53 protein-coding genes, 1 tRNA gene and 1 rRNA gene (2 of these 55 only partly in view) are annotated in these 56,399 nt (G+C 70.8%); 28 read left to right on the forward strand and 27 right to left on the reverse strand.

The features are described from left to right. The 4 genes from ACZ7OH_RS18510 to dnaE form a co-directional block, all read right to left on the reverse strand. A 16S ribosomal RNA gene (locus tag ACZ7OH_RS18510) occupies positions 1-305 on the reverse strand; the annotation flags it as partial. 353 nt (positions 306-658) lie between these two features. After that, complete coding sequence (locus ACZ7OH_RS18515) at positions 659-1,852, reverse strand: low temperature requirement protein A (RefSeq protein WP_470281880.1); 1,194 nt, start codon at positions 1,850-1,852, stop codon at positions 659-661. 420 nt (positions 1,853-2,272) lie between these two features. Next, a complete protein-coding gene (locus ACZ7OH_RS18520; RefSeq protein WP_470281881.1) occupies positions 2,273-3,754 on the reverse strand; it encodes an MFS transporter in 1,482 nt (493 codons plus the stop codon). 161 nt (positions 3,755-3,915) lie between these two features. Continuing rightward, the gene (gene dnaE, locus ACZ7OH_RS18525; protein WP_470281882.1) at positions 3,916-7,500 is read right to left on the reverse strand and encodes a DNA polymerase III subunit alpha; all 3,585 of its coding nucleotides are present in this window, start codon (positions 7,498-7,500) and stop codon (positions 3,916-3,918) included. 381 nt (positions 7,501-7,881) lie between these two features. On the opposite strand from dnaE, the gene ACZ7OH_RS18530 reads away from it, so the two are divergent. The 5 genes from ACZ7OH_RS18530 to ACZ7OH_RS18550 are packed head-to-tail and all read left to right on the forward strand — an operon-like array spanning position 7,882 to position 13,931. After that, the gene (locus ACZ7OH_RS18530) at positions 7,882-8,529 is read left to right on the forward strand and encodes a FadR/GntR family transcriptional regulator (RefSeq protein WP_470282238.1); all 648 of its coding nucleotides are present in this window, start codon (positions 7,882-7,884) and stop codon (positions 8,527-8,529) included. Next, positions 8,526-9,947 (forward strand): amino acid permease, encoded by a 1,422-nt coding sequence (locus tag ACZ7OH_RS18535; RefSeq protein WP_470281883.1) that lies wholly within the window; start codon positions 8,526-8,528, stop codon positions 9,945-9,947. Before ACZ7OH_RS18530 ends, ACZ7OH_RS18535 begins: the two co-directional genes overlap by 4 nt. Further along, the gene (locus ACZ7OH_RS18540; protein ID WP_470281884.1) at positions 9,944-10,864 is read left to right on the forward strand and encodes an asparaginase; all 921 of its coding nucleotides are present in this window, start codon (positions 9,944-9,946) and stop codon (positions 10,862-10,864) included. The genes ACZ7OH_RS18535 and ACZ7OH_RS18540 overlap by 4 nt, the downstream gene beginning before the upstream one ends. Continuing rightward, the gene (gene aspA, locus ACZ7OH_RS18545; RefSeq protein WP_470281885.1) at positions 10,864-12,255 is read left to right on the forward strand and encodes an aspartate ammonia-lyase; all 1,392 of its coding nucleotides are present in this window, start codon (positions 10,864-10,866) and stop codon (positions 12,253-12,255) included. The genes ACZ7OH_RS18540 and aspA overlap by 1 nt, the downstream gene beginning before the upstream one ends. A gap of 50 nt (positions 12,256-12,305) precedes the next feature. Next, positions 12,306-13,931 carry a CocE/NonD family hydrolase gene (locus ACZ7OH_RS18550; protein ID WP_470281886.1) on the forward strand — a complete coding sequence of 542 codons (1,626 nt, stop codon included), beginning with the start codon at positions 12,306-12,308 and terminating at the stop codon, positions 13,929-13,931. Here the strand turns inward: ACZ7OH_RS18550 and ACZ7OH_RS18555 are convergent. Both ACZ7OH_RS18555 and ACZ7OH_RS18560 read right to left on the reverse strand, forming a co-directional pair. Then, positions 13,921-14,679, reverse strand: a complete 759-nt coding sequence (locus tag ACZ7OH_RS18555; RefSeq protein WP_470281887.1) for a metallophosphoesterase — start codon at positions 14,677-14,679, stop codon at positions 13,921-13,923. The genes ACZ7OH_RS18550 and ACZ7OH_RS18555 overlap by 11 nt on opposite strands. Beyond that, complete coding sequence (locus tag ACZ7OH_RS18560; RefSeq protein ID WP_470281888.1) at positions 14,676-15,308, reverse strand: GntR family transcriptional regulator; 633 nt, start codon at positions 15,306-15,308, stop codon at positions 14,676-14,678. The genes ACZ7OH_RS18555 and ACZ7OH_RS18560 overlap by 4 nt, the downstream gene beginning before the upstream one ends. A gap of 45 nt (positions 15,309-15,353) precedes the next feature. On the opposite strand from ACZ7OH_RS18560, the gene ACZ7OH_RS18565 reads away from it, so the two are divergent. Beyond that, a complete protein-coding gene (locus ACZ7OH_RS18565; protein WP_470281889.1) occupies positions 15,354-16,523 on the forward strand; it encodes an aminotransferase class V-fold PLP-dependent enzyme in 1,170 nt (389 codons plus the stop codon). On the opposite strand, the gene ACZ7OH_RS18570 is transcribed toward ACZ7OH_RS18565, so the two are convergent. Further along, complete coding sequence (locus ACZ7OH_RS18570) at positions 16,520-17,467, reverse strand: SDR family NAD(P)-dependent oxidoreductase (RefSeq protein WP_470281890.1); 948 nt, start codon at positions 17,465-17,467, stop codon at positions 16,520-16,522. The two genes, ACZ7OH_RS18565 and ACZ7OH_RS18570, sit on opposite strands and share 4 nt — an antisense overlap. Before the next feature lie 40 nt (positions 17,468-17,507). Continuing rightward, the gene (locus ACZ7OH_RS18575) at positions 17,508-18,644 is read right to left on the reverse strand and encodes an acyl-CoA dehydrogenase family protein (protein ID WP_400903963.1); all 1,137 of its coding nucleotides are present in this window, start codon (positions 18,642-18,644) and stop codon (positions 17,508-17,510) included. A gap of 31 nt (positions 18,645-18,675) precedes the next feature. Between ACZ7OH_RS18575 and ACZ7OH_RS18580 the strand changes: the two genes are divergently transcribed. Together ACZ7OH_RS18580 and ACZ7OH_RS18585 are read left to right on the forward strand one after the other, a co-directional pair. Next, positions 18,676-20,163, forward strand: a complete 1,488-nt coding sequence (locus ACZ7OH_RS18580; RefSeq protein ID WP_470281891.1) for an AMP-binding protein — start codon at positions 18,676-18,678, stop codon at positions 20,161-20,163. 13 nt (positions 20,164-20,176) lie between these two features. Next, positions 20,177-20,593, forward strand: coding sequence for a cupin domain-containing protein (locus ACZ7OH_RS18585; RefSeq protein ID WP_470281892.1), 417 nt, complete (start codon positions 20,177-20,179; stop codon positions 20,591-20,593). On the opposite strand, the gene ACZ7OH_RS18590 is transcribed toward ACZ7OH_RS18585, so the two are convergent. Then, a complete protein-coding gene (locus tag ACZ7OH_RS18590) occupies positions 20,590-21,054 on the reverse strand; it encodes a MarR family winged helix-turn-helix transcriptional regulator (RefSeq protein ID WP_470281893.1) in 465 nt (154 codons plus the stop codon). The genes ACZ7OH_RS18585 and ACZ7OH_RS18590 overlap by 4 nt on opposite strands. 125 nt (positions 21,055-21,179) lie before the next feature. Between ACZ7OH_RS18590 and ACZ7OH_RS18595 the strand changes: the two genes are divergently transcribed. Continuing rightward, positions 21,180-21,680 carry a carboxymuconolactone decarboxylase family protein gene (locus tag ACZ7OH_RS18595; RefSeq protein WP_470282239.1) on the forward strand — a complete coding sequence of 167 codons (501 nt, stop codon included), beginning with the start codon at positions 21,180-21,182 and terminating at the stop codon, positions 21,678-21,680. A 207-nt stretch (positions 21,681-21,887) separates the two neighbouring features. On the opposite strand, the gene ACZ7OH_RS18600 is transcribed toward ACZ7OH_RS18595, so the two are convergent. The 3 genes from ACZ7OH_RS18600 to ACZ7OH_RS18610 form a co-directional block, all read right to left on the reverse strand. After that, positions 21,888-21,962, reverse strand: a tRNA-Val gene (locus tag ACZ7OH_RS18600). A 45-nt stretch (positions 21,963-22,007) separates the two neighbouring features. Then, positions 22,008-22,469: a peroxiredoxin gene (locus ACZ7OH_RS18605; RefSeq protein ID WP_400903953.1), complete on the reverse strand. Its 462-nt coding sequence runs from the start codon at positions 22,467-22,469 to the stop codon at positions 22,008-22,010. A gap of 72 nt (positions 22,470-22,541) precedes the next feature. Then, positions 22,542-22,973 carry a DUF3052 domain-containing protein gene (locus tag ACZ7OH_RS18610; RefSeq protein WP_470281894.1) on the reverse strand — a complete coding sequence of 144 codons (432 nt, stop codon included), beginning with the start codon at positions 22,971-22,973 and terminating at the stop codon, positions 22,542-22,544. Between the two features lie 417 nt (positions 22,974-23,390). Here ACZ7OH_RS18610 and aceE point away from each other — a divergent pair, with 417 nt between their 5' ends. Both aceE and ACZ7OH_RS18620 read left to right on the forward strand, forming a co-directional pair. Beyond that, positions 23,391-26,186 (forward strand): pyruvate dehydrogenase (acetyl-transferring), homodimeric type, encoded by a 2,796-nt coding sequence (gene aceE, locus ACZ7OH_RS18615; protein WP_470281895.1) that lies wholly within the window; start codon positions 23,391-23,393, stop codon positions 26,184-26,186. A gap of 84 nt (positions 26,187-26,270) precedes the next feature. Next, complete coding sequence (locus ACZ7OH_RS18620; RefSeq protein ID WP_470281896.1) at positions 26,271-27,482, forward strand: alpha-hydroxy acid oxidase; 1,212 nt, start codon at positions 26,271-26,273, stop codon at positions 27,480-27,482. Here the strand turns inward: ACZ7OH_RS18620 and ACZ7OH_RS18625 are convergent. Next, entirely contained in the window at positions 27,479-28,222 is a 744-nt protein-coding gene (locus ACZ7OH_RS18625) for an SDR family oxidoreductase (RefSeq protein WP_470281897.1), read from the reverse strand. The two genes, ACZ7OH_RS18620 and ACZ7OH_RS18625, sit on opposite strands and share 4 nt — an antisense overlap. An 82-nt stretch (positions 28,223-28,304) precedes the next feature. On the opposite strand from ACZ7OH_RS18625, the gene ACZ7OH_RS18630 reads away from it, so the two are divergent. After that, on the forward strand, positions 28,305-28,898 hold the full coding sequence (locus ACZ7OH_RS18630) for a TetR/AcrR family transcriptional regulator (RefSeq protein ID WP_470281898.1): 594 nt from the start codon (positions 28,305-28,307) through the stop codon (positions 28,896-28,898). 111 nt (positions 28,899-29,009) lie between these two features. Then, positions 29,010-30,626: an L-lactate permease gene (locus ACZ7OH_RS18635; protein ID WP_470281899.1), complete on the forward strand. Its 1,617-nt coding sequence runs from the start codon at positions 29,010-29,012 to the stop codon at positions 30,624-30,626. On the opposite strand, the gene ACZ7OH_RS18640 is transcribed toward ACZ7OH_RS18635, so the two are convergent. The 5 genes from ACZ7OH_RS18640 to ACZ7OH_RS18660 form a co-directional block, all read right to left on the reverse strand. Next, positions 30,607-31,242 (reverse strand): nicotinamide mononucleotide transporter family protein, encoded by a 636-nt coding sequence (locus ACZ7OH_RS18640; protein ID WP_470281900.1) that lies wholly within the window; start codon positions 31,240-31,242, stop codon positions 30,607-30,609. The genes ACZ7OH_RS18635 and ACZ7OH_RS18640 overlap by 20 nt on opposite strands. Before the next feature lie 180 nt (positions 31,243-31,422). Continuing rightward, positions 31,423-31,638, reverse strand: a complete 216-nt coding sequence (locus ACZ7OH_RS18645) for a hypothetical protein (protein WP_470281901.1) — start codon at positions 31,636-31,638, stop codon at positions 31,423-31,425. 9 nt (positions 31,639-31,647) lie between these two features. Next, a complete protein-coding gene (locus tag ACZ7OH_RS18650) occupies positions 31,648-32,421 on the reverse strand; it encodes a mechanosensitive ion channel family protein (protein ID WP_470281902.1) in 774 nt (257 codons plus the stop codon). Between the two features lie 262 nt (positions 32,422-32,683). Continuing rightward, positions 32,684-33,907, reverse strand: coding sequence for an ABC transporter permease (locus ACZ7OH_RS18655; protein WP_470281903.1), 1,224 nt, complete (start codon positions 33,905-33,907; stop codon positions 32,684-32,686). Next, positions 33,904-34,812, reverse strand: a complete 909-nt coding sequence (locus ACZ7OH_RS18660; protein WP_470281904.1) for an ABC transporter ATP-binding protein — start codon at positions 34,810-34,812, stop codon at positions 33,904-33,906. The genes ACZ7OH_RS18655 and ACZ7OH_RS18660 overlap by 4 nt, the downstream gene beginning before the upstream one ends. Positions 34,813-34,940: 128 nt before the next feature. Between ACZ7OH_RS18660 and ACZ7OH_RS18665 the strand changes: the two genes are divergently transcribed. The 6 genes from ACZ7OH_RS18665 to ACZ7OH_RS18690 all read left to right on the forward strand — a co-directional run bounded on the left by ACZ7OH_RS18665 (position 34,941) and on the right by ACZ7OH_RS18690 (position 40,364). Then, the gene (locus ACZ7OH_RS18665) at positions 34,941-36,155 is read left to right on the forward strand and encodes a PucR family transcriptional regulator (protein ID WP_470281905.1); all 1,215 of its coding nucleotides are present in this window, start codon (positions 34,941-34,943) and stop codon (positions 36,153-36,155) included. A gap of 83 nt (positions 36,156-36,238) precedes the next feature. Beyond that, a complete protein-coding gene (locus ACZ7OH_RS18670) occupies positions 36,239-36,676 on the forward strand; it encodes a VOC family protein (protein WP_470281906.1) in 438 nt (145 codons plus the stop codon). Between the two features lie 185 nt (positions 36,677-36,861). Further along, on the forward strand, positions 36,862-37,785 hold the full coding sequence (locus tag ACZ7OH_RS18675) for an ACP S-malonyltransferase (RefSeq protein ID WP_470281907.1): 924 nt from the start codon (positions 36,862-36,864) through the stop codon (positions 37,783-37,785). Continuing rightward, complete coding sequence (locus ACZ7OH_RS18680; RefSeq protein WP_470281908.1) at positions 37,782-38,765, forward strand: beta-ketoacyl-ACP synthase III; 984 nt, start codon at positions 37,782-37,784, stop codon at positions 38,763-38,765. The genes ACZ7OH_RS18675 and ACZ7OH_RS18680 overlap by 4 nt, the downstream gene beginning before the upstream one ends. 74 nt (positions 38,766-38,839) lie before the next feature. Beyond that, positions 38,840-39,085: an acyl carrier protein gene (locus ACZ7OH_RS18685; protein ID WP_004559006.1), complete on the forward strand. Its 246-nt coding sequence runs from the start codon at positions 38,840-38,842 to the stop codon at positions 39,083-39,085. 28 nt (positions 39,086-39,113) lie between these two features. Further along, positions 39,114-40,364 carry a beta-ketoacyl-[acyl-carrier-protein] synthase family protein gene (locus tag ACZ7OH_RS18690; RefSeq protein WP_470281909.1) on the forward strand — a complete coding sequence of 417 codons (1,251 nt, stop codon included), beginning with the start codon at positions 39,114-39,116 and terminating at the stop codon, positions 40,362-40,364. Between the two features lie 46 nt (positions 40,365-40,410). Here the strand turns inward: ACZ7OH_RS18690 and ACZ7OH_RS18695 are convergent, their stop codons facing one another. Together ACZ7OH_RS18695 and ACZ7OH_RS18700 are read right to left on the reverse strand one after the other, a co-directional pair. After that, positions 40,411-41,004, reverse strand: a complete 594-nt coding sequence (locus tag ACZ7OH_RS18695) for a hypothetical protein (RefSeq protein ID WP_470281910.1) — start codon at positions 41,002-41,004, stop codon at positions 40,411-40,413. Between the two features lie 127 nt (positions 41,005-41,131). Further along, positions 41,132-41,635, reverse strand: a complete 504-nt coding sequence (locus tag ACZ7OH_RS18700) for a DUF3145 domain-containing protein (RefSeq protein ID WP_364450131.1) — start codon at positions 41,633-41,635, stop codon at positions 41,132-41,134. A 272-nt stretch (positions 41,636-41,907) separates the two neighbouring features. On the opposite strand from ACZ7OH_RS18700, the gene ACZ7OH_RS18705 reads away from it, so the two are divergent. Continuing rightward, positions 41,908-44,325, forward strand: coding sequence for a hypothetical protein (locus tag ACZ7OH_RS18705; protein ID WP_470281911.1), 2,418 nt, complete (start codon positions 41,908-41,910; stop codon positions 44,323-44,325). Position 44,326: 1 nt separating this feature from the next. Here the strand turns inward: ACZ7OH_RS18705 and ACZ7OH_RS18710 are convergent, their stop codons facing one another. Then, positions 44,327-45,721 carry a dihydrolipoyl dehydrogenase family protein gene (locus tag ACZ7OH_RS18710; RefSeq protein WP_470281912.1) on the reverse strand — a complete coding sequence of 465 codons (1,395 nt, stop codon included), beginning with the start codon at positions 45,719-45,721 and terminating at the stop codon, positions 44,327-44,329. A 141-nt stretch (positions 45,722-45,862) separates the two neighbouring features. Here ACZ7OH_RS18710 and ACZ7OH_RS18715 point away from each other — a divergent pair, with 141 nt between their 5' ends. After that, positions 45,863-46,264 (forward strand): Lsr2 dimerization domain-containing protein, encoded by a 402-nt coding sequence (locus ACZ7OH_RS18715; RefSeq protein ID WP_400903920.1) that lies wholly within the window; start codon positions 45,863-45,865, stop codon positions 46,262-46,264. Between the two features lie 19 nt (positions 46,265-46,283). Here the strand turns inward: ACZ7OH_RS18715 and ACZ7OH_RS18720 are convergent, their stop codons facing one another. The 5 genes from ACZ7OH_RS18720 to ACZ7OH_RS18740 all read right to left on the reverse strand — a co-directional run bounded on the left by ACZ7OH_RS18720 (position 46,284) and on the right by ACZ7OH_RS18740 (position 50,594). Next, positions 46,284-47,015, reverse strand: coding sequence for a lipoate--protein ligase family protein (locus ACZ7OH_RS18720; RefSeq protein WP_470281913.1), 732 nt, complete (start codon positions 47,013-47,015; stop codon positions 46,284-46,286). Continuing rightward, positions 47,012-48,400, reverse strand: a complete 1,389-nt coding sequence (locus ACZ7OH_RS18725) for an NAD(P)(+) transhydrogenase (Re/Si-specific) subunit beta (protein WP_470281914.1) — start codon at positions 48,398-48,400, stop codon at positions 47,012-47,014. Before ACZ7OH_RS18725 ends, ACZ7OH_RS18720 begins: the two co-directional genes overlap by 4 nt. Further along, positions 48,397-48,708, reverse strand: a complete 312-nt coding sequence (locus ACZ7OH_RS18730; RefSeq protein WP_329050201.1) for an NAD(P) transhydrogenase subunit alpha part 2 — start codon at positions 48,706-48,708, stop codon at positions 48,397-48,399. Before ACZ7OH_RS18730 ends, ACZ7OH_RS18725 begins: the two co-directional genes overlap by 4 nt. Then, entirely contained in the window at positions 48,705-49,817 is a 1,113-nt protein-coding gene (locus ACZ7OH_RS18735; RefSeq protein WP_470281915.1) for a Re/Si-specific NAD(P)(+) transhydrogenase subunit alpha, read from the reverse strand. The genes ACZ7OH_RS18730 and ACZ7OH_RS18735 overlap by 4 nt, the downstream gene beginning before the upstream one ends. A 123-nt stretch (positions 49,818-49,940) precedes the next feature. Then, the gene (locus ACZ7OH_RS18740) at positions 49,941-50,594 is read right to left on the reverse strand and encodes a TetR family transcriptional regulator (protein WP_470281916.1); all 654 of its coding nucleotides are present in this window, start codon (positions 50,592-50,594) and stop codon (positions 49,941-49,943) included. A gap of 93 nt (positions 50,595-50,687) precedes the next feature. Here ACZ7OH_RS18740 and ACZ7OH_RS18745 point away from each other — a divergent pair, with 93 nt between their 5' ends. From ACZ7OH_RS18745 to ACZ7OH_RS18775, 7 genes are all read left to right on the forward strand, one after another. Further along, positions 50,688-51,755 (forward strand): ferredoxin reductase, encoded by a 1,068-nt coding sequence (locus ACZ7OH_RS18745; protein ID WP_470281917.1) that lies wholly within the window; start codon positions 50,688-50,690, stop codon positions 51,753-51,755. Between the two features lie 11 nt (positions 51,756-51,766). After that, a complete protein-coding gene (locus ACZ7OH_RS18750) occupies positions 51,767-52,876 on the forward strand; it encodes a fatty acid desaturase family protein (protein ID WP_470281918.1) in 1,110 nt (369 codons plus the stop codon). Positions 52,877-52,883: 7 nt separating this feature from the next. After that, entirely contained in the window at positions 52,884-53,084 is a 201-nt protein-coding gene (locus ACZ7OH_RS18755) for a hypothetical protein (RefSeq protein WP_086680004.1), read from the forward strand. A 593-nt stretch (positions 53,085-53,677) separates the two neighbouring features. Next, entirely contained in the window at positions 53,678-53,932 is a 255-nt protein-coding gene (locus ACZ7OH_RS18760) for a hypothetical protein (RefSeq protein ID WP_470281919.1), read from the forward strand. 98 nt (positions 53,933-54,030) lie between these two features. Beyond that, on the forward strand, positions 54,031-55,329 hold the full coding sequence (locus tag ACZ7OH_RS18765; protein ID WP_470281920.1) for a sensor histidine kinase: 1,299 nt from the start codon (positions 54,031-54,033) through the stop codon (positions 55,327-55,329). Between the two features lie 9 nt (positions 55,330-55,338). Continuing rightward, positions 55,339-55,983 carry a response regulator transcription factor gene (locus ACZ7OH_RS18770; RefSeq protein WP_470281921.1) on the forward strand — a complete coding sequence of 215 codons (645 nt, stop codon included), beginning with the start codon at positions 55,339-55,341 and terminating at the stop codon, positions 55,981-55,983. A 16-nt stretch (positions 55,984-55,999) separates the two neighbouring features. Continuing rightward, positions 56,000-56,399, forward strand: partial view of a YjbQ family protein gene (locus ACZ7OH_RS18775; protein WP_400903903.1) — the 5' portion only. 11 nt of this gene lie beyond the right edge of the window; 400 of the gene's 411 nt are visible here — the first part of the coding sequence; the start codon lies at positions 56,000-56,002; its stop codon lies beyond the right edge, outside the window. Beyond that, on the reverse strand, positions 56,348-56,399 hold the 3' end of the coding sequence (locus ACZ7OH_RS18780) for a YhgE/Pip domain-containing protein (protein WP_470281922.1). It continues 923 nt past the right edge of the window; the window shows 52 of its 975 coding nt (coding positions 924-975); the start codon falls outside the window, past its right edge; it ends in the stop codon at positions 56,348-56,350. The two genes, ACZ7OH_RS18775 and ACZ7OH_RS18780, sit on opposite strands and share 63 nt — an antisense overlap.

The raw sequence follows: 56,399 nt of genomic DNA on the forward strand, positions 1-56,399 counted from the left end.
GCCGGTCACCCTCTCAGGCCGGCTACCCGTCGTCGCCTTGGTAGGCCACTACCCCACCAACAAGCTGATAGGCCGCGGGTTCATCCTGCACCGCCAGAACTTTCAACCACCCACCATGCGGTAGGAGGTGATATCCGGTATTAGACCTCGTTTCCAAGGCTTATCCCAGAGTGCAGGGCAGATTACCCACGTGTTACTCACCCGTTCGCCACTCATCCCCACCCGAAGGTGGTTCAGCGTTCGACTTGCATGTGTTAAGCACGCCGCCAGCGTTCGTCCTGAGCCAGGATCAAACTCTCCAACAATGAACAGTTTAATCGAGGCAATTTAATGCTCTCAAAGGAACCTCATACGAGGTTCAATACATAAGCTCTACTGGCTTAGTTCACTAGCACACTGTTGAGTTCTCAAGCAACACACTTCGGACCGCCGCGCCGCGAAGCGCCTTGGTCTTCGGCTTTTGTTTCAAGCTTTGTTCCAGGGATACCACCCTGGTTCGGGACCACCCACTCTACCACGATCGTAGGAGCTTGGTTCGTGTTCCCGGCGGCCACCCGGTTTCCCTGGCGACTTGGAGAACTTTACATGCCCCCGAAACCCCCTCGCACAGGGGGGTCCCTTTTATCGCGCCAGGCCGCTGACCTGCACCGATCCGCGATCAGGCCGGCAGCGGCTGCCCGTGGGTCGCGACGACCGTCAGCGCGACGAGCGCGGCCGTCAGCACCGCGGCGACGTGGATCGGCGCCGGCGTGAACGACGCCGCCAGGACGAGCACCGCCGTCACCGGGAAACCGACGGCGATCGGCCGGCACTCGTTGGTCGGCCCGATGTGCAGCAGCCACACGCTGAGCAGGAAGACCGCGACCGGGATCGTGGTCGGCAACGCGGCGGCCACCCCGCCGAGGTGCAGGGTCCCCGTGTCGTACGCGACCGCCACCTCGAGCCCCGCCCCGACGGCCGCGACGGAGGCGAAGATCAGGTAGTGGCCGTAGCCCCAGCTCATCGACGTGAACATCGTCGGCCGGCGGACAAGCCGCGCGTGTCCCGGCCGGTCGAAGTACAGCCACCACATGGAGAAGACGAGGACCAGCCCGGCCGCGGCCAGCGAGATCAGCTCACCGGTGTGCCCCGGCTCCGCGGTGCCCTCCTTGATCGCGTTCGTCGCGCTGAGGATGACCTCGCCGAGCACGATCAAGGTGAACAGGCCGTACCGCTCCGCGATGTGGTGCGGGTGCCAGGTCGTGCCGTGCCGGCTCTCCGCCCAGACCGGGACGGCCATCTCCAGCACCGCGAACCCGATGAAGGCGACCAGCCGCACCCCCTCGGGCAGCCACAGGTAGGACACCCACAGCACCTGGACCACCGCGATGCCCGCCGCGTACCGCAGCGCCGCCGGGCGGCAGCGGGGATCGGACCGCGCGGCCCGCAGCCACTGGAACACCATCGCCAGCCGCATCAGCACGTACCCGATGACCATCAGCCGGAAGTCGCCCTCGAACGCGCTCGACACGGCCGCCGCGACGGTCAGCCCGCCGGCGATCTGCACGAGCGTGGCCAGCCGGTACGGGACGTCGTCGGTGTCGAACGCCGAAGCGAACCAGCTGAAGTTCAGCCAGCCCCACCAGATCGCGAAGAACACCGTCGCGAACGACGTGACGCCGTGGGCGGCGTGGCCCTCGGCCAGCGCGTGGTGCAGTGAAGCCGCGGCCTGGCCGACGGCGACCACGAAGCAGAGGTCGAACAGCAGTTCCAGGGGTGTCGCGACGCGGTGGTGCTCACCGCTGTCGCGCGAGCGCATCGGCCGGTACCACACCCGCAGCCGGCTCTCCGGCCGCGACGGCTGCTGGGTCATCGAAGCTCCCGGGCTCGTGCCTGTCGGACGCGGTCATCCCAACATGATCACGAGCGGGGTGGAAGCACGACACGAAGAACGGGCGGGCCCGGTTCCCCCTCACCCGGGCCCACCCGCTGCCGTCACGCGCCGGCGGCTGCCGATGGGCATCCCTTCCGCGAGTGCCGGACGGTCCCCCGCGGACGCCGACAACTCACTGGATGGAAGGTGACCGAGTGTGTCCATTCCCTCGAACTCCGGACGCCTCGATCGCTCGGGCCGGTCACCCCATCCCCGGGTGGCCGACCGATTGCCACTGTCGGTAGCCGAAGCCGCGCAGTGAAGGCTCCATAAGATCTACCCGGTTGCTCTGCGTAGCACCAGTGTCTTTCCGCGCTCGTCACTCGTTTGGAGCATCGCAAATCTGCCGAAAGTAGTGTCTCAGCCCCGTTGGACGTCCGCGGCGGACGTCTCGGCCCGCCGGTCGTCCCGTTCGTGGTCGGAAGTCTGCGCACGGTGGCGCCGCGCCCGCAGTTCGGCGATCGCGAGGGCCAGCGCGAGGCACGTCAAGCCGGCCGCGCAGCACAGCGCGACGGTGAGCGCGAGCGGGTAGTCCTTGGCCGCGACGACGACCGTGCCGAACACCGAAGCCAGTACCGCGGTGCCGATGGCCGTGCCGATCCGCTGCCCGGTCTGCAGCGCGCCGCCGGCGACGCCCGCCATCCGGACCGGCACGCACTCGAGCGTCAACGTCGTGTTCGGCGAGATCACCATGCCGCCGCCCACCCCCGCGAACAGCAGCGGCAGCGCGAACGCCCACCCGGACGCCGACGGCGGGACGAGCTCGGCGAGCACCGCCACCGCGAGCAGGCCCAGCGCGACCATGGCCAGGCCGGTGACGGTCAGCCGCCGGCCGAAGGTCGGCACGAGCCGCCCGGCGACGGCCGCGGACACCGCCGAGCCGACCGCGAACGGCGTCACCGACAGGCCCGACTGCAGCGGCGTGTAGTGGAGGCCCTGCTGGAAGAACATCGCGAAGACCAGCCAGATCCCGGCGAACCCGCAGAAGTACAGCGCGCCGACGGCGGCACCGGCGGCGTAGCCAGGCGTGCCGGTGAACAGCCGGGTGTCCAGCAGCGGCGACCGGCCGCGCCGGACGACCGAACGCTCCCAGCGCACGAACGCGAACCCGAACACCAGCGCGACGACGAACAGCCACCAGAATCGGGCCGGCCCGCCGTCGTCGGACTGGATGACCGGCAGCAGCACGCCGAGGACGGCGACCGCGAGCAGCGCGATGCCGACGAAGTCGATCTCCGACCGGACCTTGATCTGCTTCTTCTCGCTGCGCGGCAGCAGCCGCAGGGCCAGCGCAAACGCGAGGACGCCGATCGGGACGTTGACGTAGAACACCCAGCGCCAGCCATCCTGCGCGCCGAAGACGGCGAGGATCGCGCCGCCGAGGATCGGGCCGACCGCCGTCGAGATCCCGACGACGGCACCGAACATCCCGAACGCGCGGCCGCGCTCGGCGCCGCGGAAGAGGTCCTGGATCAGGCCGGTGTTCTGCGGGGTGAGCATGCCGGCCGCGACGCCCTGGGCGAGCCGCGCGATCACCAGCGTCGTTTCGTTCGGGGCCGCGCCGGCCAGCGCGCTCGTGATGACGAACGCGGCGAGGGCGCCGAGGAACATGGTCCGGCGGCCGAACGCGTCGCCGAGCCGGCCGCCGGTGACCAGGACCAGCCCGAACGCCAGCGCGTAGCCGGAGACGACCCAGCGGATGCCGCCGCTGGTCGCGTTCAGCCCGGACTGCATCGACGGGAGCGCGACGTTGACGATGCTGACGTCGAGCAGCCCCATGAACCCGGCCGTCAGCGAAACGGCAAGCGCTTTCCAGCGACGGGGATCGGGTTCGTACGACATCGGTGGTGTGTACCTCACGGCAGCTGGCTCGAAACGGGACCACCGCGGGGGTCCGGGGGCTCGCCCCCGGGCGGGGTGTGGGGGTTGCACCCCCACAAGACACCGTAGGCGAGGGAGGTGGCGAGCGCACTTCGCGAGCACACCTCCCGCAGCCCCCTCGACTACGTCGACGCCGTGATGCCCCGGATGCCCTTGAGCTCACCGATCAGCATCGAGCTGACCTTGACCGGGTAGTCGTAGAGCGCGAAGACCGTCTGGTTCCGCCCCACCAGCTTGAGGTGCACCGGGGTCTCCCCCTTGTGCGCCAGCAGCGTGGACCGCAGCTCGCTGACCACCGACTGGTCGATCTTCTCCGCCGCGGCCAGCAGGACCAGCGGGGGCTCGTCGTCGCCGTTGCCCGTGCCGACCTCGGACAGGTCGAGCGTCGCGAGGCCACCGCCGAAGATCGACATCTTGTCTTCACGCCAGTTGACGCGGCCCTTGACCAGCACCGCGTTGTCTTCGATCAGCTCACCCGCGAAGAGCGCGTACGACTTCGGGAAGAAGAGCACCTCGAGCGAGGCGTCCATGTCCTCGACCGTGCAGATCGCCCAGGGCTCGCCCTTCTTGTTGACCCGCCGCTCCAGCGACGTGATCAGCCCGGAGATGACGATCTCGCCTTCCTTCGGCGGGTCCGCGAGGATGCCGGCGATCGGTTTCGGCGCGTGCTTGCGCAGGATCCGCTCGGCGCCGTCCAGCGGGTGGGCCGACACGTACAGGCCCAGCATCTCGCGCTCGTAGGCGAGCAGCTGCTTGCGCGGGTACTCCTCCTCGCCGAACTTCAGGTGCGCGAGCGGCGACGACGACGGTGCCGCCTCGCCGTCGTCCCCGCCGAAGCCGAACAGGTCGAACTGGCCCATCGCCTCCTGGCGCTTGAGCGGTACGACGGCTTCCACCGCGTCTTCGTGGACCTGGATCATCGACAGCCGTGTGTGGCCGAGCGAGTCGAACCCGCCCGCCTTGATCAGCGATTCGATGACCCGCTTGTTGCAGGCCACGAGCTCGGACTTGTCGAGGAAGTCGGTGAAGGAGGCGTACTTGCCCTTCTCCTCGCGGGTCTTGATGATCGACTCGACGACGTTCGCGCCGACGTTGCGGACGGCACCCAGCCCGAAGCGGATGTCGTCCCCGACGGCCGCGAACCGCAGGGCCGACTCGTTGACGTCCGGCGGCAGCACCTTGATGCCGAGCCGGCGGCACTCGGACAGGTAGACCGCCGACTTGTCCTTGTTGTCGCCGACCGACGTCAGCAGGGCCGCCATGTACTCGGCGGTGAAGTTCGCCTTGAGGTACGCGGTCCAGTAGGAGACCAGGCCGTACGCGGCCGCGTGGCTCTTGTTGAACGCGTAGCCGGCGAACGGGAGGATCGTGTCCCAGAGCGCCTTGACGGCCTCGGCGGAGAACCCGCCCGGGACCAGGTCGCTGGCCTTCATCCCGGCCTCGAAGCCCTCGTACTCGAGGTCGAGGACTTCCTTCTTCTTCTTGCCCATCGCGCGGCGGAGCACGTCCGCGCGCCCCATCGTGTACCCGGCCACCTTCTGGCCGATGTGCATGATCTGCTCTTGGTACACGATCAGGCCGTAGGTGTCGGCCAGGATCTCCCGCAGCGGCTCGTCGAGCTCCGGGTGGATCGGCTTGACCTTCTGCCGGTTGTTCTTCCGGTCGGCGTAGTCGTTGTGCGCGTTCATGCCCATCGGGCCGGGGCGGTACAGCGCGCCGACCGCGACGATGTCGTCGAAGACCGTGGGCTCCATGCGGCGGAGCAGGTCTCGCATGGGCCCGCCGTCCAGCTGGAACACGCCGAGCGTGTCACCGCGGGCGAGCAGCTTGTACGTCTCCGGGTCCTCGACACCCAGCGTGTCGAGGTCGATGTCGATCCCGCGGTTGGCCTTGATGTTGTCGATCGCGTCCCCGATGACCGTCAGGTTCCGCAGGCCCAGGAAGTCCATCTTCAGCAGGCCGATGGCCTCGCACGACGGGTAGTCCCAGCCGGTGATGATCGAGCCGTCGTCACGCTGCCAGAGCGGGATCGCGTCGGTCAGCGGGTCGCACGACATGATGACCGCGCAGGCGTGCACGCCCGCGTTGCGGATCAGGCCCTCGAGACCGCGGGCGGTCTCGAAGATCGTCTTGCACTCTTCGTCGGTCTCGACGAGCGCGCGGACCTCGGCGGCTTCGCCGTAGCGCTCGTGCTTCGAGTCGACGATGCCCGAGAGCGGGATATCCTTCGCCATGATCGGCGGGGGCAGCGCCTTGGAGATCTTGTCGGCGATCGCGTAGCCGGGCTGGCCGAAGTGGACCCGCGCGGAGTCCTTGATCGCCGCCTTGGTCTTAATGGTGCCGAAGGTGATGACCTGGGCGACCTTGTCCGAGCCGTACTTGTCGGTCGCGTACCGGATCATCTCGCCGCGCCGGCGGTCGTCGAAGTCGATGTCGATGTCGGGCATCGAGACGCGCTCGGGGTTCAGGAACCGCTCGAACAGCAGCTTCTGCGGGATCGGGTCCAGGTTCGTGATGCCGAGGACGTACGCGACGAGCGAGCCGGCGGCCGAACCACGGCCCGGGCCGACCCGGATGCCGACGCGGCGGGCGTAGCTGATGAGGTCGGCGACGATCAGGAAGTAGGCCGGGAAGCCCTTCCCGATGATGACGTCGAGCTCCTTCTCGATGCGCTCGTCGTAGCCCTCGGGCGGCCCGTCCGGGAAGCGCCACTTCAGGCCCTTCGCGACCTCTTCGCGCAGCCAGCCGCCCTGGTCGTAGCCCTCGGGCACCTCGAAGAACGGCAGCCGGTCCTTGTGCGCGTAGACGTCTTCGTACGACTCGATGCGCTCGGCGATCATCAGCGTCGTGTCGGCGGCGCCGGGGACCTCCTTGTCCCAGTACTCGCGCATCTCGGCGGCGGACTTGAGGTAGTAGCCGTCGCCGTCGAACTTGAAGCGGGTCGGGTCGTTGAGGGTCTTGCCGGCCTGGACGCAGAGCAGCGCGGAGTGCGTGTCCGCCTGGTCCTTGGTGACGTAGTGCGAGTCGTTGGTGGCGATCGGCTTGAGGTCGAGCAGGCGGCCGACCTCGAGCAGGCCCTCGCGGACCGACCGCTCGATGGGCAGGCCGTGGTCCATCAGCTCGAGGAAGAAGTTGTCGGCGCCGAAGATGTCCTTGTAGTCGGACGCGGCCTGGATCGCCGCTTCCTTCTGGCCCAGCCGCAGCCGGGTCTGCACCTCGCCGGACGGGCAGCCGGTGGTGGCGATGATCCCCGAGTGGTTTTCGGAGATCAACTCGCGGTCCATCCGGGGCTTGCGGTAGTAGCCCTGCATGCTGGCCAGCGAGGACAGCTTGAAGAGGTTCCGCAGGCCGGTGGCGTTCTGCGCGAGCATCGTCATGTGGGTGTACGCGCCGGCGCCCGAGACGTCGCCGCCCTCGCCCAGCTCGTCGGACCCGCGCTGGTTCGACTGCCCCCAGAAGACCGGCTTCTTGTGGAACCGGCTCTCCGGCGCGATGTAGGCCTCGATGCCGATGATCGGCTTGAGGCCGTGCTTCTTCGACTGCTGGTAGAACTCGTCGCCGCCGTACATGTTGCCGTGGTCGGTCATGCCGACCGCGGGCATGCCGAGGCGCGCCGCCTCCGCGAAGAGGGGAGCGATCTTCGCCGCGCCGTCGAGCATCGAGTACTCGGTGTGGACGTGCAGGTGGACGAAGGAATCGTTCGACACCAGCGAAAACCTCCCCTAGGTGAATGGGACCGGCTGCGCCCGGGTCCCTCACCCTAACCCGTGGCTCCCGCCGGGCGCGCACGCGCTCGCCGGGGTCGATTCTGCTCCTCGCCGGAGGTGTTCCGCCGCTGCGACGCGCCCCCTTTTCGGGCGGTGGTGATCACGGGCACGCGGTGCTGCCGGGCGGTCACTCGGGGACGCCGGAAGCGGTCGCGAGTGGGTACGCCGGAGTCCCGGCGGGCACCACCGGCCGGCCGGTGAGGTGGGCCACAGCCGCCCCCGCTCGCGTTGACAGCGCTCCCCTCGGCACCGAGCATTCCCCGCATGAACCTGTCTGACAGCCAGACAGCCGGACAAGGTGGTCCCCGGCGGGTCAGCGCCATGGAAGCCGTGCTGGCGCACCTGCGGCAGCTCATCGAACGCGGTGACTACCCCGTCGGCACCAAGCTTCCCTCCGAAGCGTCCCTGAGCAGGGAGTTCGAGGTCAGCCGCTCGGTCATCCGGGAGGCGCTGCGCGGCCTGCAGGCCCTGGGCATGACCGAGTCCAAGACCGGCAAGGGAACCTTCGTCACCGCGACCGGCCCCGCCGACAACCCCACCTTCGGGCCCTACTCCGCCCGCGACCTCATCGAGGTGCGCCGGCACGTCGAGATCCCCGTCGCGGGCTACGCCGCCGTGCGACGCAGCCAGGACGACCTCGACCTGCTCGGCCACCTCCTGGACCGGATGGACGCCGAGACCGACAACACCGCCTGGGTCGCGCTCGACTCGCTCTTCCACATCACCATCGCCCAGGCCTCGGGCAACCCCGTCTTCGGGAAGGTGATCGAAGAGATCCGGGACGCGCTGGCCCGCCAGTCCGCCTTCCTCAACCAGCTCGGCGACCGGCGGCGGCAGTCGAACATCGAACACCGCGAGATCGTCACGGCGATCGAGAGCGGTTCCGAACGACAAGCCGTCGAAGCCATGACCGCGCACCTCACGCACGTCGAAGCCACTCTCACCAGCATCGTGAACGGGGACCAGTGACCGAGCAGACCCTCACGGCCACCCCCGCGGATGCGGGCGACGCCGGCTACAACAAGGCCCTCAAGCCGCGGCACGTGAACATGATCGCCATCGGCGGCGCGATCGGCACCGGCCTCTTCCTCGGCGCCGGCGGGCGGCTGGCCCAGGCCGGCCCCGCGCTCGCCATCGTCTACGCCGTCTGCGGCCTTTTCGCCTTCTTCGTAGTCCGCGCGCTCGGTGAGCTGATCCTCTACCGGCCCTCCAGCGGCGCCTTCGTCTCCTACGCCCGCGAGTTCATGGGCGAGAAGGGCGCGTACGTCGCCGGCTGGATGCACTTCCTCAACTGGTCGACCACCGGCATCGCCGACATCACGGCGATCGCGCTCTACGCGCACTTCTGGTCGTTCTTCTCGCCGATCCCGCAGTGGGTGCTCGCGCTGATCGCGCTGGCCGTCGTCCTGACGCTCAACCTCGTCTCGGTGAAGCTGTTCGGCGAGATGGAGTTCTGGTTCGCCATCGTCAAGGTCGCCGCGCTCGTGCTGTTCATGGTGATCGGGATCTTCCTGCTGGTGACGCAGACGCCGATCGACGGCACCGTCCCCGGCCCGCAGCTGATCACCGACCACGGCGGGATCTTCCCCACCGGGCTGGTGCCGATGGTGCTGATCGTGCAGGGCGTCGTGTTCGCCTACGCCTCGGTCGAGCTGGTCGGCGTCGCCGCCGGCGAGACCGAGAACCCGGAGAAGATCATGCCGAAGGCGATCAACTCCATCATGTGGCGGATCCTCGTCTTCTACGTCGGCTCGGTCGTGCTGCTGGCGATGCTGCTGCCGTGGAGCTCCTACACGAAGGACCAGAGCCCGTTCGTCACCGTGCTGTCGCACCTGGGCGTGCCCGCGGCCGGCAGCGTGATGAACCTGGTCGTGCTCACCGCGGCGCTGTCGAGCCTGAACTCCGGGCTCTACTCGACCGGCCGGATCCTGCGGTCGATGGCGAAGGCGGGCTCGGCGCCGAAGTTCACCGGCGTGATGAACCGCAACCAGGTGCCCTACGGCGGCATCCTGCTCACCGCGTCGGTCTGCGTGCTGGGCGTCGGGCTCAACTACCTGGTGCCGAAGGAAGCCTTCGACATCGTGCTGAACTTCGCCGCGATCGGCATCCTCGCCACCTGGGCGATCATCGTGCTCTGCCACCTGCTCTTCGTCCGGAAGGCCAGGCGCGACGGGCTCGAGCGGCCCGCGTTCCGGCTGCCGTTCTCGCCCTACACCGAGATCGCGACGCTCGTGTTCCTGGCCGCCGTAGTCGTGCTGATGGGCTTCGACGAGACCGGCCGGATCACCCTGCTTGCGCTGCCCGCGATCGCCGTCGCGCTGGTCGTGGGCTGGTTCGCCGCCCGCCGGCGGATCGACATGCGAGCGTTCGACGAGGAGGGCCTGTGACCGCCGAACCCCTGGTCGAGCTGGTCCGCGACGGCATGGTCGAGGGCGGGCACCACGGCTCCGCCATCGTGCTCGCCCCGGACGGCACGACGCTGTTCGCCGCGGGCGACCCGGACGCCGCCATGTACCCGCGCTCGACGGCGAAACCGCTGCAGGCCGCCGCGATGGCCCGGCTCGGGCTGCTCCTGTCCCCCGCCGGGTTCGCGATCGCCGCGGCGAGCCACTCCGGCGAGCCGGAGCACCTGGACGCCGCGTCCGCCGTGCTCGACGGCCACTCCCCCGGCGAGCTGGGTAATCCGGCCGACTTCCCGTACGACCCCGTCGAGCGCGACCGCTGGCTCGCCGCGGGACGGGCGCCGAGCCGGCTGGCGCACAACTGCTCCGGCAAGCACGCCGCGATGCTGAAGACGTGCCGGCTCAACGGCTGGGCCGTCGACGGCTACCTCGATCCGGCCCACCCGCTGCAGCGCGCGATCGCCGCCACCGTCGAGGACCTCACCGGGCACGGCATCGAGCGCGTGGCGGTGGACGGCTGCGGTGCCCCGCTGTTCGCGACGACGCTGCGCGGCCTCGCCACCGCCGTCTCGAAGATCGCCGCGGCCGCGCCCGGCACGCCGGAACACCTGGTCGCCGACGGGATCCGCCGGCACCCGGAGCTGGTCGGCGGCAGCCGCCGCGACGTCACCGCCGTCATGCACGCGGTGCCCGGGCTGATCGCGAAGGACGGCTTCGAGGCCGTCCAGGTCGCCGCGCTGCCGGACGGCACGGCGATCGCCTTCAAGATCGCCGACGGCGGCGACCGCGCACGGTATCCCGTGCTGGCCGCCGCGCTGAAGCTGTGCGGGATCGAGGTCCCGGACGGACCGGACAACCTGCGCGTCACCGGAAAACTGGCCGCCTCTGTGGGGAGACTCTGATGACCACCCGCCGCGAACACGACCTGCTCGGCGACAAGGACGTCCCGGCCGACGCCTACTGGGGCGTGCACACCGCCCGCGCCCGCGAGAACTTCCCCATCACCGGCACGACGATCGCCGCCTACCCGCACCTGATCGAGGCGCTGGCCTCGGTGAAAGAAGCGGCGGCCCGCGCCAACGCCGAGCTGGGGCTGCTCGAACCCGAGATCGCCGACGCCATCTGCGAAGCCTGCCGGGAGATCCGCGAAGGCGCGCTGCACGGCGAGTTCGTCGTCGACGTCATCCAGGGCGGCGCCGGGACGTCGACCAACATGAACGCCAACGAGGTCATCGCCAACCGCGCGCTCGAGCTGCTCGGGCACGCCAAGGGCGACTACCACGTCGTGCACCCCAACGAGCACGTCAACCTCGGGCAGTCGACGAACGACGCGTACCCGACCGCGGTGAACGTCGCGACGATCATCGCCGTGCGCGAGCTGTCCGACGCCATGGTCGTGCTGGAGAAGGCGTTCGCCGCCAAGGCCGTCGAGTTCCACGACGTCCTCAAGATGGGCCGGACGCAGCTGCAGGACGCGGTCCCGATGACGCTCGGCCAGGAGTTCGGCACCTACGCGGTGATGCTCGGCGAGGACCGGCTGCGGCTGAACGAGGCCGTCGCGCTGCTGCACGAGATCAACCTCGGCGCGACCGCGATCGGCACCGGCCTCAACGCCGCGCCGGGGTACGCCGAAGCCGCGTGCCGGCACCTGCGCGAGATCACCGGGCTGCCCGTCGTCACCGCGGCCGACCTGGTCGAGGCGACCCAGGACTGCGGCGCGTTCGTGCACCTGTCCGGCGTGCTCAAGCGGATCGCCGTCAAGCTTTCGAAGAGCTGCAACGACCTGCGGCTGCTGTCGTCCGGTCCGCGCGCCGGGCTCAACGAGATCAACCTGCCGCCGGTGCAGGCCGGGTCGTCGATCATGCCCGGCAAGATCAACCCGGTGATCCCCGAGGTGGTGAACCAGGTCGCGTTCGAGGTGATCGGCAACGACGTCGCCGTGACGATGGCGGCCGAGGCCGGACAGCTGCAGCTCAACGCGTTCGAGCCGATCATCCTGCACGCGCTGTCGGAGAGCATCACGCACCTGGGCGCGGCCTGCCGGACGCTGGCCACGAAGTGCGTCGCGGGGATCACCGCGAACGTCGACGTCCTGCGCGCCTACGTCGAGAACTCGATCGGGCTCGTGACGGCGCTCAACCCGAGCATCGGCTACGCGGCCGCGACCGAGATCGCCAAGGAGGCCCTCGCGACCGGGCGGGGTGTCGCCGAGCTCGTCGTCGAGAAGGGCCTGATCCCCGCCGAGGAGCTCGCCAGGCTCCTGCGTCCGGAAACGCTCGCCCGCGCGAACTGAGGTACGGTCGGATCCGGAAGGATCTGCTCCACTTCGGAAGGCGGGCGCCCGTGCTGGACCGACTTGTCGACAAGCTGCTCGGACTCCCCCGCCCCGAAGGCCCGAAGCCGGTGGTGACGCGCGACCTCACCGTGCCGATGCCCGACGGCGTCACGCTGCTCGCCGACCGGTACGCCCCGGCCGGGACGACGTCGGCGCCGGTGGTGCTGATCCGCACGCCCTACGGGCGCAAGGGCATCCTCTCGAAGCTCTTCGGCGACACGTTCGCCCGGCACGGCCTGCAGACGGTCATCCAGAGCACGCGCGGCTCGTTCGGCTCCGGCGGCGAGTTCCGGCCGTTCCACCTCGAGCGCGAGGACGGCGTCGCGACCGCCGAGTGGCTACGCGCGCAGCCGTGGTGCGACGGCAACCTCGCCATGGCGGGCGCCAGCTACCTCGGCCACACGCAGTGGGCGGTCGGGCCGTACCTCGACCCGCCCCTGGCGGCGATGTGCCTGGGCGTGACGGCGTCGGAGTTCGTCTCGACGTTCTACCCCGGCGGCGTGCTCGCGGCGGACAACATGGTGTCGTGGTCGGCGATGATCGGCCGCCAGGAAGAGCGCTTCGCCGCGCTGCCGAACCCGCTGCAGAAGCGCAAGACGCGGAAGGCGATGTCGTTCCTGCCGCTGAGCCGCGCCGACGTCGCCGCGATCGGCAAGCCGGTGCAGTTCCTCCAGGACATCACCGAGCACTTCGTCCCCGAAGACGACTACTGGGCGATGTCCGACCACAGCGCCGAAGTCGCGAAGCTCGACGTCCCGGTGTCGATGGTGACCGGCTGGTACGACCTGTTCATCGGCTCCCAGCTGCGCGACTTCCGGATCCTCGCCGAGGCGGGCAAGGCGCCGCGGCTCACGGTCGGGCCGTGGGCGCACGGCGAGCCGGCGAGCATGGGCCCGATGATCCGGGACCAGCTCGGGTTCCTGCGCGCGCACCTGCTCGGCGACCGGACGCAGCTGCAGCGATCGCCGGTCCGGCTGTTCCTGCAGGGCGCCGGGACGTGGCTGGACTTCGAGTCGTGGCCGCCGCCCTCGACGGCGACCGCGTCGCACCTGCGGCCGATCGGCGGCCTCGGCGAGACCGTCGCCGGCGAGGCGCGGCCGACGACGTTCACCTACGACCCGGCGGACCCGACGCCGGCGGTCGGCGGGCCGCTGCTGACCGGCGAGTGGAAGCAGCGCGACAACCAGGAGGTCGAGGCCCGGCCGGACGTGCTGGTGTTCACCGGCGAGCCGCTGCCGGCGGAGCTGGACGTCATCGGCGAGATGTCGGCGACGGTGCACGTGCGCACCGAGCTCGGCCACGCGGACGTCTACGTGCGGCTCTGCGACGTCGACGCGAACGGCGTGTCCCGCAACGTGACCGACGGGATCGTGCGGCTGCGGCCCGGTTTCCCGGCGGCCGACGACGACGGGGTGGTGACGGCGGAAGTGACGCTCGACCCGACGGCGTACCGCTTCCGCCGCGGCCACCGCCTGCGCGTCCAGGTGGCGGGCGGGGCGTTCCCCCGGTTCGCGCGCAACCACGGCACGGACGAACCGGTCACGTCGGCGGTGAAGGGGAAGCCGAACCGCTTCGAGATCTTCCACGACGCCGCCCGGCCGTCGAAGCTCACGCTGCCGGTGTTCAGCAGCTGACCACGCGGTGGTGGCTGGTCACCCGGCCGTCGTCGTGCAGGACGTGCAGCAGCAGGGACGGCGGCCGCTCGTAGTCCAGCGGGCCGCCGTCGTCCCAGCCGCGTTCCGCGCCCGGCTCCACCGGCAGCAACGACTGCGACACCACGCCCGGCGCGATGCGCAGCGGCACTCCGGCGAACGTCGTCGACGCGCCCGTGTGCACGTGCCCGGCCAAGAGCGCCTTCACACGTGGGTGCCGGGCCAGCGCCGCCGCCAGCCGGTCCTCGCCGGATTGGCGGATCGCGTCGACCAACTCCACTCCCACCTCGACCGGCGGGTGGTGGAAGGCGACGAACGCCGGGCCGTCGCCGCCGGCGAGCGTGTCGTCGAGCCACGCCAAGGTCGAGTCGGCCAGGAAACCCGCGCCGCGGCCGGGAATCGTCGAGTCGCACAGCGCGAACAGGACGCCGCCGACCTCCTGGGCGAAGTCGATCGGGTCGTCGGACGCGGGCAGGCCGAGCAACCCGGTGCGGAACGCCGAACGGACGTCGTGGTTGCCCGGGCACACCAGCACCGGCGCCGGGTGCTTCAGCAGCTCGGCCGCGCGCGCGTATTCGGAGGCCGCGCCGTGGTCGGCGATGTCGCCGGTCACCACGACCGCGTCGATCGGGCGGGCCAGGCCGCCGAGCGAGGCCATCACGGCCGCGACCCGGTCTTCCGCCCGCGAGCCGCCGTCGAGGTGCAGGTCGCTCAGGTGCGCGATGATCATCTTTCGTCCTTCCCCAGGTACGCCAGCGCTTTCACCCAGTTCCGGACGAGCACCGCGGACGCGGTCGGCAGGTCGCCGTCGCGCAGTGCGGCGGCGATGCGGCGATGCTCGCCGATGCTCTCCCCGGCGCGGGCCGCCCCGCCGAAGTAGCACGATTCGTACCGCTTGAGCAGCGGCTTGGTCTGCCCGATCAGCCGCAGCAGGTGCGGGTTGGGGCAGCGGGACAGCAGCAGGGCGTGCCACCGTTCGTCCACATCGGACAGATCGGCGCCGGACTCGAGCGCCGCCGCCATTTCGTCGGCGACGACGTCGAGCGCGTCCGGCAGCCCGGCCAGCTCCAGCGGCGACGTCCAGCGCAGGGCCAGCGCCTCGAGCTCGGCGACCAGCGGGTAGAGGCGGCGGGCCTCGTCCGGGTCGAACGGCGGCACCAGGAACCCCCGCCCCGGCGCGGAAACGAGCAGCCCGCGGTCCGCGAGCCCGATCAGCGCCTCCCGCAGCGGCGTCCGGCTGACGCCCAGTTCGCGGGCCAGGTGGACCTCGTTGACGCGGGCGCCGGCGGCGAGCCGCCCGTCCAGCACGCGGGTGGTGATCTCCTCGATGAGGTCGCTGCGCAACGGGGTCCGAGCCATGGGCGCAGTATTGCATACAGAAGAGAGCTACTGTATTCAGTTCACATGACCTTCGACGTCGACCGCGCCCGCCGTGAAACACCCGGCTGCGCCGAAGTGGTCCACTTCAACAACGCCGGTTCGGCGCTCCCGCCGGCCGTCGTGACCGACACCGTCGTCGAGTACCTGCGCCACGAAGCACTGCGCGGCGGCTACGAGGCAGCGGCCGAGGCGGCCGACCGGCTCGCCGCGGTGTACGCGTCGGCGGCGCGGCTCGTCGGCGCCGAACCCGACGACATCGCGCTCACCGACAACGCGACCCGGTCGTGGCAGGCGGTCTTCTACGCGCTGCCCTTCAAGACCGGCGACCGGATCCTCACCTCGCGCGCGGAGTACGCCAGCAACGCCATCGCGTACCTGCAGGTCGCCAAGCGCACCGGCGCGGTCGTCGAGGTGGTCGGCGACGACGAGTCGGGCCAGCTGGACGTCGAAGACCTGAAGCGGCGCGTCGACGGCGACGTCAAGCTGATCGCCGTCAGCCACGTGCCCACCCAGGGCGGCCTGGTCAACCCGGCCGAGGAGATCGGCGAAGTCGCTTCGGCCGCCGGGATCCCGTACCTGCTCGACGCGTGCCAGTCCGCCGGCCAGCTCGACCTCGACGTCTCGCGCCTGAAGTGCGACGCGCTGTCGACGACCGGCCGCAAGTACCTGCGCGGCCCGCGCGGCACCGGGTTCCTCTACGTGCACCCGCGGCTGCGCGAGCGGCTGGAGCCGGCGATGCTCGACCTGCACTCGGCGAGCTGGGAGTCGCCGACGGAGTACGTCGTCGACCCGACCGCCAAGCGCTTCGAGGTGTGGGAACGCGACTTCGCGGCAGTGTTCGGGCTCGGCGCGGCGATCGACTACGCGCTCGACTGGGGCCTGCCGGCCATCGAAGAGCGCGTCGCCTCCCTGGCGGCCACGCTGCGCGGCCGGCTCGCCGAAGCCGGGGCGCGCGTGCACGACGTCGGTGCCCGCAAGTGCGGCATCGTCACGTTCAGCCTCGCGGGGACGCCCGCCGCGGAGATCAAGGCACGGCTCGCCGAGGCGAACATCAACACGTCGGTGTCGTCGCGGACGTCGGCCCAGTTCGACTTCACCGCGCGCGACCTGCCGGACCTGGTCCGGGCGTCGGTGCACTACTACAACACCGAGGACGAGATCGACCTGCTGGTGCGGCAGGTGGAGAAGCTCTAGAAGGCGTTGACGCCGGTCAGTTCGGCCGACACCGTCCAGAGCCGCTCGGCTTGCGCCGGGTCGATCGCGTAGTCCTTGACACCCGTGCGGGTGCCGTCGGCGGGCGCGGGCTCGGCGATGTCGCAGTCCTCGATGTACACGCCGCCGAGGCCGTCGAGCCGCGGGGACGTCGCCGCCCAGACCTGGGTCGCGGCGCCCTGCTCCGGCGTCTTCGCGCCGCCCGTGACCCGCCCGGACTCGTCGACCATGCCGGCGTCGACGAGCTCCTGGCGGTCCAGGTGGCGCACGAGGTCGGTGAGGATCCGGCCCGGGTGCAGGGCGAACGCGCGGACGCCGTGGTCGCGCGCGAGCTTGTCGAGGTGGACGGCGAAGAGCACGTTCGCCGTCTTCGCCTGGCCGTAGGCGAGCCACTTGTCGTAGCCCTGCCGGAAGTCGAGGTCGTCGAAGCGGACCGGGCCGTAGTGGTGGCCGCGCGAGGAGACCGAAACGACGCGGGCACCAGGGTTGAACGCGGGCCAAAGCCGGCTCACCAAGGCGAAGTGGCCCAGGTGGTTGGTTGCGAACTGCGCTTCCCAGCCCGGTCCGACGCGGGTCTCCGGCAGCGCCATGATCCCGGCGCTGCCGATGAAGACGTCGATCCCGCGTCCCGACGCAAGGAACCGCTCGGCGAACGCGCGGACGCTGTCGAGGTCACCAAGGTCCAGCTCGTCGATCTCGACGTTTTCGAAGCCCCGCAAGGCTTCTTCGGCCGTGGCGCGGCGGCGGGCCGGGACGACGACGTGCGCGCCCGCGGCCGTCAGCGCCCGCGTCGTCTCCAGGCCGATGCCCGAGTAGCCGCCGGTGACGATCGCGAGCTTGCCGGTCAGGTCGACGCCCGCCACGGCTTCGGCCGCGGTGGTCTCGGCTCCGAAGCCGGAGCCGATCTTGTGCTGTGCGGTGGTCATGACCCCGACGCTAGGTCCTGGAGTGGACTCCAGCGCAAGTTCAGTCCTTGAGCAGCTGCCGCGCGATGACGAGCTTCTGGATCTCGCTGGTGCCTTCGTAGATGCGGAACAGCCGGGCGTCGCGGTAGATCCGTTCGACCGTGACGCCGCGGACGTACCCCATCCCGCCGTGCACCTGGACCGCGCGGTCGGCGACCCGGCCGAGCATCTCGGTGCAGAACAGCTTCGCCGACGACGGCCCGAGCTTGCGGTCCTCGCCCGAGTCGTACTTCGCGGCGGCTTCGTGGACCATCGCGCGGCCGGCCGCGAGCTCCGCGTGCGACTCCGCGAGCAGCGCCTGCACGAGCTGGTACTCGCCGATCACGCGGCCGCCTTGACGTGCTGTCCGGGCGTACTCGACGGCTTCGGCGAGCGCGCGCTCCGCCATGCCGACGCACAACGCCGCGATGTGCAGCCGGCCGCGGGCGAGCGAGGCCATCGCGATGCCGAAGCCCTTGCCCTCTTCGCCGACCAGCGCGTCGGCCGACAGCTCGACGTCGTCGAAGACCACCTCGGACGTCCACGCGCCGGCCTGGCCCATCTTGGCGTCGTGCGGGCCGACCGTGACGCCGGCCGCGCCCGCGGGCACCAGGAACGCCGAGATGCCGCGGCTGCCGGTGCTGTCGAGGTCCGTGCGCGCGAACGCGACGAAGACCTCGGCCAGCGGGGCGTTCGTGATGAACCGCTTGGTGCCCGAGAGCCGGTAGCGGTCGCCGTCGCGGACCGCGCGGCTGGTCAGCCCGCCCGGGTCGGAGCCGGCTTCGGCCTCGGTGAGCGCGAACGACGCGATCGCTTGCCCCGCGGCCAGCCGGGGCAGCCAGCGGGTGCGCTGGTCCGGCGTCCCGTAGTGCACGATCGCCTGGCCGGCGATGCCGTTGTTGGTGCCGAACAGCGACCGGAACGCGGGGGTCGTGTGGCCGAGCTCGATCGCGAGCCGGACGTCCTCGGCCATGCCGAGGCCGAGACCGCCGTACTCCTCCGGCAGCGCCCAGCCGAACAGGCCCAGCTCGGCGGCTTTGTCCCGGATCTCGGCCGGGATCTCGTCGCGCTCGTCGATCTCCGCCTCGCGCGGCACGACCTCCTTGCGCACGAAGTCGCGCACCGCGCCGAGAACCTGCCCGAAAAGCTCCGCGTCCATGCGTCGCACGGTACCCGGTAGCGTGCGGGGCGTGAGCACCTTCTTCGACGTCGCCGAGCAGCACCCGGACCGGCTAGCGGTGCTCGCGCCCGACGGGACCGCCGCGACCTTCGGCGAGCTGGCGGCGCGGGCGAACCGGCTGACGCACGCGCTGCACCGGCTGGGGCTCGGGGAGGGCGACGGCGTCGTCGCGATCGTCCACAACGGACTCCCCTACTTCGAGCTGCTGTTCGCCACGCTGCAGGCGGGGATGTACTTCACCCCGGTCAACTACCGGTCGTCGCCCGCCGAAATCGCTTACGTGGTGGCGAACAGCGGCGCCCGGGTCGTCGTCGCCGACGCGGACATCGCGCGCGAATGCGACCTCGACCTGCCGCGGTTCTCCGTCGGCGCGGCCGACGGCTGGGGCGACTACGCGGCCTGGGGCGAGGACGAGCCGTCGACACCGCCGGAATCGCGGACCGCGGGCCAGACGATGCTCTACACGTCGGGCACCACCGGGCGGCCGAAGGGCGTCCGGCGCGCGCTCAGCGGGAAACCGCCGTCGCTGCACCCGATCCACCGCGATCTGCTGGCTTCGTTCGACGTTCTGCCGGGGCCGGGGGTGCACCTGGTGGCGTGCCCGCTTTACCACGCGGCGCCCGGTTCGTTCGCCGTCAACGCCATGCACCTCGGGCATAGCGCGGTGCTGATGGACCGCTTCGACGCCGAGGAGACGCTCCGGCTGGTCGAACGGCACCGCGTCACCGGCACCCACCTCGTGCCGACCATGTTCCACCGGATGCTGCGGCTGCCCGAGGACGTCCGCGCGCGATACGACACGTCGAGCCTGACGAGCGTCATCCACGGCGCGGCGCCGTGCCCGCGCGAGGTCAAGGAGCGGATGATCGCCTGGCTCGGCCCGGTGGTGCACGAGTACTACGGCGCCTCGGAAGGGCTGATCTGCGGCGTCACGGCCACCGAGTGGCTGGCCGCGCCGGGCACCGTGGGCCGGCCGCTGACCGGCGTGCGGCTGAAGATCCTCGACGACGACGGCGCCGAGGTGCCGGCCGGCGAGCCGGGCACGATCTGGTTCAGCTCCGCCCACACCGCGATCGACTACCTCGGCGACCCGGAGAAGACCGCGGCGAACCGGTCCGGCGAATTCATCACCGTGGGCGACTTCGGCCACCGCGACGCCGAAGGCCGCGTCTTCCTGCTCGACCGCCGGACCGACCTGATCCTCTCCGGCGGTGTCAACATCTACCCGGCCGAGATCGAGGCGCGGCTGCTGAGCCACCCGGACGTCGCCGACGCGGCGGTGATCGGCGAGCCGGACGAGGAGTGGGGTCAGCGGGTCGTCGCCGTCGTCGAGCCGGTCCCCGGCGTCGCCGCGGACGACGACCTGGCCGCGCGGCTGGCCGAACACTGCCGGGCGGCGCTGGCCGGGTTCAAGACGCCGAAGCGGTTCGACTTCACCGATCGCCTGCCGCGCACCGAATCGGGCAAGATGATGCGGCGCACCCTGCGCTCATCGTGAGGAGAACTGCCCGATGCGCAAGACCTGCACGATCATCGCCGCCTCCGCGCTCGCCGTCGCCCTGCTGCCCGCGACGGCGTCCGCGACGCCCGGCAGCGGCGTCACCGGCACGATCCTGGCCAAGAAGACGATCGGCCACACCGACTACACGCTGCGGGAGATCACCGTCCAGCCCGGCGGCTACACCGGCTGGCACTTCCACGACGGCACGCTCTACGCGTACGTGAAGTCCGGGACGCTGACGCACAACCTGGCCGACTGCAGCATCGACGGCGTCTTCGGCACCGGCCGCGCGTTCACCGAGAAGCCCGACCAGGTGCACATCGGCCGCAACCTCGGGTCGACGCCGCTGGTCCTCGAAGTCCTGTACGTGCTCCCCGCCGGCAGCCCGCTGTCCGAGGACGCGCCGGACCCGGGCTGCGGCTTCTAGCTGGAGAACCACCCCGCGGCATCCAGCCGGTAAGCCGCGGGCCCGACGACCTTGCGCAGGTCGGCCTCGAGCGCGCCGATCCGCTCGGCGCCGACCGCGCGGGCCCAGTCGTTGCGCAGGTCGTCGAAGATTTCCGCGGACTTCGTGAGCGCGTCGATGCCGTGCGCGGTGAGCCGGACGATCTTGCGGCGCGCGTCGCCGGGGTCGTCGGCGCGTTCGGCGTACCCGAGCGCCTCGAGCCGATCGACCGTCTTGCCCGCCGCCTGCTTCGACACGCCGAGGCGGCGGCCGATCTCCGACGCCGTCGCACCCTGGACGCCGATCGCCTGCATGGCGAAGCCGTACGACGGCCGCACGTCCGGGTGCCCGCGGCGCGCGAGCTCAGCGTGGAGGCGGTCGATGAGCGTGCGGAAGCCGCCGAAGAGCAGGAAGGGCAGCTCGTAGCCGGGCGTGTCGGTCATTACCCCTTGCCTTTTTCGACAACCAGGTTTACGGTTTCGACAACCACGTTGTCTATCCTACGTCTGGAGCCGTCTTGTTCCCCGATCACACCCCGGAGTCTGCACCCCCGGCCGCCCGCCCGGCGATGGCGGCCACCGCGAAGAAGTTCGGCCGAGTCCCGTCCGCCGTCGCGCGGTTGGCGACGTCGCCGGAGCTGCTGAACGGCTTCCTCAAGCTCAACGCGATCTTCGAATCGTCGACACTGCCGGCGCTGGACCGCGAAGTACTGGTCATGACGGTGGCGGCCCGCAACGGGTGTCACCTGTGCGTGGCGATGCACACGGCCACCCTTCACGGGCTTTCGGCTTCGGTGGAGCTGGTTTCGGCGTTGCGCGCACAGTCGGAGTTGCCCTCGCCGCGACTGGAGGCGTTGCGACGGTTCGTGCTGACGGTGCTGGACACGACCGGCGACGTCCCGCCGGCCGAGCTGGCGGCGTTCACCGAGGCCGGGTACACGACCCGGAACGCCCTGGAGGTGGTGCTGGGGATCGGGACGTACACGCTGTCGACGTTCGCGAACCGCCTGACGGGCGCACCACTGGACGAGGCGTTCGCCGCACACGAGTGGCACGCTGCCGCGGTGTGACGATCGTGCCGCTGGCACCGGCCCCGGTAGGTCTCGGCGACGACGGCCGGCCGGGGCCGACGGCGTTGATCGGCCGAAGCCCACTCGATCGGAGTAACTGCAGCCGCTCGCGCCCGGCCGCTCCGGTGACACCACATCCCTGACCACGCAAGGAAATCGCGTCACGTTCTGGCACCGGCGACACAGCGCGACCACACTCGAGATAGCTGGTGGGCGCAGCAGGGTTCGAACCTGCGACCGCTCGGGTGTAAGCCGAGTGCTCTTCCGCTGAGCTATGCGCCCCTCGGGCGGCGGCCCCCCACACGAGGGACCGCCGTCCGGGAGAAATCAGACCAGTTCGGCCACGGCCTTCTTCCAGCCCTGCTGGTCACGCGCCTCGCCCGGCGCGTTGACCTCGGCGAACCGGACCACACCGGACGTGTCGATCAGGAACGTCCCGCGCACGGCCAGGCCGGCGTCGGAGTTGAACACCCCGTACGCCTGGGCCACCTCGCCGTGCGGCCAGAAGTCGGACAGCAGCGGGAACTGGTAGCCCTCCTTCTCGGCCCACGCCTTCAGCGAAAACGGCGTGTCGACCGAGACGCCCAGGACCTGGACGCCCTTGCCGTCGTAGTCGGCGAACTCGTCGCGGAGCTGGCACAGCTCTCCGGTGCAGATGCCGCTGAACGCGAACGGGTAGAAGACCAGCAGGACCGGCTTGTCGCCCCGGAAGGACGACAGCTGTACCGGCTGCTTGTTGTAGTCGTTGAGCGTGAAGTCAGGGGCCTCAGAACCGACCTCGACGGCCATACCGCGTTTCCTCTCCCGTACGGACACGTGCCTGCGACGACAACCCTATCGTGTCAGCCGGGCGGGACCGGTTCAGCGCTGCTTGGACTTCGACTTCGGGGAGACCAGGCGAGTCCCGATCCAGTTCGCGCCCACACTCATGTTGGCGGTCTGGGCCAGTCCGACGACGGGCACCGCTTCGGCGATCTCGCTCGGCTCGACGTGCCCGGGCTGTCCCGTCTTCGGGGTCAGCACCCAGATCACGCCGGTCTCTTCCAGGGGGCCCCTGGCGTCGATGAGCGCGTCCCCGAGATCGCCGTCGTCTTCGCGCCACCACAGCAGCACCACGTCGATGACCTCGTCGGCGTCCTCGTCGAGGATGTCCCCGCCGATCTGCTCCTCGATCGCCGCGCGGACGTCGTCGTCGACGTCCTCGTCCCAGCCGATCTCCTGGACCACCATCTCGGGCTTGATGCCGAGCCTCTCGGCGACGCTGCTCTGATCAGCGTCTCCCGCGGCGACCACTGCTTTCACTCCTCCAACTACGACGGAGTGTGGCGTCCAGCACCCTCATCGAGGGTACGGAGGCGCCACACTCGGCGACCCGGTTGCCGATAGCGAACACTGGTAGGGCTCCGCGCGCAACCGTCCACACCGGATCTTTGACAACTCGTGTCGCAGGATACGGCCCGCGACCGGCCCCGCGCGACGGCGTTTCGGGTGCCTCGCGGGACCGGTCTGCCACCCCATCGGGGGGCGTCCCCTAGGGTGGGGAGGAAGAAAACGCGCGCGCGATACACCGCGCGCGGGGAGTGGCTCGACCGGGTCGGCCGATGTTACCGCCAAGTAGCGGTGCGGAAGCCGGGACGGAAGACGACGATGGAGAGTCGTACACCCCCGAGTACGAGCACCACCGGCTGCAACTTTTCGCAAGGAGACCCCTTGGCCCCGCAGAACGACGGCGCCTCCGGCAAGGAGACCCCGGCACGCGTACGCGTCATCCGTGACGGATTGGCGGCGCACCTGCCCGACATCGACCCGGAGGAGACCGCCGAGTGGCTGGACTCCTTCGACGAGGCTCTCGCGAGGGGCGGGCAGCAGCGGGCCAGGTACCTGATGCTGCGCATCCTCGAGCGGGCCCGTGAGCGGAACGTCGGCGTCCCCGCGCTGACCTCGACGGACTACGTCAACACGATCCCCACCGAGAACGAGCCGTGGTTCCCCGGCGACGAGGAGATCGAGCGCCGCTACCGGGCCTACATCCGGTGGAACGCGGCGATCATGGTGCACCGCGCGCAGCGCCCCGGCGTCGGCGTCGGCGGCCACATCTCGACGTACGCGTCCTCGGCCGCGCTGTACGAGGTCGGCTTCAACCACTTCTTCCGCGGCAAGGACCACTCGGGCGGCGGCGACCAGATCTACATCCAGGGCCACGCCTCCCCCGGCATCTACGCCCGCGCGTTCCTCGAGGGCCGCCTGACCGAGTCGCAGCTCGACGGCTTCCGCCAGGAGTTCAGCCACGCCGGCGAGGGCGGCGGCCTGCCGTCGTACCCGCACCCGCGGCTGATGCCGGAGTTCTGGGAGAACCCGACGGTGTCGATGGGCCTCGGTCCGATGAACGCGATCTACCAGGCGCGGTTCAACCGCTACCTGCGCGACCGCGGCATCAAGAACACCGACGACCAGCACGTCTGGGCGTTCCTCGGCGACGGCGAGATGGACGAGGCCGAGTCCCGCGGCCTGATCCACGTCGCGGCCGGCGAGGGCCTCGACAACCTGACCTTCGTGATCAACTGCAACCTGCAGCGGCTCGACGGCCCGGTGCGCGGCAACGGCAAGATCATCCAGGAACTGGAGTCGTACTTCCGCGGCGCCGGCTGGAACGTCATCAAGGTCATCTGGGGCCGCGAGTGGGACTCGCTGCTGCACGCCGACCGCGACGGCGCCCTGGTCAACCTGATGAACGTGACGCCGGACGGCGACTACCAGACGTACAAGGCCAACGACGGTGCCTTCGTCCGGGAGCACTTCTTCGGCCGCGACCCGCGGACGAAGGACCTGGTCAAGGACCTCTCCGACGCCGACATCTGGAACCTCAAGCGCGGCGGCCACGACTACCGCAAGGTGTACGCGGCCTACAAGTCGGCGCTGGAGCACCACGGCCAGCCGACGGTGATCCTGGCCCACACCATCAAGGGCTACGGCCTGGGCCCGGCGTTCGAGGGCCGCAACGCCACGCACCAGATGAAGAAGCTCACCCTCGACGACCTGAAGCTGTTCCGCGACTCGCAGCGGATCCCGATCAGCGACGAGGAGCTCGAGCGCGACCCGAAGCTGCCGCCGTACTACCACCCGGGCGCGAACTCCCCCGAGATCGAGTACCTGATCGGCCGGCGCAAGGCGCTCGGCGGCTTCCTGCCGGAACGCCGTCCGAAGGCCGCCAAGGCGCTGGTCCTGCCCGGCGACAAGGTCTACGAGGGCATCCGGAAGGGCTCGGGCAAGCAGGAGGTCGCCACCACGATGGCGTTCGTCCGGCTGGTCCGCGAGCTGGCGAAGGACTCCGAGATCGGCAAGCGCGTCGTCCCGATCATCCCGGACGAGGCCCGCACCTTCGGCCTCGACTCGATGTTCCCGACGGCCAAGATCTACAACCCGCACGGCCAGACGTACACGTCGGTCGACGCGAGCCTGATGCTGGCCTACAAGGAGTCCGAGAAGGGCCAGCTGCTGCACGAGGGCATCAACGAGGCGGGCTCGACCGCGTCGTTCACCGCCGTCGGCACGTCGTACGCGACGCACGGCGAGCCGATGATCCCGATCTACATCTTCTACTCGATGTTCGGGTTCCAGCGCACCGGTGACGGCCTCTACGCGGCCGCCGACCAGATGGCCCGCGGGTTCGTCCTCGGCGCCACCGCCGGCCGCACCACCCTGACGGGCGAGGGCCTGCAGCACGCCGACGGGCACTCGCTGCTGCTGGCGGCGACCAACCCGGCCGCGGTCGCCTACGACCCGGCGTGGTCGTTCGAGATCGCGCACATCGTGAAGGACGGCCTCCGCCGGATGTACGGCGAGACCGGCCCGGACGGCAACGGCGAGAACGTCTTCTACTACATGACGATCTACAACGAGCCGTACCAGCAGCCCGCCGAGCCGGAGAACCTCGACGTCGACGGCCTGCTGAAGGGTCTGTACAAGTACGCCGACGCCCCCGAGGGCGACGGTCCGGAGGTGCAGATCCTGGTCTCGGGCGTCACGATGCCGGACGCGCTGAAGGCGCAGAAGATGCTGGCCGAGGAGTGGGGCGTGCGGGCCGCGGTGTGGTCGGCGACGTCGTGGACCGAGCTGCGGCGCGAGGCCGTCGAGATCGACCACGACAACCTGCTCTACCCGGGCAGCGAGCCGCGCGTGCCGTACGTCACCGAGGCCCTTTCGGGCTCGAACGGCCCGGTCGTGGCGGTGTCGGACTGGATGCGCGCGGTCCCGGACCTGATCCGCCCGTACGTCCCGACCGACATGCTGACGCTGGGCACGGACGGCTTCGGCTTCTCCGACACCCGCCCCGCCGCGCGGCGGAAGTTCCTGGTCGACGCCGAGTCGATCACGGTCGGCGCCCTGTCGATCCTCGCCAAGCGCGGCGAGGTCGACCAGGCGAAGGTCCTCGAAGCGGCCACGAAGTACCGGCTCGACGACATCGCGGCCGCCGGGCCGCAGACGTCGGACGCCGGGAACGCGTGACCTGGTGCTAGAAAGGACCCGGCAGACATCTGATGTCTGCCGGGTCCTGTTCGCCGTGCAGGCTGTTCAAGGGAGTTGATCAAGGTGACGAAGCGCCGACTGCCGAAACCGGACGAGCTGAAGCAGATCCTGCGGCCGAAGCCGATCGTGCTGAACCCCACCGAACGGCGGCTGGCGAACGCGCACACCATCGCCGACCTGCGGATGGCCGCGCGCAAGCGCACCCCGCGGGCGGCTTTCGACTACACCGACGGCGCGGCCGAGCTCGAAGACAGCCTGCGCCGCGCGCGGCAGGCGTACCGCCGGGTCGAGTTCCACCCGAACGTGCTGCGCGGAGTGTCCGATGTGGACACCACGCGCGAGATCCTCGGCAAGACCTCGGCGCTGCCGTTCGCCTTCGCCCCCACCGGGTTCACGCGGATGATGCAGCACGAAGGCGAGATCGCGGTGGCCCGCGTCGCCGAGCGCAACGGCATCCCGATGGGCCTCTCGACGATGGCGACGACGTCGATCGAGGACCTGGCCGCCGCCGCGCCCGGCGCCCGCAAGTGGTTCCAGCTCTACGTCTGGCGCGACCACGGCGCCGGCGAAGATCTGATGAATCGGGCGTGGGAGAACGGCTTCGACACGCTCATGCTGACCGTGGACACCCCCGTCGGCGGCGCGCGCCTGCGCGACGTCCGCAACGGCCTGACCATCCCGCCGGCGCTGACGCTCAAGACGTTCCTCGACGGCGCGATGCACCCCGCGTGGTGGTTCAACCTGCTCACCACCGAGCCGCTGAACTTCGCTTCGCTCAGCCACTTCGACGGCACGGTCGCCGAGCTGCTGAACAAGCTCTTCGACCCGACGCTGAACTTCGACGACCTCGACTGGGTCCGCCAGACCTGGCCCGGGAAGCTCGTGGTCAAGGGCGTGCAGAACGTCGACGACGCCCGCGACGTCGTGAAGCACGGCGCGGACGCCGTCCTGCTGTCCAACCACGGCGGCCGCCAGCTCGACCGCGCCCCGACGCCGCTGGAGCTGCTGCCCGCGGTGCTGGACGAGGTCCAGGGCGGCGCCGAGGTCTGGATCGACACGGGCATCCTGTCCGGCGGCGACATCGTCGCGGCCATCGCGCGCGGCGCGGACGCGGTGCTGGTCGGCCGCGCGTTCCTGTACGGCCTGATGGCCGGCGGCGAGCGCGGGGTCCAGCGGTGCGTCGACATCCTGCGCACCGAAATGGTCCGCACGATGCAGCTGCTGGGCGTCCGGACGCTCAAGGACCTGACGCCGAGCCACGCGACCCTGCGTTAGACCTGCGCCTGGCCGCCGTCGACGAAGAACTCGACGCCGTTGACGAAGCTCGCCTCGTCGGTGGCCAGGAACAACGCGGCCGCGGCGATCTCCGAAGGGGCGCCGAGGCGGCCCAGCGGGACTTGAGCCGCCATCCCGTCCACGAGCTGCTGCTGCGCGTCCGGCTCGGCGAGGCCGAGCAGGCCCGGGGTGAGCGTCGGCCCGGGGCTCAGCACGTTCACGCGGATCCCCTTGCCCTGCAGGTCGAGCGCCCACGTACGGGCGAAGTTGCGCACTGCGGCCTTCGTCGAGGCGTAGATGCTCATGCCCGGCGCCACTCGCGTCGACGTCGTCGAGCCGGTGATGATGATCGACGCCTTCTCGTTCAGCAGCGGCAAGGCTTTCTGCACGGTGAACAGCACGCCCTTGACGTTCGTGCCGAAGGTCGCGTCGAACTGCTCCTCGGTGATCTCGCCCAGCGGGGCCGAAACGCCGCCGCCGGAGTTGGCCACCACGACGTCCAGGCCGCGGCCGCGCTCGGCGATCGCGCGGTAGACCTCGTCGAGGTCGGCGAGGTTCGAGGAGTCGGCGCGGATCGCCTGCACCGAGCCGCCGATCTCGGCGACGGCGTCGTCGAGCACCTCCTTGCGCCGCCCGGTGATGACGACATGGGCGCCTTCGGCCGCGAAGCGCTTGGCGATGCCCAGGCCGATGCCGGTTCCGCCGCCGGTCACGAGCGCTGTCTTGTTCTCCAGGTTCACGATGCCCTCCGAGTTCTTGACTATCTCGTCCAGAACCTACGCCGTTCTGGACGAGATAGTCAAGAATGCCTATCCTGGAGTCATGGCCAGACCTCGGAGCTTCGACGAAGGCGCGGTCCTGCGCACGGCGCGGGACCGGTTCTGGTCGACCGGCTACGCGGGTACGAAGATCGACGACATCGCCGCCGCGACCGGACTCGGCAAGGGCAGCCTCTACGGCGCCTTCGGCGACAAGCACGCCCTCTTCGTTCGCGTCTTCGACGACCACTGCGCCACCGCGGTCGAGGGCGCGCGGCGCAGGCTCGAAGGCCCCGACAGCGAGGCCTACGAGCGGCTGCGCGACTACGTCCTGGCCGACGCCGAAGCCGTCATCGCCGACGACATCCACCGGGGCTGCCTCATCGCGAAGGCCGCGGCCGAATGCGCCGAGCACGACGCCGAGATCGCGGCGCGCGCCCGGCAGGCGTTCCGCGAGCTGAACGCCATGCTGACGGCCTGCGTCGCGGCCGCTCAGCGCGCGGGCGACATCGCCGAGGGCCACGACCCGGCCCGGCTGGCCGGCCTCCTCCTCGCGACCATGCGCGGCATCGAAGCCCTGGGCAAGGGCGGCTGCGACCGGGCCGACCTGCGCGGCATCGCCGAAACCGCCCTGGCCGTGCTGCCGGTCACCAGCTGACCCGTTGGGCCAACCGGTCTCAAGTTCTTGACGGACCGACCGGTTTGTGACGAAGATCTCGGGCACCCCGCCGAAAGGCCGTTTTCGCATCGTGGAAAACGGAGGTCGCCCGTGTTCGTGCAGAACCTGACTCCCCTCGGTTCACTCGGTCTGTCGGCGCTCGTCGCCGTGCTGCCGCTCGCCACCGTCCTCGTCCTCCTCGGCGTCGTCCGGATGCGGGCGCACCACGCCGCCCTCATCGGGCTGCTCGTCGCGCTCGTCGTCGGGATCGCCGCCTACGGCATGCCGGTCGTGCAGGCCATCTCCGGCGCGTTGTCGGGCGCCGCGTTCGGGCTGTGGCCGATCATGTGGATCGTCGTCAACGCGCTGTGGATCTACCGGCTGACCGTGCGGACCGGGCACTTCGACGTCCTGCGCCGCTCGTTCGGCCGGGTCTCCGACGACCCGCGGATCCAGGCGCTGATCATCGCCTTCTGCTTCGGCGCGCTCATGGAGGCCCTCGCCGGCTTCGGGGCGCCGGTCGCGATCAGCGCCGTCATGCTGGTGGCCGTCGGCTTCCACCCGGTGAAGGCCGCCGTCGTCGCGCTCGTCGCGAACACCGCGCCGGTCGCGTTCGGCGCGATGGGCACGCCCGTCGTCACGCTCGCGCAGGTCACCGGCCTGCCGCTGCAGGACGTCTCCTCGATCGTCGGCCGCCAGACGCCGCTGCTCGCGCTGGTCGTCCCGCTGCTGCTGGTGATCATCGTGGACGGCAAGCGCGGCCTGAAGGACACCTGGCTGCCCGCGCTGGTCTGCGGGGTCGCGTTCGGGCTCGTGCAGTTCCTCGCGTCCAACTTCGTGGCGCCGCAGCTGGCCGACATCGGGGCCTCGCTCGCGGGCGCCGCCGCGCTGGTCGCGCTCCCCCAGACCCGCCGCCCGGTGACCGAAGCCGTCCGGATCAGCATCGGCACCGGCGGGACGGCGACCGAAGAAGCGCCGCCGGAAGACTCCCGCAACGACGTCGTCAAGGCCTACCTGCCCTACGCGTTGATCATCGTGATCTTCTCCTTGGCCGTGCTGCCGCCGATCAAGAAGCTGCTGGACAAGGCGACCTGGAAATTCCCCTGGCCCGGCCTGAACGTCGCGGGGCCGAACGGGAAACCGGTGTCCGGCAACACGTTCTCGCTGCCGTTCCTCAACACCGGCGGCACGCTCGTGTTGCTGGCCGGCCTCATCACGGCGGCGGTCCTGGCCGTCTCGGCGAGCGGCGCCGCGCAGGAGTGGCTGGCGACGGTCAAGGAGCTGCGGTTCGCGATCCTCACCGTCACCAGCGTGCTCGCGCTCGCCTACGTGATGAACCTGTCCGGCCAGACGTCGACGATCGGCACGTTCATCGCGGCCGCCGGCGCCGGCCTGGCGTTCCTGTCCCCGGTGCTGGGCTGGTTCGGCGTCGCCGTTTCGGGCTCGGACACCTCGGCGAACGCGCTGTTCGGCGCGCTGCAGGTGACGGCGGCGAACAAGACCGGTCTGGCCGCGGACCTCTTGGCCGCGGCCAACAGCTCCGGCGGCGTCCTCGGCAAGATGGTCTCGCCGCAGAACCTCACGATCGCCTGCGTGGCGGCGAACCTGCCCGGTGAGGAGGGCAAGCTGCTGCGGAAGGTGCTGCCGTGGAGCGTGGGGCTGCTGCTGGTGATGTGCCTGATCGTGCTCGGGCAGAGCACGGCGGTGCTCAGCTGGATGCTGCCATGACCCGTTGGCCGGCGACGCGCTTGGCCGAGCGGTTCCAGCTCCACCAGCCGTGGATGACGAGCCCGGCGAAGACGATGTAGATCGCGGCCGAGAAGTACAGCCCGGACGAGATCTGCAGCGGCACGCCGATCGCGTCGACGACCAGCCAGACCAGCCAGAACTCGACCAGCCCGGCGCCCTGCGCCCCGAAGGCGACGAGGGTGCCGACGAAGATGGCGGCGTCCGGCCACGGCGCCCAGGAGGCGTTCAGCGCGTCCAGGACCAGGGCCATCACGGTGGTGCCGGCGACGAAGGCGCCGAACATGGCCAGCCGTTCGGCGAGCCGGCCCTGCCGGACGACGACGCCGAACACCGGGTCCTGGCGGCGGGTCCAGGCCCACCAGCCGTAGACGGAGATGGCGAGGATGGCGACCTGGCGGGCGGCGAGCCCGCCGAGGTGCGCGGAGGCGTAGACGGCGAACAGCAGCACGGTGGCCCCGACCTGCACGGGCCACGTCCACAAGGTGCGACGCTGCGCGAGGAACACGACGGCGAGCGCGAACACCTGCCCGGCGAGCTCCGCGATCGAGATCCACTGACCGAGCACCGTGATTCCGTGGTGCAGCAGGAAATCCACCTGACGCCCCTTTCGTCCTACGGCATCAAACATGCTCCGGCGGGGGTGAATTCCCTAGAGACTGTGAGCCGCGGAACATCCCACTTCGTGGACGTCGCCGAGGCGGAGCGTCCCGCCGCGGACGACCCGGGTCTGGACACCGAAGCGGGGCTTCGTCGTGGTGCGGGACGTCGGCTTCCTTCACCAGCTTGACGCCGGGACGTCGCCGTCGTAGCGCGCGGCGAACTCGTGCAGGCCGGGCATCCGCCGGAACCGGCGGGAGTTCTTGCCGCTGCCGAGCTTGCCCTCGGGATCGCGGACGGCGTACCGGCGGTCGCCGCGACGACCCCCGTCGCCCCAGCGCAACGGCGGGGCGGGCCCGGCGGCTTCCTCGTCCGCCGGGCCCGCCCCGCCCATCCGCTCCGCTCAGAGCTGGGGACGCGGGGTGCCGGCCGGCGGGGTCGGCGTGTTGTCCGCGCCGACCGTCGTGCGCGGACGCTCGCTCGTGCCCATCTCACCGGTCCGCTGCTGCGGCGTCTCGAGCTGGTGCTCCATGTTCGCCATCCAGCCGCGCCAGCGGTCCTGCGCCGGCTTGATCAGGCCGCCGCCGAAGCCGACCACGATCACGCCGCCGATCGTCGCGAGCACCGCGATCAGCACCGGGCCGGTGATCGCCGTCGCGATGTTCACCTGGCCGAGCGCCGCGATGATGCCGAACGCCATGATCAGCCAGTAAGCGCCCAGCGACAGCGGCCGCGCCGCGCCCCGGCCGGACAACGCCGACGCGACGACGTCACGCACGACCTTCGCGATGGCCGCGGCGACCACGACGAGCACCAGCGCGACCACGATCCGCGGCAGGAACGCGATGATGTCGTTGAGCAGCTGGCTCACCGGGTTCGTCGGCCCGAATACGCCGAACGCCAGCTGCAGCGCGATCAGCAGGATGAAGTAGTAGACCAATTTGACGAGGATGCCCGTCGCGTCGATCTTCTGCTGCCCGATCTTCCCGCTCAGCCCGGTCCGCTCGACGAGTTTCCCGAAACCGGCTTTCCCGAGCACGAGCGCCAGGCCTTTGGACACCGCTTTCGCGATCAACCAGCCGATCAGCAGGATGATCAGGAACCCCACGAGTTTCGGGACGAACGTGGCCACCATGTTCCACGCCTGCCCGAGCCCGTCCTTCAGTTGCTCGCCCATATCGACTCCCTCCACGGATTTGCACCGGATCGTCGATCAAGTACCCAGGGGCGGCAACTCGTGCGCCCCACGATCGAGTGAGACGACTGGCGCGCGAAGATCACCCTTGGCCATACTGGAATCACCGGTGGGGACCGGGGAGACGAGGCCGTCCGGCGCAGCGAAAACCGCTCGCGCCGGGCGGCCTCGAGCATTTACCAGGCCAATAAGACCGGCCCCCGGACACCGGGTGTCCGAGGGCCGGGTGAACGTTCGGCGAACGTCAGGCGGCGCGCAGCGCGTCGCGCAGTTTCACCTTCGCGCCGGTGCGCATCACCGCATTCCGGTAGATCCGCGCGGCCAGCCAGATCAATCCCGGAATCATCAGCACCACCAGCACCACCGACAGCGCGGCTTCCCACACCGGAACACCGCCCATCGCCAGCCGGATCGGCATCAGCGTCGGCGCGAACACCGGAATCACGGAAAGCACCTCGACGAACGTGCTGCCCGGGTTCGACGGCAGCACCGAAATACCGATCACGTACCCGGCGATCACGAACATCAGCGCCGGCATCGTCGCGCCGCCGACGTCCTCCTGCCGCGAAACCAGCGCGCCCAGCGCGGCGAACACGATCGAGTACATGAAGAACCCGAGCAGGTACCAGACGATCAGCCACACGACGGTCCCGACCGCCGACGACAGCGACAGGTCCGGCAGCGCCCCGGTCGCCGTCACGGTGACCAGGCCGCCCACGCCGATCACGAGCATCTGGATCAGTCCCACCACGCCGATGCCGAGCACCTTCCCGGCCATCAGCTGCCACGGCTTGATCGTCGACAGCAGCAGCTCCACGACCCGGGAAGTCTTCTCCTCGACGACGCCCTGCGCGACGCTCTGGCCGTTGATCATCAGGGAGAGGTAGATGAGGATGCCCGCGGCGATGCCCAGCCCGAGCTGCGCGCCGTTGTAGGGGTACGGCTCTTCCAGAGGCGGGTCTTCGACGAACTTCGCCGCCGCGACGGCACTCTCGAACCGCGCCGGGTTCCCGCCCAGCGCGGTGATCTGCTGGTCGAGCGCGGCCTGGCGGGCCACCAGCTGCAGGACGTTCGCGAGCTTGCCGTCGAGGTCCTTCTTGACCTGGACGTGCACGCTCTTGCCGTCGCCGGTGAGCAGCGCGTCGAGCGAACCGTCGGCCAGCTTCGCGCGCCCGGTCGCCTCGTCGGCGACCTGCGTGGTCTCGATCTTCTCACCGACGGCCTGCCCGGACGCCTTCAGCGGCGCCGAAAACCCGGCGGTGGCCGCGGTGAAGCCGACCTTCGCGTCGGCACCGCTCCCGCCGGAGAGCAGCTTGAGCAGCACGATGCCGACCACGATCAGCAGCAGCATGACGACCGTGGCGACGCGGAACGCCTTCGACTTCACGCGGGTGGTGATCTCGCGGGAGGCGACCAGCCCCACCGCGGAAAGCGGGCTCATCCCGACGTCCGGGACCGGGGCGCTCATGCGGGAACCTCCTGGTGGGTGACGACGGAACGGAACAGCTCCGTCAGCGACGGCTGCTCACGGGCGAACTCGCGGACCGGCCCGGTGGCCAGCGCGGCCTTGAGCACGGCCTGGTCGTCGGCGCCGTCGCCCAGCTCGAGCTCGGTCACCGGGCCCTTCCGGCCGAGCACCGTCACCCCGGGCAGGCCGTCGGCCCAGCCGTCACCGGCTTCCGGGACGTCGACCCGCAGCCGGACGGCGCCGCCGGCCCGCAGGTCGTCGACGGTGCCGAGGGCGACCATCTGTCCACTCCGGACGATCCCGACCCGGTCGCAGAGCCGCTCCACCAGGTCGAGCTGGTGGCTGGAGAACACGACCGGCACGCCCTCGGCGGCCTTTTCCTTGAGCACCTGGCTCATCACGTCGACCGCGACCGGGTCGAGGCCGGAGAACGGCTCGTCGAGCACCAGGATCCGCGGCTCGTGCACCAGTGCCGCGGCCAGCTGGACGCGCTGCTGGTTGCCGAGGGACAGCTTCTGCACCTCGTCGTCGCGGCGCCCGGCGACGCCGAGCCGTTCGGTCCACTTCTCCGCCGACTTCCGCGCGTCGGCGGCGGGCATGCCGTGCAGCCGCGCGAGGTACGTCAGCTGCTCGGCCACCTTCATCCGCGGGTAAAGCCCGCGTTCTTCGGGCATGTACCCGATGTGGCGGCGCGTTTCGTGCGTCACCGGCTCGCCTTCGTAGCGGACTTCGCCGCCGTCGGCGGAAAGGACGCCGAGCGCGATGCGCATGGTCGTGGTCTTCCCGGCGCCGTTGCTCCCGACGAAGCCGAAAAGCTCGCCGGGCCGGACGTCGAACGTCATTTCCCGCAACGCGACCACGTCGCCGTAGCGTTTGGAGACCCTGTCGATCTCTAAACCGGTCATTCCGGTTCCCCCGTTCATCCCTGGCTCCCCCGCCCGCGATCCTAGGCACTCCCTACACGCATCGCCTACCACCGGGCGTTGCCACCAGCGGCTACGAAAGTTGCGAAGCACGTAGGATCGCGTCCGCCATGGATGGAACCACCGCCCCGCGCCGGGTGCCGAAGCACCACGGACTCTCCGCGAAGACGCTTCGGCGGCTGGAGCACGCGTCCGGCAGCCTGGCGAGCGCGAGCATCGCGGTGATGGAGCGGCGGCTGACGTGGTTCGCCCGGCTGCCCGCCGACCAGCGCGCGAGCGTCCTGCTGATCACCCAGGCGGGCGCCGCGGGCTTCGTCGACTGGCTGCGGGACTCGAAGGAGGCCCTGCAGCTGACGACCGAGGCGTTCCGCGACGCGCCGGCCGAGCTGTCCCGCTGGGTCAGCCTGCGCCAGGCCGTCGGCATGGTGCGCCTGGCCATCGAGGTCTTCGAGGAGCAGCTGCCGGAGTTCGCCGCGAACGAGGCCGAACGCGCGGCGCTGATCGAGGGAATCCTGCGCTACGGCCGGGAAATCGCGTTCGCGGCGGCGAACTCGTACGCGGCGGCGGCGGAGGCGCGCGGCGCGTGGGACGCCCGGCTGGAGGCCTTGGTCGTCGACGGGATCGTCCGTGGCGACGCCGAGGAGTCCGTGCTGTCCCGGGCGACGGCGCTGGGCTGGGAGCCGGGCGCGGCGGCGACCGTGCTGGTCGGCAACCCGCCGTCGGAGGACCCGCCGACGGTGGTGTTCGAGGTCCGCAGCCGCGCGGCCCGCGTCGGCCGCCCGGTGCTGCTGTCGGTGCAGGGCTCCCGGCTGGTGGTCGTGGTCGGCGGCCCGACCGAGGGCGGGCCGAAGGAACGCGAAATCCTCGCGCGGATGTCGGTGGCGTTCGCCGACGGTCCCGTGGTGGCCGGCCCGACGGTGCCGACCCTGGCCGAGGCGCACCACAGCTCGACCGAGGCGTTGTCGGGGCTGCGTGCGGTCGTCGGCTGGCCGGGCGCGCCCCGCCCGGTCCGCTCGGCGGACCTGCTGCCGGAGCGGGCGCTGTCCGGCGACGCCGAGGCCGAACGCCTGCTGGTCGACACGATCGCGCGGCCGCTGGAGGAGGCGGGCCCGACGCTGCAGCGCACGGTCGAGGCCTACCTCGAGAGCGGCGGCGTGCTGGAGACGTGCGCGAAGACGCTGTTCGTCCACCCGAACACGGTCCGCTACCGCCTGCGCAAGGCGGCGGACTTGACGGGCTGCCAGCCGACGGATCCGCGGGACGCGCTGGTGCTCAGGATCGCCTTGACCGTGGGCCGGCTGGCGCGGGCCCGCGGCCTCTGGTGACCCGCAGGTGTCGAGAACGGGCCACCGGCTCCGTCCCCGGCGCGGAAGCGGCCACGAGGGCCGCGCGGGACGGGAGTGAACCCATGGCGATCCAGCGGCTGGACAACGTCGGCATCGTGGTCGAGGACCTGGCGGCCGCCGTCGCCTTCTTCGTCGAACTCGGCCTGGAGCTCGAGGGCGAGGCCACGGTCGAAGGGCCGTCGGTGGACAGCCTCGTCGCCCTGGCCGGCGTCCGGTGCGACCTCGCCGTGGTGCGCACTCCGGACGGCCACGGCCGGCTCGAGCTGATGAAGTTCCGCAGCCCGGCCTCCCCCGCCGCCGGGCCGGCCCAGCCGGTCAACGCCTTCGGGATCCGCCGCGTCATGTTCGCCGTCGACGACCTCGACGACGTCGTCGCCCGGCTGCGCCCGCACGGCGCGGAGCTCCTCGGCGAGCTCGTGCGGTACGGGGACAGCCACCGGCTCGCCTACGTCCGCGGCCCCGAGGGCCTCATCGTCGCGCTCGCCGAGCAAGTGGGCTGAGAGTCCTTCCCGAGACGGGCGTCACGTGATGGACTTAACAGCGAAAGGTGATTGAACCCGACAAGGCATCCGGGTTACGCGCGAGCTTCTCCGGCGCGTCTTTGGAGGGTTCCGACAAAGACGTCGCACAGACACTGTGAGCGTCGGCATCACGCCGAGGCACCGCGAACGTGTTGTCTTGAAGGGTGACAGCAGCAGTCCTCGCTCCCGGTCAGGGGTCCCAGGCCCCCGGTATGTTCACGCCCTGGCTCGACCTCGACGGCGCGCGCGAGCGCGTCGCCCGGTGGTCCGAGCGCGCGGGCCTCGACCTGCTCCGCCTGGGTACCGAGGCGGACGCCGACGAGATCCAGGACACCGCCGTCGCGCAGCCGCTGATCGTCGCGCTGTCGCTGCTCACCTTCGAGCACCTCCAGGCCACCGCGCCGCTCCCCGCGGACGCGCCGGTCGCCGGGCACTCCGTCGGCGAGCTCGCCGCGGCCGCGATCGCCGGGGTGCTCGAGCCCGAAGACGCCGTCGCGCTGGCCGCCGTCCGGGGCGCCGAGATGGCGAAGGCGTGCGCGCTGGAACCGACGTCGATGGCCGCGGTCATGCTCGGGGACCCCGAGCAGGTCGTCGCGTGGCTCGAAGAGCAGGGCCTGACCGCCGCGAACCGCAACGGAGCGGGGCAGATCGTCGCCTCCGGTGCCGCCGACGCCATCGCGAAGATCGTCGCCGAGCCCCTGGAAGGCACGAAGATCCGCGCCCTCAAGGTCGCCGGCGCGTTCCACACGCAGTACATGGCACCGGCCGAGGAGGCGCTGCGCGCCCACGCCGCCGAGCTGACCCCGGCCGACCCGACGCGCCCGCTGCTGTCGAACGCCGACGGCGCGGTCGTCACCAGCGGCGCCGAGTACCTGGACCGCCTGGTCGCGCAGGTCACCCGGTCGGTCCGCTGGGACCTGACGATGGACGGCCTGGTCTCCCTCGGCGTCACCCGCACCGTCGAACTCGCGCCCGCGGGCACGCTGACCGGCCTGGTCAAGCGGCAGCTCAAGGGCGTCGTCACCACTACCACCGCGCTGAAGACGCCGGCCGAGCTGGCCGCGCTGCGCCAGGAGGACGCCTCGTGACCGATCGACCCACCCTGAGCCTCAACCCCGGCTCCCGCGGCAGCCGCGTGCTGGGCATCGGCAGCGCGCAGCCGGACAAGGTCGTCACCAACGACGACCTGTCGCAGATCATGGACACCAACGACCAGTGGATCCGCGACCGCGTCGGCATCATCGAGCGCCGGTTCGCGGAGAAGGACGAGTCGCTCACCGACTTCGCTGTCGCCGCCGGCACCGCCGCGCTGGCCGACGCCGGGGTCGCCCCGTCCGAAGTGGACACGGTGATCCTGCCGAACTGCACCATGCCGACGCTGATCCCGAACGCCGCCGCCCAGGTCGCGGCGCGGATCGGCATCCCCAGCCCCGGCGCGTTCGACCTCAACGCCGCGTGCGCCGGGTTCTGCTACGGCCTCGGCGTCGCCTCCGACCTCATCCGGGCCGGCTCGGCGAAGAAGGTCCTGGTCATCGGCGCGGAGAAGCTCACCGACTCGGTCGACCCGGTCGACCGCGCCAACGCGATCATCTTCGCCGACGGCGCGGGCGCCGCGGTCGTCGGCGCGGCCGACGAGCCGGGCATCGGCCCGGTCACCTGGGGCAGCGCGGGCGACCTGGTCGACCTGATCTACATGCGCGACGACAAGTACATCTACCAGGAGGGCCAGTCGGTCTTCCGGTGGGCGACCACGAAGATCGCGCCGATCGCGATGCAGGCGCTGGAGGCCGCCGGGCTCAAGCCGTCCGATGTGGACGTGCTGATCCCGCACCAGGCCAACCTGCGCATCGTCGAGGCGATCGCGAAGAAGCTCCGGGCCAACGGCGCCCGCGAGGACATGGTCGTCGCCGACGACATCAAGTACTCCGGCAACACCTCGTCGGCGTCCATCCCCCTCGCGCTGGACCACATGCGCAAGGCCGGGACGGCGAAGCCCGGCGACGTGGTGCTGGCGGTCGGGTTCGGCGCGGGCCTGTCCTACGCCGGGCAGGCGTTCGTCTGCCCCTGATCACCGTTACGCTCCCCGCGGGCATTCGCCCGAGGGCAACAGACCCACAGTAAGACCGAGAAGGGAACTACCCCATGGCTGACAACGCTGAGATCCTCGCCGGCCTCGCCGAGATCGTCGAAGAGGTGGCCGGTGTGGCTCAGGACGACGTCACCGCCGAGAAGTCGTTCGTGGACGACCTGGACATCGACTCGCTGTCGATGGTCGAGATCGCCGTGCAGGCCGAGGACAAGTTCGGCGTCAAGATCCCGGACGACGAGCTCGCCAACCTCAAGACCGTGGGCGACGCGGTGAACTACGTGTCGGCCAACTCGAAGTAAGTCCTCTTCCCTCCTTGAGGAGACTCCCATGAGCAACATCGACGTCGTGATCACCGGTCTCGGCGCCACCACACCGCTCGGCGGGGACGTCACGTCCACCTGGGACGGTCTGCTGGCCGGACGGAGCGGGATCCGGACGATCGAGGCCGACTGGGTCGAGGAGCTGCAGCTGCCGGTCAAGATCGGCGGCCAGCTGGCCGTCGACCCCAGCGAGGTCCTGCCGCGGGTGCAGGCCCGCCGGATGGACCGCTGCGAGCAGGTCGCGCTGATCGCCGCCCGCCAGGCGTGGGCCGACGCCGGGTACTCGGAGCCGACCGACGAGCACACCGACGTGGACCCCGACCGCCTCGGCGTGTCGATCGGGACGGGTGTCGGCGGTCCGGTCACCCTGCTCACCCAGAACGATCTGTTGCACCAGCAGGGTCTCCGCAAGGTGTCGCCGCTGACCGTGCCGATGCTGATGCCGAACGGCCCGGCCGCGCACGTGGGCATCGACCTGAAGGCGCGGGCCGGGGTGCACTCCCCGGCCTCGGCCTGCGCTTCGGGTGCCGAGGGCATCGCGAGCGGGGTGGAGATGATCCGCTCCGGCCGCGCCGACGTCGTGATCGCGGGGGGCGCCGAAGCGTGCATCCACCCGATCACGCTGGCCGGCTTCGCCCAGGCCCGCACCGTGTCCACCCGCAACGACGACCCGGCGAGCGCGTCGCGGCCGTTCGACGCGAGCCGGGACGGCTTCGTCCTCGGCGAGGGCTCCGGCGTAGTCATCCTGGAGCGCGCCGACCAGGCGAAGGCCCGCGGGGCGCGCATCTACGCGACGATCGCCGGGCACGGCATCACCTCGGACGCCTACCACATCACCGGCAACCACCCCGAGGGTCTCGGGCAGATCGCCGCGATGCGCGCGGCGATGAAGATGGCCGGCGTCACCCCCGCGGACGTCGGGCACGTGAACGCCCACGCGACGTCCACTGTGGTCGGCGACATCGGCGAGGCTGCGGCGATCCGCAACGCGGTCGGGGAACACCCGGTCGTGACGGCGCCGAAGGGCGCGCTCGGTCACCTCGTCGGCGGCGCCGGCGCGGTCGAGGGGATCATCACGATCCTCTCGCTGTACCACGGCATCGTGCCGGCCACCCTGAACCTGACCGACCTGGACCCGCGGGTGCAGCTGGACGTCGTTTCGGGTGAGGCGCGCAAGGTCGAGCTGACCGCCGCGCTCAGCAACTCGTTCGGCTTCGGCGGGCACAACACCGCGCTGCTGTTCACCCCGGCGGCCTGATCGTCCACCGCTGAAAAAGGGGCCCGGCTTCGGCCGGGCCCCTTTTTCAGCACTTCTCGTGCTCGGGTGTCGGACCGGGGTCGACGGTGTCGATCTTCAGGCCGGGCTTCTCCTGGACCACCGGCAGGACGAGCCGCCATTTGATGCACGTCTCCGGGAAGAAGTCCGGGGCGTCGGCTTTTTCCTGCCTGCTGGTGAAGGCGACCAGGACCCGCAGCGACCCGCCGGCGCCGCGCTCGATCCGGTAGACGAGGGGGTCGGAGTCCCTTGTGGACTTGACGCCGGTCTTCCACTCATTGGCCGACTGCTGGGCGGCCCGCTTTGTGCTGACGGCCTGCAGCCACAGCGAGTACTGCTTGCCGTTGATGGCGTCGAAGTACGTTTTGAGGAGCTCGCTCACGGCCTCGGCCTGCGGGTGGTGCCTCGCGTCGTCGGTCATCCGGACGACGCCCGCCGCGGCGGGCGCACCACTGCTGGCGGCCGACGACGTGGCCGAGGCGGCCGTGGATTCGTCGGCGGACCGGTCGGGCCGGCGGTAGACCTCGCGGGCGAGCAGGCCGGCCCCGACGGTCACGGAAAGCACCACGACCACGACGGGCACCAGCCAGCGCTGACGGGAGCTGGGGACGGGGGCGGTCACCCTCCAGAGCGTACCGGCCCGGCCCGGACGCCCGGCCGTCCTGGTCCCCGTGAACGCACGCGGGCGGCCCGGCGCGCCCGGGATCACCCGGGGTCGCGCCGGACCGCCCGTGCGAAGCCTTCTGCCGTCAGCCGACCTGGTGGAGCCAGGTCACCGGGGCGCCGTCGCCGGCGTGGCGGTAGGGCTCGAGCGCCTCGTCCCAGCTCGCGGCGAGGAGCTCGTCGAGCTTGTGCGCGAGGGTCTCACCCCCGCGGGTCATGGCCACGAGGGCGCGCAGCTGGTCCTCACCCACCACGATGTCGCCGTTGGCGCTCGTTCTCCCGTGCCACAGGCCGAGGCCGGGCGCGAAGCAGAACCGTTCGCCGTCGACGCCCGCGCTGGGCTCTTCGGTGACCTCGAACCGAATCATCGGCCACGCCTTGAGCGCGGCCGCCAGTTTGGCGCCGGTGCCCGCGGGCGCGCGCCAGCCGCATTCGGCGCGAAGCTGACCCGGACTGGCCGGCTGCGCCGTCCACTTCAGGTCAACGCGGGCACCCAGGGTGCCCGAAATAGCCCACTCGACGTGCGGACACACCGCAGACGGCGACGAGTGGACGTACACCACACCTCGGGTGCTGCCACGGGTGCTCACTGCTACCTCCGCTTGTTGCTCGACGAGGGACGTCTTCCCCTACGCCCTGACTCGAGCTGCGGAACGGCTTCAGTGCGGCTCCCGAATGCCGCCTCCGATGCGTTGTAGCACATTCTGCACCCCAACCGTGCTGTTTGGCCACACGAACACCACAAGTCACCCGGGGCACCACTTTCGGAGGGCACCCGGCCGCGTCGTCCCCGTGTCGCGCCGGGGATTCGGCCGGGCGCGCTAGCGTGATGACCCGGAACGACGAGCAGGGAGGGGTTTCGGTGCGACTGGTGCGCCTGGAGCGGCAGCAGTCCCGGGTCGCCGACGACGTCCGGGCGGCGCTGGCGTCCCTGGGCCGCGGCAGCACCGTGATCGGCGGGATCGCCCTGGTGGGCGTCGGCTCGGTGACCGAGCGCCCGATCGAGGCGGTGGTCCTGCTCCCCCACGGGGTGATCATCGTGATCGGCGTGGACCTCCCGGACCCGGCCCTGCGCCTGGAGGCTCCCCTGGGCGCCGAGTGGAAGGCGGACGGCTGGCCCCTGGTGGCCGACGACGACGCGATCAACCCGGCGACCGAGGCATTGGACGTATCGCAGGCGTGCGAGCGGCGGATCGCTTCCCTGGTCCCGGGAACGGGCCCGGTGGGGACGATAGTCGCGGTAGGACCGTACGTGGAGACGGTCGACCAGCCGGCCTCGGACCTGGCAGGGCCGGTGAGGGTGTTGCACCCGACCCCGACGACGATGCTGGCGGCAACGGTGTCGTTGGCAACCGCGCACCGGCCCCGGTCGGTGGACCAGGTGCGGGCGTTGATCCGGGGGCTGGCACCGGAGGCACCGGAGTTTTCGGACGAGGTGCTGTTGGGGGAGGGATTCAGCAGGTTCACGGACGATTCGCCACCGGAGTCCCTTTGGGACAGTGCGCCGGTGGTGCCCACCCAGCCGAGTGCGGCTGGGGCTGCGAGCCCGGTCGGCCCCGGTCCGGCCGCGGCCTTCACCACCACCTCGCCTGAAGCGAGCGCGGGCCCAGCCACCCCAAGCCCGGCAACATCGGCCGAGCCAGCTTCTTCGGCTTCGGGCTCGGCCGAACAAGGCTCCCCCGCCGACGATTCGACTGCCGCACGCCCCGCCGAGCCGATCCCGCCCGCGGCGGGCTCGGCCGAGCCGAGTTCGCCTGGCGGAGATTCGCCTGCAGCGACTCCCTCCCAGCAGACATCGCCCACCGCGGGTTCGGCCCAGCCGAGTTCCGCTGCCGAGCTGACCTCACCTGCCGCGAACTCAGCCGAGCCGAGTTCGGCGACTGTGGGCAACCCCGTTTGGCACACCAAAACTCCGCTCCCCGCCGAAGCCGGACCGGCGCCATCACCCGCCGAGGACTCGGCGCCCGCCGCCGGGTCCTCGGCGGAAGCCGATCTCGACTCGGCTTCGCCGAGTTCCAGCGCCGAGGCTTCGCCCCTGTCCGCGGACTCCGAGCGCACCGAAGCGCTCCCGCCCACAGAGGACTCCGAGCGCACCGAAAAGCTCCCGGCGCCAGAGGACTCCGAACGCACCGAGAAGCTCCCGCCCCCCGCAGACCCGGACCGCACCGAAAAGCTCCCCTCGCCTGCGCAGCACGCCCCCGTTCTCCCGCTGTTCCCGGGCGTCGCCGTGCCGCCGCAGCCGGTCCGGCCGGGCGATCTCGCCGCCGACACCGAGCGAACCGAGAACCTCACGACCGCACCCGGGGCAACCGTCCCGCGGCCGACCACCCCAGAGCGGCCCAACCAGACCGAGCCGAGCCGAACCTCAACCGAGCCGGAGCGGCCCACCCCGACCGAACCGGCCCGAACCTCAACCGACCCGGAACGTCCCAACCAGACCGAACCAGCCCGAACCTCAACCGAGCCGCAGCGCTCCAACCAGGCCGAGCCGGCCCGAACCTCAACCGACCCGGAACAGCCCAACCACACCCAACCAGCCCGAACCTCAACCGAGCCAGAACGCCCCAGCCACACCCAACCGACCCCACCGGCCAGTCCCCAAGCCGCCCAGCCACAGCCCCCGGCGGACTCACCCCCCTTCCCCACCCCACGCCCCACCCCGCGCGAAACCGTCCCCACCTCGAAGACCGTCCGCTGGATCCCCCTGGCCGCGATCGGACTGCTCATCGCCCTGGTCGTCGCCGCTGTTGCCGTTGCCACCTCCGGTGATGACACCGCCTCCGCTCCGACCGGCCCTCCCACCCCCGCGACCCAGCCTCCGCCGCAGACCAGCACCCCCGTCGCGCAGAGCCTGCAGTTCTCGCTGCGCGCCGCCGATCACGATCAGCGGTGCGCTTCGCACGCCTTCGGCGACGCTCAAGCCAGCCTGCAGCAGACCAGCTGCTCCGGCGTCCGGCGCGCGTCCTACGCCGCCGACGTCGATGGGCGGGGTGCCGCCGTCACCATCGGGATCGTCGACTTCCCCGATGCCGCCCAGGCCGCCGCCTTCAAGGCCGTTGCCGACACCCCCGGCGGGGGCGGCGTGCTCGACCTCGCGACCGAGACCGGCAAATGGGGCGCCACGCCCGCGCCGCGCTTCGAGAACGCCGCCTACGCCTCCAAGGTCGAAGGCACGTCCGTGCGGCTCGTCCAGGCCGTCTGGGCGCCGGGACCGTCCACTCCGGACGATCCCGGCCTCACCCGGGCCGTGCAGGCCGCCCTCGACCTGCCCGCCCAGTAGCTCAGAGCCCGTACGCCTCCAGCAGCCGCAGCCACACCTCGCTGATCGTCGGGAATGACGGCACCGCGTGCCACAGCCGGTCCAGCGGCACCTCCCCGACGATCGCGATCGTCGCCGAGTGCAGCAGCTCCGAGACGTCCTGGCCGACGAACGTCACACCCAGCAGGACGTTCCGCTCGGTGTCGACGACGATCCGCGCCTTGCCCGTGTAGCCGTCCGCGTGCAGCGACGAGCCCGCCACCGCGATGTCGATGTCGACGACCCGGTCGGCCGACCCCGGCCGCGCGTCCGCCAGCCCGACCGCCGCCACCTCCGGGTCGGTGAACACCACCTGCGGCACCGCGTGGTGATCGGCCGTCGCGGTGAACCTGCTCCACGGCTCAGCCGACGTGAACGTCCCCGCGGCCAGCGCCGCCACCGTGTCGCCCGCCGCGCGGGCGCCGTACTTGCCCTGGTGGGTCAGCGGGGCGCGGCCGGTGACGTCGCCCGCCGCGTACAGCCAGCCACCGTCCACTGCGGACACCCGGCCGGTGTCGTCGACCTCCAGCGCGCGGCCCTCCTCGACCCCGAACGCGGCCAGGCCCAGCCCGGTCGTCGTGGGACGCCGGCCCGTCGCCAGCAGCAGCTCCTCGACGACGACCGTCTCGCCGTCCTTCAACGTCAGCTCGGTGCCGCCGTCGCCGGCCGCGACGCGCTCGATGCCCGACTCCGTGTGCACGTACACGCCGGCCTCGCGCAGCCCGTGCAGGACCAGGTCGCCGGCGAACGCGGCGTTCTTCGGCAGCGGGCGCTCGCCGGTGATCACCAGGTGGACCTCCGAACCGAGCGTGGCGAACGCCTGCGCCATCTCGACGCCGACCACGCCGCCGCCGAGGACGCCGAGGCGCCGCGGCACCGACTCCGCCGACGTCGCCTCCCGCGAACCCCACGGCCGGATCGTGTCGAGCCCCGGGATCGACGGCTTGCTCGGCACGCTGCCGGTGCACACGATCACCGCGTGCCGCGCGGTCAGCACGCGGTCGCCGTCGAGGGTGACCTCCCGCTCACCGGTGAGCACGCCGTGCCCGCGGATCGGCTCGATGCCGGCGCCGCGCGCCCACTCGACCTGCCCCGCGTCGTCGCCCTTGCCGGTGAACCAGTCACGGCGCGCGAACACCGCGGCGGGGTCGAGCCGGTCGCCGACCGGCACGCCGGGGATCCGCTTGGCCGCGGCCAGGAGGTTTCCCGGCCGCAGCAACGCCTTGCTCGGGATGCAGGCCCAATAGGAGCACTCGCCGCCGAAGAGCTCGTGCTCGACGAGCGCGACCTTCAGGCCTCCGCGTGCCGCCCGTTCGGCGGCCACCTCCCCCACCGGGCCCGCGCCGATCACCACTACGTCAAAAGTCTGTCCGGACATGGCATCAGCGCACACCACCGCGCGAGTTCGCGCAAGCCAGCGGCTATCCTCGTCTTCGAAGCTGCAAGGTATCGGCGGCCCGGGGTGCCGTCGGCTCCGGTGCGCGCGAAACACCCACGTTCGGAGCACGGGAGGTTTGTCGTGGCCAGGAACACGGCTGTGCAGGTGCTGGATGATCTGACCGGCGAGCCCGCGGCGGAGACCGTCGGGTTCGGGCTGGACGGCATCGACTACGACATCGACCTCTCCTTCGCCAACGCCGACGCGCTGCGCGAGCTGCTGCAGCGCTACGCCGACGCCGGGCGCCGCACCGGTGGCCGCAAGCGCCGGCCGCGGATCGTCCCGGGCGCGAAGCGGCCGCGGGCGAAGGCGACGCCGAAGAAGGTGACCGCCAAGGCCGAGCCGAAGGCCGCCGCGAAGAGCACCAAGGCGAAGGCCGAGCCGGCGAAGACCACGCGCACCCGCAAGGCGGCGGAGCCGAAGAAGACCACGCGGGCGACGGCGCGGAAGGTGCCCGGCGTCACGTTCTCGGCTCCGGAGTGAGTCCACAGTAGACAGAAGGTCAGGCCGCGCGCTGGGCGCCGTCCGCGTGCCACGACGGGTACCGGTACCGGGTGTGCAGCAGCGCCCGCTGCCGGCCCAGCTCGGCGGCGGACGGCGGCCGCGGCACCAGCGTCCCGAGGATCTGCGACGCCGCCGCCCGCACCGCCGCCTCGACGGCCGGGAACCCCGGCCGCAGGCCGTGCTCGGCCAGCGACGCCACCGGGCTGCGGTGGGAGTCGAGCGGCCGCGGGTCCGGCGGCGCGCTCGTCAGGTAACGGCCGACCAGCGCCGCCGACGTCTCGACCAGCAGCGTCGAGTGGGCCAGCAGGCCGCCCTTGGTGCGGAACACGGCGAAGCCGCACAGCTTCGCGTCCTCGACGAACAGGCCGCGGTCGCCTAGCCGCGGGACCAGCCCGAGCTGGTCGACGGCGGCGCTCATCACCTTGCCGAGCGTCTCCAGCGGCCGGTCGGTCGGGCCCGGCAGGACCAGCGTCACGTTCAGGTTGCCCGGGTCGTGGAACACGGTGCCGCCGCCGCTGGCCCGCCGCAGCACCGGGACGCCGTCGCGCTCGCACTCCGGAACGCGCACTTCACGCGCGATCCGCTGGCCGCGCCCCACCACGACGCAAACCGGGTTGCGCCAGAGCCACAGCACCGGTGACTCGGGCGCAACCCGGAGGAGCGCTTCGTCGAACGCGAGGTTCTCCGCGGGGTCGGTGAACGCGGCACGCACATCCGACCCGGTCGTCATAGCGCCTTGAGTTCCTCCACGATCTCGCCCACCGACGACTTGGCGTCCCCGAAGAGCATGCTGGTCTTCGGATCGTAGAACAGGTCGTTGTCGATGCCCGCGAAGCCGGAGGCCATCCCGCGTTTCAAGACGATCACGGACCGGCTCTCGTTGACCTTGAGGATCGGCATCCCGTAGATCGGCGAGCTCGGGTCGGTCTGCGCCGCCGGGTTCGTGACGTCGTTCGCGCCGATCACCAGCGCGACGTCGGTCTGGGCGAACTCGGAGTTGATCTCGTCCATCTCCTTGAGCTGCTCGTACGGCACGTCGGCCTCCGCGAGCAGCACGTTCATGTGCCCGGGCATCCGGCCGGCGACCGGGTGGATCGCGTACGCGACCGTGATGCCCTTCTTCTCCAGCAGCTTCGCCATCTCGCGGACGGTGTGCTGCGCCTGCGCCACGGCCATGCCGTACCCGGGCACCACGACGACCTTGCTGGCGTACGCCATCTGGATCGCGGTGTCGGCCGCGCTGGTCGAGCGCACCGGGCGGGCTTCCTTCGTCCCGCCGCCGGCCGCGACCGCCGGGCCGCCGCCGAAGCCGCCCGCGACGATCGCCGGGATGGACCGGTTCATCGCCTTGGCCATCAGGTTGGTCAGGATCGAGCCGGACGCGCCGACGATCATGCCGGCCACGATCAGCGCTGTGTTGTCCAGCGCGAGACCCATCGCCGCGGCCGACAGGCCGGTGAACGCGTTGAGCAGCGAGATGACGACCGGCATGTCCGCGCCGCCGATCGGCAGCACGACGGTGAGGCCGAGGACGCCCGCCGCGACGAGCAAACCGATGATCAGCAGCTCGTTGTCGCCGCCGGCGACGATGGCGACCGCGCAGCCGATCGCGACCAGCAGGAGCAGCGCGTTGACCGGCTGCTGCAGCTTGCCCATGGTGACCGGGCGGCCGCTGATCAGCTCCTGGAGCTTGCCGAACGCGACGTTCGATCCCCAGAAGGAGATCGACCCGATGATCGCGGCGAACAGCGACGCGATCGCGATGTACACCGGCTCGTGCGCGTACCCGTCGGTCGAGTTGAACTCGACCCACGCGATGAGCGCGACCGCGCCGCCGCCGACGCCGTTGAACAGGGCCACCATCTGCGGCATCGCGGTCATCTTGACCTTGCGCGCCGACGGGACGCCGACGACGACACCGATCCCGACGCCGAGGGCGATCAGCACCCAGTTGCCCATCCCGGGGGTGAGCAACGTCGCGATGACGGCGATGCCCATGCCGACCGCGGCGATCCAGTTGCCGCGGACGGCGGTGCGCGGGCCGGTCAGGCCCATCAGGCCGTAGATGAACAGGGCGAACGCGATGATGTAGAGGATCGCGATGAAGTCGGTCACTTCTCGTCCTCCTCGGCCGGAGCGGGTTTCTTGCCCTTGAACATCGACAGCATCCGGTCGGTGACCAGGAACCCGCCGACGACGTTGATCGTGCCGAAGGCGATCGCGATCACCAGCAGGATCTTGTTGAAGACGCCGTCGACGCCGAGGCCGAGCACGACCAGGCCGCCCAGCAGCACGATGCCGTGGATGGCGTTGGTGCCCGACATCAGCGGGGTGTGCAGGGTGTTGGGCACCTTCGAGATGACGGCGAAGCCGACGAACCCGGCGAGCACCAGCACCGCCAGGTTCTGCACGAGTGGGCTCACGCGACACTCCCTTCGCGCCCGGCCACGCAGGCACCGGCGACGATCTCGTCCTCGAAGTTCAGCTCGAGCGCGCCTTCCTTCGTCACGAGCAGCTCCAGCAGCTCGGTGACGTTGCGCGCGTACAGCTCGCTGGCGTGCGAAGGCATTTCGGCGGGCAGGTTCAGCGGGGAGGAGATGGTGACGTCGTGCTCCACGACGTCCTCGCCCGGCTTGGTCAGCTCGCAGTTGCCGCCGGTCTCGCCGGCGAGGTCGACCACGACCGACCCGGCCGGCATGCCCTTGACGGCGTCCGCGGTGACCAGCGTCGGCGCCTTGCGGCCCGGCACCAGCGCCGTCGTGATGACGACGTCGAACTTCGTGATGGCCTCGGTGAGCCGCCGCTGCTGCTCCTCGCGCTCCTCCGCCGTCAGCTCGCGGGCGTACCCGCCTTCGCCGACCGCTTCGATGCCGAGGTCGAGGAACTGCGCGCCGAGCGACTTGACCTGCTCGGCGACCTCGGGCCGGACGTCGTAACCGGTGGTCTGCGCGCCCAGCCGCTTCGCCGTGGCGAGCGCCTGCAAGCCCGCGACGCCGGCGCCGAGCACCAGCACCTTGGCCGGCGGGACGGTGCCCGCCGCGGTGGTGAGCATCGGGAAGAAGCGCGGGAGCTTCTGCGCCGCGAGCAGCACGGCGCGGTAGCCGCCGATGCTGGCCTGCGACGACAGCGCGTCCATCGCCTGCGCCCGGGAGATCCGCGGGACCGCCTCCATCGCGAACGCGCGCAGGCCCGCTTCCTCGAGCTTCGCGAGCCCGTCCGGGTTGCCGCGCGGGTCGAGGAAGCCGATGAGCACGGAACCCCGGCTCAGCTTGGCGACCTCGGCCGGGTTCGGCGGGTTGACCTTCACGACGATCGACGCGCCCCAGGCGTCGCCGAGCTCGGCGCCCGCTTGGGTGTACGCGTCGTCACTCAGGTGCGCACCGGCCCCGGCACCCGGTTCGACCAGGACGCGCAGCCCGCGCTGCGCGAGTCTCCCGACCAGTTTGGGCACCATGGCCACCCGGCGCTCCCCGGGGCGTGACTCGGCCACCACACCCACGGTGAGCTGCTGATGCTGTTCGCTGTCCGCCACACGACCTCCTCATCGGCGAGGCACGATCCGAGGGTTGTACCACGCCGGACCGACAGTCCCCAGTGACGTGGGTCGCAAGTCTCGGGGTTGTGCCAGAAGATACGAAGGTCGTGCGGGAAACGTTCAGCTCGTTTTCCAGTGCGGGATCCCGAGCAGGATCAACCGCAGCCGTTTTTCCGCCGTTCCGGTGATTTTCGCGTCTTCCGCCGGCCGGGCTTCCAGCAGCTCGACGGTCGTCGTGATCATCACGGAAACGATCAAGTCGGCCAGCATGTGCAGGTCTTCGGTGCTCCACGCGCGCAGCGGCGCGAACCGGGCGAGGTCGATCGCGAGGTCACCGGAGAACATCCGCAGTTCGACGGCGATGGACCGGGCGAGCGGGCCGCCGCCGTAGCGCTCGCGCGTCAGGAACCGGAAATGGTCCTCGTTCGCCCGGACGAATTGGTGGACCGTGGCCACCGAGGCGCTGATCATCCCCTGGTAGGTGTCCGGGTCGGTGCGCGCCGAGCGCATCATGCCGCGCAGCGTGCGCGTCGCTTCTTCCACGAGCGCGACGCCGAGCTCCTCCATCGAGGCGAAGTGCCGGTAGAACGCCGTTGGCACCAACCCGGCGCCCTTCGCAACCTCGCGCAGGGAAAGCGTCGCGAACGGGCGGTCAGCCAGCAGGTCCAGGGCGGCGTCCAGCAACGCCTGGCGCGTGCGCTGCTTGCGCTCCTGGCGGGTCACCGGCTCTTCCGACACATCTATCAGCGTACGGATGTCCACCGCGTTGCTCACGTCACATCCTCCGCGTTCCGCGTTGACAGGCAGTCCACTCCTGCAGTGCACTGTTGAGTGTACAGTCGTTCACTGTAATCGAGGAGGTTCCCGATGACGGCGCTCATCCCCCGGCGGGTGCGCAGCCTCGCCTCGCTGGCCGAGGCGCTGCTGACGCCGCACGGGATGGACCGCTACCTGGAGCTCGTCGACCCGATGCTGGTCCGCCGCGAGATCCGCGGGCTGGTCACGGCGGTGCGCAAGCAGACGCCGGACACCGTCACCCTCACCGTCAAGCCCAGCCGCGCGTGGCCCGGCTTCACCGCCGGGCAGTACGTCCGCCTGCAGGTGGAGATCGACGGCGTCCGGCGCACGCGCTGCTATTCACCCTGCGGTTCGCAGTACGACGGCGAACTCGAGTTCACGGTCAAGGAGCAGGGCCTGGTCTCCGGCCACCTGAACCGCGCGATCGGCGTCGGCTCGGTGGTCAATCTGTCCACTCCGGACGGTGGGTTCACGCTGCCGGCCGCCCGGCCGGACCGCGTGCTGCTGATCGCGGGCGGCAGCGGCATCACGCCGGTGCTCGCCATGGCCCGCACGCTGGCCGACGAGGGGCACGCCGGCGAGATCGTGTTCGTGCAGTACTCGAACGGGCCGGCCGACGCGCTGTACCGCACCGAACTGGCCGAGCTCGCCGCCCGGCACCCCCGGCTGAAGGTCGTCCACGCCTACACCCACTCGAAGGGCGGCGACCTGAACGGCTTCTTCGCGCCGGAGCACCTCGCGCGCGTCGCGCCGTGGTTCCGCGACGCGGAGGCGTTCGTCTGCGGCCCGAAGCCGCTGATGGACGCGGTCCGCGAGGAGCTGGGTGAACGTGTGCACACCGAAGAGTTCACGCCGCCGGCGTTGACCTTCGACACGGCCGCCGCGGAGGGCCAGGTGCGCTTCAAGCGCAGCGGGCGGGAGTGCGCCAACTCCGGGAAGCCGTTGCTGGAGCAGGCCGAGGAGGCGGGCCTGTCGCCGGAGCACGGCTGCCGGATGGGCATCTGCTTCTCCTGCACCCAGCTCAAGACCGCCGGACGCGTCCGCAACGCCCGCACCGGCGAGGTGTCCGGCGACGAAGACGAAGAAATCCAGCTCTGCATCTCCGTCCCCGTCGGGGACGTCGAGATCGACGCCTAGAGGAGATTGTCATGACCGGTCTGCAGGACCGCCTGACCCCGGAACAGGTCGAGGAGTTCGGCCGCGAGCTCGACGCGCTGCGGCAGCGGATCGTCGACGACCTGGGCCAGGAGGACGTCGACTACATCCACACCGTCATCAAGACCCAGCGCGGCCTGGAGGTGGCCGGGCGGGCGCTGTTGTTCGCCGGGTTCTTCCCGCCCGCGTGGCTCGCCGGCGTCGGCGCGCTGTCGGTGGCCAAGATCCTCGACAACATGGAGATCGGCCACAACGTCATGCACGGCCAGTACGACTGGACGCGCGACCCGGCGCTGAGCTCGCAGCGCTTCGAGTGGGACACGGTGGCGCCGGCCGAGAACTGGCGGCACTCGCACAACTACATCCACCACACGTACACCAACATCGTCGACAAGGACCGCGACGTCGGCTACGGGATCCTGCGGATGGACACCGCCCAGAAGTGGCACCCGTACTACCTGGGCAACCCGGTGTACGCGACGCTGCTGGCGCTGTTCTTCCAGTGGGGCGTGATGCTGCACGACCTCGAGGTCGAGAACGTCGTCAAGGGCGAGCGGTCGTGGGCCGACAACGTGCCGGTCCTGAAGAAGATCGTGCGGAAGGCTTCGAGGCAGGTCGGCAAGGACTACGTGCTGTTCCCGCTGCTGACCGGCCCGCTGGCGCCGCTGACGTTCCTCGGCAACGCGACGGCGAACCTGACCCGCAACCTGTGGGCGTTCGCGATCATCTTCTGCGGCCACTTCCCGGCGGACGTCGAAAGCTTCACGGAAGAGGAGACGTCGGAAGAGTCGCGGGGGCAGTGGTACCTGCGCCAGATCCTGGGGTCGGCGAACATCACGGGGAGGCCGCTGTTCCACATCATGAGCGGCAACCTGTCCCACCAGATCGAGCACCACCTGTTCCCGGACATCCCGGCGCGCCGCTACCCGCAGATCGCCGGCGAGGTGCGCGCGATCTGCGAGAAGTACGGGCTGCCGTACAACACGGGGCCGCTGCACCGGCAGCTGTGGTCGGTGGCGAAGAAGATCGTGAAGCTGGCCCTCCCGCAGAGTTCGCCGACGCCGACTACCGTGGAACCCGACCGGCAGCTCCGAGCAGCGTGAGGGTGACATGGTGGGCCAGTTCGAACGCGAGAAGGACACCCTGCAGGTGATCACCGAATCAGCGGCGACGCACGTCGGCAACATAGCGTCGATCATCACGGGCGCGATCCGCGACATAGCCCGCGAGACGGGCGACTGGCTGACGGACGTGATCGAGATGCGCGAAGCGGCGCAGAAGGCCCGGGAGGACGACCCGGACACCCCGTGAGTTTCGTTTCGTGACGGCCACCTCGAGGAGTTTCGGGGTGGCCGTCACGCATTACGACGCACTGGCGACCAGTGTTACCCGTCAGCGCGGTCGCTCGGCAATTTCCTTGCTCTGAGCGACCGGTAGGCGTACAGATACACGATCGCCCACGCGCGCGGCGGGGATTGCCAGTCGACCAGCACTCGGAGAGCGGGCGACACCCGCGCATTTCGGGGAATCCGCGCCGCGACGATCCTCGCCACCAATGGCCTGTACCTCGAAGCTCGCGTGTACGCGCGCGACATATACGAGTCCGCCAGCCTCGCGCGCATGCTCGCGAAGCGACCCGACAAGGCCGACGCCTGGATGCTCGCCGGCCGCTGGATCCCCGACAATGAGGTGCGGTAGTACGCCCACAACTTCACCGCACCCGGTACTCCCATCACAGACTCCGCATACCAGCAGTACTACCGAGTCGCCAGCAACGTGCACCACCCGACCGCCGCCGCCTGCCTGCCTTTGGTCCTCACCGATCCGGCTCAGCCTACGACGAAGCCACCTTCCGCAACGCGCTTCACGAGATCACCCTCGAATGCGGATTCGTCCTCCTCACCATGACCAACGCCGTCGCCACCCCCGACGTCATCCCTCCGGCGTGGCGGCGAGCAGTCACCGAATTCGTCGCCGCCACCGCTATCGGCCCCGACTGGTCTCACCTCGAACGCGATTGGGAGGCCGAAGCCCGACGCTTCGCAGACCCAGCTGCCCACGTCATCCCCGCAGGCCAGCTGGAGGAATTGCTCGATCACCACCCCAACAGTCTGGCCAACCTCCGCAACCGCCGCGACGACGAGACAGAACCAACCTGATCACCCCGTAGCCCATGCGCTCAGCTGACCTAGCCGGCAACCTCAGCTGAGGTTGACGCACCGGGCACTTCCCGGGGTCACGGCCGGGGGAAAACCGGATGGGCACCGCCGCCTGCCCGAGCCAGACTGGACCCGTGACCAGCCCCGATCTCCCCCACCCCCTGCGCCGCGTCTTCGGGCCCCTCGCGGCGCGGGACTTCCGGGCCGAGTACCTCTGGCTCTGCCTCTCCGCGCCGCTCACCCTCTTCGCCCTGACGAGCTTCCTCGTCGTCCTCGCGCTCGGTGTCTGGATGACGCCCGTGCTCGTCGGGTTCCTGGTCCTCGCCGGGGCCGTCCTCTACGCCCGGGGCCTCGGCGCCGCGCACCGGCGGCTCGCCAAAGCCCTGCTCGGCGTCAGCGTTCCCGCCCCGCGGCGGCCCGAGCTCAAGCCCGGCCTCTGGGCCTGGGTCAAAGCCCGCGTCGGCGACCCCGCCGGCTGGCGCGCCGCCGGCTACCTCCTCCTGCGCCTCCCCCTGACCCTCGCCGGGCTCTTCGCCGTCACCGCCGGGTCGCTCTACGCCCTGGCCGCGACCCCCTTCGTCGTCTTCTGGTTCCCGCTCGGCGAGCAGCGCCTGCCCGTCTTCGGCATCCGGGCCGAAAACTGGTTCGGCGCGCTCGCCTGGTCCGCGTCCGGCCTGCTCGTGCTCGTCGCCCTGCCGTGGGTCACGCACGCCTTCGCCGCGCTCGACCGGCTGCTGGTCGTCGGCCTGCTCGGCACGCGCGTGCTCTCCGAACGCGTCCGCGACCTGGAAGCCAGCCGCGCCACCGCCGTCGAAGACTCCGCCCTGCGGCTGCGGCGGATCGAGCGCGACCTGCACGACGGTGCCCAGGCCCAGCTCGTCGCGCTCGCGATGAAGCTCGGCCTGGCCAAGGACGAGCTCGAGCACGCCGACCTGCCCCAGGTGGAACAGCTGGTCACCGCGGCCCACGCCAACGCCAAGCAGGCGCTCACCGAGCTGCGCGACCTCGCCCGCGGCATCCACCCCGCCGCCCTCGACGCCGGGCTCGACGTCGCCCTCGCCACCCTCGTCGCGACGTCCGGCATGGACGCGCGGGTCACCGTCGAGCTGCCCCGCCGCCCGCCGCCGTCGCTCGAAACCATCGTCTACTTCAGCGCCGCCGAACTCCTCACGAACGCCGCGAAGCACGGCGGGAAGACGTACGTCGAAGTCGCCGAAGAACGGGACGTCCTTTGGCTGCGGGTGCGCGACCACGGCCCCGGGGGCGCCCGGCTCGTCCCGGGCGGCGGGCTGGCCGGCGTCGCCGAACGGCTGCGGACCGTCGACGGCGAACTGGCCGTCACGAGCCCGGCCGGCGGTCCGACCGAAGTGACCGCGCGGGTGCCGCTGCCCCGCTAGGGTCGCCGTATGCGGATCGTCATCGCGGAGGACTCCACCATCCTGCGCCAGGGCCTCGTCGAGCTGCTGACCTTCCGCGGCCACGAGGTCGTCGCCGCGGTGAAGGACGCCGAAGCGCTGCGGGCCGCCGTCGAAGAGAACATCCCGGATGTGTCCATTGTGGACATTCGGATGCCGCCGACGCACACCGACGAGGGCCTGCGAGCCGCGATCGCGCTGCGCCGGGAGTCACCGGGCCGCGCGATCCTGCTGTTCTCCCAGTACGTCGAGACGAAGTACGCGGCCCAGCTGCTGGCCGGCCGCGCGGGCGGCGTCGGCTACCTGCTCAAGGACCGCGTCGCCGAGGTCTCGGACTTCCTCGACGCGCTGCGCCGGGTGGCCGACGGCGAGACGGTCCTCGACCCCGAAGTCGTCAGCCAGCTCTTCTCGGCGACGCGCCGGACCGACGCGCTCAGCGGCCTGACCCCGCGCGAGCGCGAGGTCCTGGGCCTGATGGCGGAGGGCCGGTCGAACTCCGCGATCGCCGCGAAACTGTTCCTCTCGGCCGGGTCCGTCGAGAAGTACGTGACGTCGATCTTCGGCAAGCTCGGCCTGCCACCGTCCGAAGGGGACAATCGCCGGGTGCTCGCGGTGCTGCGCTACCTGGAAACCTGAGCCTAGGCTGGAACCCATGTACTCCACCGAGATCGAAGTCCGCACGGGCGCCGAAGCCGTCGTCCGCGACCTCACCCACGAGGCCGAGGAGTTCCTGCGCGACGCCGACGCGGCGGACGGCCTGCTGCACGTCTGGGTCCCGCACGCCACCGCCGGCCTGGCGATCCTCGAGACCGGCGCGGGCAGCGACGAAGACCTGCTGACCGCGCTCGACGAGCTGCTCCCCCGCGACGGCCGCTGGCGGCACCGGCACGGCAGCCCCGGCCACGGGCGTGACCACGTGCTCCCGGCGCTGGTGCCGCCGTACGCGACGATCCCGGTGCTCGGCGGCGTCCTCGCGCTGGGCACCTGGCAGTCGATCTGCCTAGTGGACACCAACCTCGACAACCCGGTCCGGAAGGTGCGGTTCAGCCTCC

The sequence above is a fragment of the Amycolatopsis sp. NPDC114478 genome (genome assembly GCF_055633805.1).

What these genes read in the sequence shown, in the direction of transcription:
- ACZ7OH_RS18515 (WP_470281880.1), bottom strand. Translation starts at nt 1,852, where the DNA reads ATGACCCAGCAGCCGTCGCGGCCGGAGAGCCGGCTGCGGGTGTGGTAC.
- ACZ7OH_RS18520 (WP_470281881.1), bottom strand. Translation starts at nt 3,754, where the DNA reads ATGTCGTACGAACCCGATCCCCGTCGCTGGAAAGCGCTTGCCGTTTCG.
- ACZ7OH_RS18530 (WP_470282238.1), top strand. Translation starts at nt 7,882, where the DNA reads ATGGAAGCCGTGCTGGCGCACCTGCGGCAGCTCATCGAACGCGGTGAC.
- aspA (WP_470281885.1), top strand. Translation starts at nt 10,864, where the DNA reads ATGACCACCCGCCGCGAACACGACCTGCTCGGCGACAAGGACGTCCCG.
- ACZ7OH_RS18555 (WP_470281887.1), bottom strand. Translation starts at nt 14,679, where the DNA reads ATGATCATCGCGCACCTGAGCGACCTGCACCTCGACGGCGGCTCGCGG.
- ACZ7OH_RS18560 (WP_470281888.1), bottom strand. Translation starts at nt 15,308, where the DNA reads ATGGCTCGGACCCCGTTGCGCAGCGACCTCATCGAGGAGATCACCACC.
- ACZ7OH_RS18565 (WP_470281889.1), top strand. Translation starts at nt 15,354, where the DNA reads ATGACCTTCGACGTCGACCGCGCCCGCCGTGAAACACCCGGCTGCGCC.
- ACZ7OH_RS18570 (WP_470281890.1), bottom strand. Translation starts at nt 17,467, where the DNA reads ATGACCACCGCACAGCACAAGATCGGCTCCGGCTTCGGAGCCGAGACC.
- ACZ7OH_RS18575 (WP_400903963.1), bottom strand. Translation starts at nt 18,644, where the DNA reads ATGGACGCGGAGCTTTTCGGGCAGGTTCTCGGCGCGGTGCGCGACTTC.
- ACZ7OH_RS18585 (WP_470281892.1), top strand. Translation starts at nt 20,177, where the DNA reads ATGCGCAAGACCTGCACGATCATCGCCGCCTCCGCGCTCGCCGTCGCC.
- ACZ7OH_RS18590 (WP_470281893.1), bottom strand. Translation starts at nt 21,054, where the DNA reads ATGACCGACACGCCCGGCTACGAGCTGCCCTTCCTGCTCTTCGGCGGC.
- ACZ7OH_RS18595 (WP_470282239.1), top strand. Translation starts at nt 21,180, where the DNA reads ATGGCGGCCACCGCGAAGAAGTTCGGCCGAGTCCCGTCCGCCGTCGCG.
- ACZ7OH_RS18605 (WP_400903953.1), bottom strand. Translation starts at nt 22,469, where the DNA reads ATGGCCGTCGAGGTCGGTTCTGAGGCCCCTGACTTCACGCTCAACGAC.
- ACZ7OH_RS18630 (WP_470281898.1), top strand. Translation starts at nt 28,305, where the DNA reads ATGGCCAGACCTCGGAGCTTCGACGAAGGCGCGGTCCTGCGCACGGCG.
- ACZ7OH_RS18645 (WP_470281901.1), bottom strand. Translation starts at nt 31,638, where the DNA reads ATGGGCGGGGCGGGCCCGGCGGACGAGGAAGCCGCCGGGCCCGCCCCG.
- ACZ7OH_RS18650 (WP_470281902.1), bottom strand. Translation starts at nt 32,421, where the DNA reads ATGGGCGAGCAACTGAAGGACGGGCTCGGGCAGGCGTGGAACATGGTG.
- ACZ7OH_RS18655 (WP_470281903.1), bottom strand. Translation starts at nt 33,907, where the DNA reads ATGAGCGCCCCGGTCCCGGACGTCGGGATGAGCCCGCTTTCCGCGGTG.
- ACZ7OH_RS18660 (WP_470281904.1), bottom strand. Translation starts at nt 34,812, where the DNA reads ATGACCGGTTTAGAGATCGACAGGGTCTCCAAACGCTACGGCGACGTG.
- ACZ7OH_RS18665 (WP_470281905.1), top strand. Translation starts at nt 34,941, where the DNA reads ATGGATGGAACCACCGCCCCGCGCCGGGTGCCGAAGCACCACGGACTC.
- ACZ7OH_RS18670 (WP_470281906.1), top strand. Translation starts at nt 36,239, where the DNA reads ATGGCGATCCAGCGGCTGGACAACGTCGGCATCGTGGTCGAGGACCTG.
- ACZ7OH_RS18685 (WP_004559006.1), top strand. Translation starts at nt 38,840, where the DNA reads ATGGCTGACAACGCTGAGATCCTCGCCGGCCTCGCCGAGATCGTCGAA.
- ACZ7OH_RS18690 (WP_470281909.1), top strand. Translation starts at nt 39,114, where the DNA reads ATGAGCAACATCGACGTCGTGATCACCGGTCTCGGCGCCACCACACCG.
- ACZ7OH_RS18710 (WP_470281912.1), bottom strand. Translation starts at nt 45,721, where the DNA reads ATGTCCGGACAGACTTTTGACGTAGTGGTGATCGGCGCGGGCCCGGTG.
- ACZ7OH_RS18720 (WP_470281913.1), bottom strand. Translation starts at nt 47,015, where the DNA reads ATGACGACCGGGTCGGATGTGCGTGCCGCGTTCACCGACCCCGCGGAG.
- ACZ7OH_RS18745 (WP_470281917.1), top strand. Translation starts at nt 50,688, where the DNA reads ATGACGGCGCTCATCCCCCGGCGGGTGCGCAGCCTCGCCTCGCTGGCC.
- ACZ7OH_RS18750 (WP_470281918.1), top strand. Translation starts at nt 51,767, where the DNA reads ATGACCGGTCTGCAGGACCGCCTGACCCCGGAACAGGTCGAGGAGTTC.
- ACZ7OH_RS18755 (WP_086680004.1), top strand. Translation starts at nt 52,884, where the DNA reads ATGGTGGGCCAGTTCGAACGCGAGAAGGACACCCTGCAGGTGATCACC.
- ACZ7OH_RS18760 (WP_470281919.1), top strand. Translation starts at nt 53,678, where the DNA reads ATGACCAACGCCGTCGCCACCCCCGACGTCATCCCTCCGGCGTGGCGG.
- ACZ7OH_RS18765 (WP_470281920.1), top strand. Translation starts at nt 54,031, where the DNA reads ATGGGCACCGCCGCCTGCCCGAGCCAGACTGGACCCGTGACCAGCCCC.
- ACZ7OH_RS18770 (WP_470281921.1), top strand. Translation starts at nt 55,339, where the DNA reads ATGCGGATCGTCATCGCGGAGGACTCCACCATCCTGCGCCAGGGCCTC.